Annotated in this window: 58 protein-coding genes and 2 riboswitches (2 of these 60 cut by a window edge); of the genes, 26 read left to right on the forward strand and 32 right to left on the reverse strand. The window is 72.8% G+C overall.

Annotated features, from left to right (window positions below; translation table 11 throughout):
* Nucleotides 1-251, forward strand: the end of a protein-coding gene (locus tag ABD831_RS02485; protein WP_344941033.1) for a 2-phosphosulfolactate phosphatase. Its footprint begins 580 nt before the window's first position; only the last 251 of its 831 coding nucleotides appear in the window; its start codon lies beyond the left edge, outside the window; the stop codon is at nucleotides 249-251.
* Nucleotides 252-436: 185 nt separating this feature from the next.
* Here the strand turns inward: ABD831_RS02485 and ABD831_RS02490 are convergent, their stop codons facing one another.
* Nucleotides 437-1141, reverse strand: coding sequence for a Type 1 glutamine amidotransferase-like domain-containing protein (locus tag ABD831_RS02490; RefSeq protein ID WP_344941035.1), 705 nt, complete (start codon nucleotides 1139-1141; stop codon nucleotides 437-439).
* A 179-nt stretch (nucleotides 1142-1320) separates the two neighbouring features.
* Nucleotides 1321-2703 carry an NAD(P)/FAD-dependent oxidoreductase gene (locus ABD831_RS02495; RefSeq protein ID WP_344941038.1) on the reverse strand — a complete coding sequence of 461 codons (1383 nt, stop codon included), beginning with the start codon at nucleotides 2701-2703 and terminating at the stop codon, nucleotides 1321-1323.
* Nucleotides 2704-2855: 152 nt separating this feature from the next.
* Here ABD831_RS02495 and ABD831_RS02500 point away from each other — a divergent pair, with 152 nt between their 5' ends.
* Nucleotides 2856-4211: an aspartate aminotransferase family protein gene (locus ABD831_RS02500; protein ID WP_344941040.1), complete on the forward strand. Its 1356-nt coding sequence runs from the start codon at nucleotides 2856-2858 to the stop codon at nucleotides 4209-4211.
* Nucleotides 4212-4226: 15 nt separating this feature from the next.
* On the opposite strand, the gene ABD831_RS02505 is transcribed toward ABD831_RS02500, so the two are convergent.
* A complete protein-coding gene (locus ABD831_RS02505) occupies nucleotides 4227-4985 on the reverse strand; it encodes a YqjF family protein (RefSeq protein ID WP_344941043.1) in 759 nt (252 codons plus the stop codon).
* 70 nt (nucleotides 4986-5055) lie between these two features.
* Between ABD831_RS02505 and ABD831_RS02510 the strand changes: the two genes are divergently transcribed.
* From ABD831_RS02510 to ABD831_RS02525, 4 genes are all read left to right on the forward strand, one after another.
* Nucleotides 5056-5511, forward strand: coding sequence for an SRPBCC family protein (locus ABD831_RS02510; protein ID WP_344941045.1), 456 nt, complete (start codon nucleotides 5056-5058; stop codon nucleotides 5509-5511).
* A complete protein-coding gene (locus ABD831_RS02515) occupies nucleotides 5508-6047 on the forward strand; it encodes a MarR family winged helix-turn-helix transcriptional regulator (protein ID WP_344941048.1) in 540 nt (179 codons plus the stop codon). The genes ABD831_RS02510 and ABD831_RS02515 overlap by 4 nt, the downstream gene beginning before the upstream one ends.
* Complete coding sequence (locus ABD831_RS02520; RefSeq protein ID WP_344941050.1) at nucleotides 6044-7027, forward strand: L-lactate dehydrogenase; 984 nt, start codon at nucleotides 6044-6046, stop codon at nucleotides 7025-7027. The genes ABD831_RS02515 and ABD831_RS02520 overlap by 4 nt, the downstream gene beginning before the upstream one ends.
* A 69-nt stretch (nucleotides 7028-7096) precedes the next feature.
* Nucleotides 7097-7855, forward strand: coding sequence for a TetR/AcrR family transcriptional regulator (locus tag ABD831_RS02525; protein WP_344941053.1), 759 nt, complete (start codon nucleotides 7097-7099; stop codon nucleotides 7853-7855).
* 36 nt (nucleotides 7856-7891) lie between these two features.
* On the opposite strand, the gene ABD831_RS02530 is transcribed toward ABD831_RS02525, so the two are convergent.
* Complete coding sequence (locus ABD831_RS02530; RefSeq protein WP_344941055.1) at nucleotides 7892-8275, reverse strand: VOC family protein; 384 nt, start codon at nucleotides 8273-8275, stop codon at nucleotides 7892-7894.
* 88 nt (nucleotides 8276-8363) lie between these two features.
* Here ABD831_RS02530 and ABD831_RS02535 point away from each other — a divergent pair, with 88 nt between their 5' ends.
* The 3 genes from ABD831_RS02535 (at nucleotide 8364) to ABD831_RS02545 (ending at nucleotide 11535) form a co-directional block, all read left to right on the forward strand.
* Complete coding sequence (locus ABD831_RS02535) at nucleotides 8364-9089, forward strand: TetR/AcrR family transcriptional regulator (RefSeq protein ID WP_344941058.1); 726 nt, start codon at nucleotides 8364-8366, stop codon at nucleotides 9087-9089.
* A gap of 42 nt (nucleotides 9090-9131) precedes the next feature.
* Nucleotides 9132-9962: a thioesterase family protein gene (locus ABD831_RS02540; protein ID WP_344941060.1), complete on the forward strand. Its 831-nt coding sequence runs from the start codon at nucleotides 9132-9134 to the stop codon at nucleotides 9960-9962.
* 172 nt (nucleotides 9963-10134) lie between these two features.
* Complete coding sequence (locus ABD831_RS02545) at nucleotides 10135-11535, forward strand: L,D-transpeptidase family protein (protein WP_344941063.1); 1401 nt, start codon at nucleotides 10135-10137, stop codon at nucleotides 11533-11535.
* Nucleotides 11536-11637: 102 nt separating this feature from the next.
* Here ABD831_RS02545 and ABD831_RS02550 read toward each other — a convergent pair whose 3' ends face one another.
* The 6 genes from ABD831_RS02550 to ABD831_RS02575 all read right to left on the reverse strand — a co-directional run bounded on the left by ABD831_RS02550 (nucleotide 11638) and on the right by ABD831_RS02575 (nucleotide 15198).
* Nucleotides 11638-12063, reverse strand: coding sequence for an OsmC family protein (locus ABD831_RS02550; RefSeq protein ID WP_142176403.1), 426 nt, complete (start codon nucleotides 12061-12063; stop codon nucleotides 11638-11640).
* 49 nt (nucleotides 12064-12112) lie between these two features.
* A complete protein-coding gene (locus ABD831_RS02555; protein WP_344941066.1) occupies nucleotides 12113-13126 on the reverse strand; it encodes an LLM class flavin-dependent oxidoreductase in 1014 nt (337 codons plus the stop codon).
* 76 nt (nucleotides 13127-13202) lie between these two features.
* Nucleotides 13203-13568 carry a fluoride efflux transporter FluC gene (locus ABD831_RS02560; protein ID WP_344941069.1) on the reverse strand — a complete coding sequence of 122 codons (366 nt, stop codon included), beginning with the start codon at nucleotides 13566-13568 and terminating at the stop codon, nucleotides 13203-13205.
* Between the two features lie 11 nt (nucleotides 13569-13579).
* A complete protein-coding gene (locus ABD831_RS02565; RefSeq protein WP_344941072.1) occupies nucleotides 13580-14062 on the reverse strand; it encodes a CrcB family protein in 483 nt (160 codons plus the stop codon).
* Nucleotides 14053-14595 carry a universal stress protein gene (locus tag ABD831_RS02570; protein WP_344941075.1) on the reverse strand — a complete coding sequence of 181 codons (543 nt, stop codon included), beginning with the start codon at nucleotides 14593-14595 and terminating at the stop codon, nucleotides 14053-14055. Before ABD831_RS02570 ends, ABD831_RS02565 begins: the two co-directional genes overlap by 10 nt.
* Before the next feature lie 64 nt (nucleotides 14596-14659).
* Nucleotides 14660-14736, reverse strand: a riboswitch (Fluoride riboswitch).
* Between the two features lie 24 nt (nucleotides 14737-14760).
* Nucleotides 14761-15198, reverse strand: a complete 438-nt coding sequence (locus tag ABD831_RS02575; protein ID WP_344941078.1) for a hypothetical protein — start codon at nucleotides 15196-15198, stop codon at nucleotides 14761-14763.
* A 15-nt stretch (nucleotides 15199-15213) separates the two neighbouring features.
* On the opposite strand from ABD831_RS02575, the gene ABD831_RS02580 reads away from it, so the two are divergent.
* Nucleotides 15214-15498, forward strand: a complete 285-nt coding sequence (locus ABD831_RS02580; protein ID WP_142176397.1) for a hypothetical protein — start codon at nucleotides 15214-15216, stop codon at nucleotides 15496-15498.
* A gap of 12 nt (nucleotides 15499-15510) precedes the next feature.
* On the opposite strand, the gene ABD831_RS02585 is transcribed toward ABD831_RS02580, so the two are convergent.
* The 7 genes from ABD831_RS02585 to ABD831_RS02615 form a co-directional block, all read right to left on the reverse strand.
* Complete coding sequence (locus ABD831_RS02585; RefSeq protein WP_344943002.1) at nucleotides 15511-16725, reverse strand: pyridoxal phosphate-dependent aminotransferase; 1215 nt, start codon at nucleotides 16723-16725, stop codon at nucleotides 15511-15513.
* A gap of 160 nt (nucleotides 16726-16885) precedes the next feature.
* Entirely contained in the window at nucleotides 16886-17407 is a 522-nt protein-coding gene (locus ABD831_RS02590; RefSeq protein ID WP_344941082.1) for a hypothetical protein, read from the reverse strand.
* 45 nt (nucleotides 17408-17452) lie between these two features.
* Nucleotides 17453-19102 carry a polyprenol phosphomannose-dependent alpha 1,6 mannosyltransferase MptB gene (gene mptB / locus ABD831_RS02595; protein ID WP_344941085.1) on the reverse strand — a complete coding sequence of 550 codons (1650 nt, stop codon included), beginning with the start codon at nucleotides 19100-19102 and terminating at the stop codon, nucleotides 17453-17455.
* Nucleotides 19095-19691 carry a histidine phosphatase family protein gene (locus ABD831_RS02600; RefSeq protein ID WP_344941087.1) on the reverse strand — a complete coding sequence of 199 codons (597 nt, stop codon included), beginning with the start codon at nucleotides 19689-19691 and terminating at the stop codon, nucleotides 19095-19097. Before ABD831_RS02600 ends, mptB begins: the two co-directional genes overlap by 8 nt.
* 2 nt (nucleotides 19692-19693) lie before the next feature.
* Nucleotides 19694-20221, reverse strand: a complete 528-nt coding sequence (locus ABD831_RS02605; RefSeq protein ID WP_344941089.1) for a hypothetical protein — start codon at nucleotides 20219-20221, stop codon at nucleotides 19694-19696.
* Between the two features lie 55 nt (nucleotides 20222-20276).
* Nucleotides 20277-22649 (reverse strand): ATP-binding cassette domain-containing protein, encoded by a 2373-nt coding sequence (locus tag ABD831_RS02610; protein ID WP_344941091.1) that lies wholly within the window; start codon nucleotides 22647-22649, stop codon nucleotides 20277-20279.
* Nucleotides 22630-23244 (reverse strand): ECF transporter S component, encoded by a 615-nt coding sequence (locus ABD831_RS02615; protein ID WP_142176385.1) that lies wholly within the window; start codon nucleotides 23242-23244, stop codon nucleotides 22630-22632. The genes ABD831_RS02610 and ABD831_RS02615 overlap by 20 nt, the downstream gene beginning before the upstream one ends.
* Before the next feature lie 89 nt (nucleotides 23245-23333).
* A riboswitch (TPP riboswitch) is annotated at nucleotides 23334-23450 on the reverse strand.
* A gap of 62 nt (nucleotides 23451-23512) precedes the next feature.
* On the opposite strand from ABD831_RS02615, the gene ABD831_RS02620 reads away from it, so the two are divergent.
* Both ABD831_RS02620 and ppdK read left to right on the forward strand, forming a co-directional pair.
* Complete coding sequence (locus tag ABD831_RS02620; protein WP_344941094.1) at nucleotides 23513-23974, forward strand: DUF4235 domain-containing protein; 462 nt, start codon at nucleotides 23513-23515, stop codon at nucleotides 23972-23974.
* Between the two features lie 248 nt (nucleotides 23975-24222).
* The gene (ppdK, locus tag ABD831_RS02625; protein ID WP_344941096.1) at nucleotides 24223-26946 is read left to right on the forward strand and encodes a pyruvate, phosphate dikinase; all 2724 of its coding nucleotides are present in this window, start codon (nucleotides 24223-24225) and stop codon (nucleotides 26944-26946) included.
* Nucleotides 26947-27046: 100 nt separating this feature from the next.
* Here the strand turns inward: ppdK and ABD831_RS02630 are convergent, their stop codons facing one another.
* On the reverse strand, nucleotides 27047-28075 hold the full coding sequence (locus ABD831_RS02630) for a zinc-dependent alcohol dehydrogenase family protein (protein ID WP_425582772.1): 1029 nt from the start codon (nucleotides 28073-28075) through the stop codon (nucleotides 27047-27049).
* Between the two features lie 170 nt (nucleotides 28076-28245).
* On the opposite strand from ABD831_RS02630, the gene ABD831_RS02635 reads away from it, so the two are divergent.
* Complete coding sequence (locus tag ABD831_RS02635; RefSeq protein WP_344941098.1) at nucleotides 28246-28761, forward strand: DUF1918 domain-containing protein; 516 nt, start codon at nucleotides 28246-28248, stop codon at nucleotides 28759-28761.
* Between the two features lie 21 nt (nucleotides 28762-28782).
* Here the strand turns inward: ABD831_RS02635 and ABD831_RS02640 are convergent, their stop codons facing one another.
* Nucleotides 28783-29436, reverse strand: a complete 654-nt coding sequence (locus ABD831_RS02640; protein WP_344943008.1) for a response regulator transcription factor — start codon at nucleotides 29434-29436, stop codon at nucleotides 28783-28785.
* A 44-nt stretch (nucleotides 29437-29480) separates the two neighbouring features.
* The gene (locus tag ABD831_RS02645) at nucleotides 29481-30665 is read right to left on the reverse strand and encodes a sensor histidine kinase (RefSeq protein WP_344941100.1); all 1185 of its coding nucleotides are present in this window, start codon (nucleotides 30663-30665) and stop codon (nucleotides 29481-29483) included.
* Nucleotides 30666-30851: 186 nt separating this feature from the next.
* On the opposite strand from ABD831_RS02645, the gene ABD831_RS02650 reads away from it, so the two are divergent.
* Both ABD831_RS02650 and ABD831_RS02655 read left to right on the forward strand, forming a co-directional pair.
* Nucleotides 30852-32282, forward strand: coding sequence for an MBL fold metallo-hydrolase RNA specificity domain-containing protein (locus tag ABD831_RS02650; RefSeq protein ID WP_344941102.1), 1431 nt, complete (start codon nucleotides 30852-30854; stop codon nucleotides 32280-32282).
* A 91-nt stretch (nucleotides 32283-32373) separates the two neighbouring features.
* Nucleotides 32374-32583 (forward strand): DUF1918 domain-containing protein, encoded by a 210-nt coding sequence (locus ABD831_RS02655; RefSeq protein ID WP_142176371.1) that lies wholly within the window; start codon nucleotides 32374-32376, stop codon nucleotides 32581-32583.
* Here ABD831_RS02655 and hutI read toward each other — a convergent pair.
* From hutI to ABD831_RS02670, 3 genes are read right to left on the reverse strand one after another with little or no spacing between them, the layout of a single operon-like run.
* Nucleotides 32580-33785, reverse strand: coding sequence for an imidazolonepropionase (gene hutI, locus ABD831_RS02660; RefSeq protein WP_344941106.1), 1206 nt, complete (start codon nucleotides 33783-33785; stop codon nucleotides 32580-32582). The genes ABD831_RS02655 and hutI overlap by 4 nt on opposite strands.
* Nucleotides 33782-35116 (reverse strand): formimidoylglutamate deiminase, encoded by a 1335-nt coding sequence (locus tag ABD831_RS02665; RefSeq protein WP_344941109.1) that lies wholly within the window; start codon nucleotides 35114-35116, stop codon nucleotides 33782-33784. The genes hutI and ABD831_RS02665 overlap by 4 nt, the downstream gene beginning before the upstream one ends.
* Complete coding sequence (locus tag ABD831_RS02670; RefSeq protein ID WP_344941112.1) at nucleotides 35113-36375, reverse strand: allantoate amidohydrolase; 1263 nt, start codon at nucleotides 36373-36375, stop codon at nucleotides 35113-35115. Before ABD831_RS02670 ends, ABD831_RS02665 begins: the two co-directional genes overlap by 4 nt.
* A gap of 53 nt (nucleotides 36376-36428) precedes the next feature.
* Here ABD831_RS02670 and ABD831_RS02675 point away from each other — a divergent pair, with 53 nt between their 5' ends.
* Nucleotides 36429-36962 carry an aminoacyl-tRNA deacylase gene (locus ABD831_RS02675; protein WP_344941115.1) on the forward strand — a complete coding sequence of 178 codons (534 nt, stop codon included), beginning with the start codon at nucleotides 36429-36431 and terminating at the stop codon, nucleotides 36960-36962.
* Nucleotides 36963-37137: 175 nt separating this feature from the next.
* Nucleotides 37138-37515 (forward strand): DUF3253 domain-containing protein, encoded by a 378-nt coding sequence (locus ABD831_RS02680; protein ID WP_142176363.1) that lies wholly within the window; start codon nucleotides 37138-37140, stop codon nucleotides 37513-37515.
* A gap of 37 nt (nucleotides 37516-37552) precedes the next feature.
* On the opposite strand, the gene hutU is transcribed toward ABD831_RS02680, so the two are convergent.
* On the reverse strand, nucleotides 37553-39208 hold the full coding sequence (gene hutU, locus ABD831_RS02685) for a urocanate hydratase (RefSeq protein WP_344941119.1): 1656 nt from the start codon (nucleotides 39206-39208) through the stop codon (nucleotides 37553-37555).
* A gap of 44 nt (nucleotides 39209-39252) precedes the next feature.
* On the reverse strand, nucleotides 39253-40845 hold the full coding sequence (gene hutH, locus ABD831_RS02690; RefSeq protein WP_344941122.1) for a histidine ammonia-lyase: 1593 nt from the start codon (nucleotides 40843-40845) through the stop codon (nucleotides 39253-39255).
* A gap of 101 nt (nucleotides 40846-40946) precedes the next feature.
* Between hutH and ABD831_RS02695 the strand changes: the two genes are divergently transcribed.
* The 5 genes from ABD831_RS02695 (at nucleotide 40947) to ABD831_RS02715 (ending at nucleotide 45068) form a co-directional block, all read left to right on the forward strand.
* Nucleotides 40947-41723, forward strand: coding sequence for an IclR family transcriptional regulator (locus tag ABD831_RS02695; protein WP_344941125.1), 777 nt, complete (start codon nucleotides 40947-40949; stop codon nucleotides 41721-41723).
* Nucleotides 41724-41772: 49 nt separating this feature from the next.
* Nucleotides 41773-42489 carry a Type 1 glutamine amidotransferase-like domain-containing protein gene (locus ABD831_RS02700; protein WP_344941128.1) on the forward strand — a complete coding sequence of 239 codons (717 nt, stop codon included), beginning with the start codon at nucleotides 41773-41775 and terminating at the stop codon, nucleotides 42487-42489.
* Nucleotides 42490-42498: 9 nt separating this feature from the next.
* Nucleotides 42499-43476 carry an NAD(P)H-quinone oxidoreductase gene (locus ABD831_RS02705; protein ID WP_344941131.1) on the forward strand — a complete coding sequence of 326 codons (978 nt, stop codon included), beginning with the start codon at nucleotides 42499-42501 and terminating at the stop codon, nucleotides 43474-43476.
* Between the two features lie 147 nt (nucleotides 43477-43623).
* On the forward strand, nucleotides 43624-44235 hold the full coding sequence (locus tag ABD831_RS02710) for a hypothetical protein (protein ID WP_344941134.1): 612 nt from the start codon (nucleotides 43624-43626) through the stop codon (nucleotides 44233-44235).
* Nucleotides 44236-44447: 212 nt separating this feature from the next.
* Nucleotides 44448-45068, forward strand: coding sequence for a bacterial proteasome activator family protein (locus ABD831_RS02715; RefSeq protein WP_344941137.1), 621 nt, complete (start codon nucleotides 44448-44450; stop codon nucleotides 45066-45068).
* A 52-nt stretch (nucleotides 45069-45120) separates the two neighbouring features.
* Here ABD831_RS02715 and ABD831_RS02720 read toward each other — a convergent pair whose 3' ends face one another.
* The gene (locus tag ABD831_RS02720) at nucleotides 45121-45804 is read right to left on the reverse strand and encodes a histidine phosphatase family protein (protein ID WP_344941140.1); all 684 of its coding nucleotides are present in this window, start codon (nucleotides 45802-45804) and stop codon (nucleotides 45121-45123) included.
* Nucleotides 45801-46001 carry a hypothetical protein gene (locus ABD831_RS02725; protein ID WP_344941143.1) on the reverse strand — a complete coding sequence of 67 codons (201 nt, stop codon included), beginning with the start codon at nucleotides 45999-46001 and terminating at the stop codon, nucleotides 45801-45803. The genes ABD831_RS02720 and ABD831_RS02725 overlap by 4 nt, the downstream gene beginning before the upstream one ends.
* Nucleotides 46002-46104: 103 nt before the next feature.
* On the opposite strand from ABD831_RS02725, the gene ABD831_RS02730 reads away from it, so the two are divergent.
* The gene (locus tag ABD831_RS02730; protein ID WP_344941146.1) at nucleotides 46105-47778 is read left to right on the forward strand and encodes a metallophosphoesterase family protein; all 1674 of its coding nucleotides are present in this window, start codon (nucleotides 46105-46107) and stop codon (nucleotides 47776-47778) included.
* Here ABD831_RS02730 and ABD831_RS02735 read toward each other — a convergent pair.
* The 4 genes from ABD831_RS02735 to ABD831_RS02750 form a co-directional block, all read right to left on the reverse strand.
* Nucleotides 47768-49567 carry an AMP-binding protein gene (locus ABD831_RS02735; protein WP_344941149.1) on the reverse strand — a complete coding sequence of 600 codons (1800 nt, stop codon included), beginning with the start codon at nucleotides 49565-49567 and terminating at the stop codon, nucleotides 47768-47770. The two genes, ABD831_RS02730 and ABD831_RS02735, sit on opposite strands and share 11 nt — an antisense overlap.
* A 48-nt stretch (nucleotides 49568-49615) precedes the next feature.
* Entirely contained in the window at nucleotides 49616-50287 is a 672-nt protein-coding gene (locus ABD831_RS02740; RefSeq protein ID WP_344941151.1) for a PH domain-containing protein, read from the reverse strand.
* 101 nt (nucleotides 50288-50388) lie between these two features.
* Complete coding sequence (locus ABD831_RS02745) at nucleotides 50389-50769, reverse strand: SHOCT domain-containing protein (RefSeq protein WP_344941154.1); 381 nt, start codon at nucleotides 50767-50769, stop codon at nucleotides 50389-50391.
* Nucleotides 50766-51215: a DUF6325 family protein gene (locus tag ABD831_RS02750; RefSeq protein WP_344941157.1), complete on the reverse strand. Its 450-nt coding sequence runs from the start codon at nucleotides 51213-51215 to the stop codon at nucleotides 50766-50768. Before ABD831_RS02750 ends, ABD831_RS02745 begins: the two co-directional genes overlap by 4 nt.
* 291 nt (nucleotides 51216-51506) lie before the next feature.
* Here ABD831_RS02750 and ABD831_RS02755 point away from each other — a divergent pair, with 291 nt between their 5' ends.
* Together ABD831_RS02755 and ABD831_RS02760 are read left to right on the forward strand one after the other, a co-directional pair.
* Nucleotides 51507-52580 carry an SGNH/GDSL hydrolase family protein gene (locus ABD831_RS02755; protein WP_344941159.1) on the forward strand — a complete coding sequence of 358 codons (1074 nt, stop codon included), beginning with the start codon at nucleotides 51507-51509 and terminating at the stop codon, nucleotides 52578-52580.
* Nucleotides 52581-52659: 79 nt separating this feature from the next.
* Nucleotides 52660-54216, forward strand: coding sequence for a phytoene desaturase family protein (locus ABD831_RS02760; protein ID WP_344941162.1), 1557 nt, complete (start codon nucleotides 52660-52662; stop codon nucleotides 54214-54216).
* 6 nt (nucleotides 54217-54222) lie between these two features.
* On the opposite strand, the gene ABD831_RS02765 is transcribed toward ABD831_RS02760, so the two are convergent.
* Nucleotides 54223-54810, reverse strand: a complete 588-nt coding sequence (locus tag ABD831_RS02765) for a DNA-3-methyladenine glycosylase I (protein ID WP_344941164.1) — start codon at nucleotides 54808-54810, stop codon at nucleotides 54223-54225.
* Nucleotides 54811-54860: 50 nt separating this feature from the next.
* On the opposite strand from ABD831_RS02765, the gene ABD831_RS02770 reads away from it, so the two are divergent.
* Nucleotides 54861-54886, forward strand: the 5' end (the start) of a protein-coding gene (locus ABD831_RS02770) for a DUF4385 domain-containing protein (protein ID WP_344941167.1). 469 nt of this gene lie beyond the right edge of the window; 26 of the gene's 495 nt are visible here — the first part of the coding sequence; it begins with the start codon at nucleotides 54861-54863; its stop codon lies off the right edge, out of view.

Genomic DNA, 54886 nt, shown 5'->3' on the forward strand with positions numbered 1-54886 from the left:
CGCTCGCGGCGCGGCTCGAGCACCGCGGCGGCCCGCTGCTGCTGAGCCCGGAGGCGGAGGCGGCCGGCGCAGCCTGGCTGGCGGTTCAGGACCGGGTCGGCGAGGAGCTGCACGCCTGCGCGAGCGGGCGCGAGCTCGTGGAGCTGGGATGGCCGGATGACGTGGCGATCGCGGCAGAGCTCGACGCGTCGGACGCGGTGCCGGTGCTCACGGACGGCGTCTACACACGGCATACGGCCGAACGCCCTTGACGCCCGAGGCGTCGGCGACGAAGCCGCCGGCGGCCCTCGGTCCGCCATCCCGCACGCCGGGTGCGCGGGACTGACCCGTGGAGAAGGTCGAGGTCGTCGTGGCTCATCACGAGCGCGCCGCCGTGCGTGTCGGCGGGGTGTTCCTGAAGATCGACGCCGACCAGGCGCGCCTCGACCTCGAGGGCTCAGATGTGAGCCTTTCCGGCTCGAGCGGGCCCATCTCCTGCGAACAGCCGCCACGTTCCTTCGGAGACCACGTCGACGACGCCGTCGACGACCGCGATGGCCGTCTGCCCGTCGGTCACGTACGCGGGTCCGGTGATGCCGGCGAGCCAGCTCTCGGCCTCGGCCATCGAGTTGCCCGGCATGCCGTCGGGAGCAAGGTGCGGAAAGATCGAGAAGTCGACCAGGCCCAGGGTGCTGACGTCACCGGTCGGTGGCCTCCACTGGATGAAGTCCTCGCCCACCTCGGGTGTCATCACCATGCTCCCGGCACTCAGTCCCACCCACACCGTCTCGTCCAGCGACGGGAGGAGGTCCGTCAGCCCGGACTGCCGCATCCAGTAGGCCAGGTACAGGACGTCGCCGCCGGCCACGAGCAGGACGTCCGCGTCCTTCACGAGGGGAACCCAGCGCTCCGCGTCGATGCTGGGCAGGGCGGTGAGCTCCAGCACGCCGACGGACTTCCAGCCCAGCCCGACCATGGGGTTCTCGGAGGTTCCGCTGATGAACTGCCAGGCCTTGGCGCCGGGTCCCCCCATGGGATGCCCGTACATCGCGGTGGGGATGCACAGGGCGCGCGAGTCGGCGATCGGCTTGCCCAGCAGCCTGACCAGCGCTGCGTGGATGCTCGGGTTCGTGACGCCACTGTCTGTCAGCAAGAACTTCACGTGTCTGGTCCTCCGGGTCTCGGTGTCCGTGTCGGCGCCCCTGTGGCGCTCACTGGGACCACGAACGGCCACCGGCGGATCCGACAGATACGGCTCAGCAAGAAGGATGGGACACCGGACGGCGCCAGGGGGGCGGGAACGGCCGAGACGGCATACGCCATCGGTGGTCGGACGGTCCCCTACTGGCCGAGGGCCGTCCAGAAGGCCGACGCGGCTCGCGAGGGCCGCCCCGTGCGGCGCTCTGACCAGTCGGCCGAGGTCATGAGAGCGGTGACCGCGTTGACGCCGAGCCAACGCAGCGGCTCGGGCTCCCAGTCGCGAGAGGTGCGCCCGGCCCACGGGAGGGAGGCGAGGTCCTCGGGGTCGTCGCCGCGGATCATCGCCGCGAGCGTGCGTCCTGCGAGCGCCGACGTCGCGACACCGTCACCGACGTAACCACCGGCGAACGCCAGACCGGTGTGCCGGTCGTGGCGCACCGAGGGGAACCAGTCCCGCGGGACACCGAGGTTGCCACCCCAGGCGTGCGTGAACGTGACGCCGTCGAGGACCGGGAAGAGCTCGAGGAGGATGCGCCGCAGGGCCGCGTGGACGCGCTCGTCGCGGTCGTAGAGCGGGGACACCTTGGACGCGTAGTGATACGGAGCACCCCTGCCACCGAAGGCGATCCGTCCGTCGCGGGTGCGCTGGCCGTAGATCGTCAGGTGACGGTTGTCGGCGAACGTCGTGCGCTTCTCGAGCCCGATCTGGGCCCACAGGTGCTCGGGCAGCGGCTCGGTCGCCGTCATGAGCGAGTAGATGGGCGCGATGGCCCGACGTCGCCCGGCGACGGTGGGCGTGTAGCCCTCGGTGGCCAGCACGACGTGGTCGGCGCGCACGGTGCCGTGCGCCGTGACGACGCGGTGGCTGCGCACGTCGACCGCGGCGGTCCGCTCGTGGATGACGACCCCGCGCCGCTCGACGGCGTCGGCGAGACCACGGACGAGACGGGCCGGGTGGATGGCCGCGCAGTGGGGGGTGAACGAGCCGCCGAGCGCCTCGCTGACGCCGGCGACCTCCGTGACCTCGTGGGCGTCGAGCAGCCGATGGTCCTCCTCGCCGAAACCCCACTCGCGATGCTCGGAGACCTCGTCGCGGACCCGCTCGAGCTGCGCGGGGTTGCGCGCGACGGAGAGGTAGCCGCCCTGGTCGAAGTGGCAGTCGATGCCCTCGGCGTCAGCGATCCGGCCGACGTCGGCGACCGTCGAGTGCAGCAGGTGCTGCATCCGCACCGCCGCGTCCCGGCCGCGCTCGGCGGCCATCCGCCGGAGTGAGGCGGGGAAGAGCGCGGAGCACCAGCCGCCGTTGCGACCCGAGGCGCCGAACCCGGCCACCTCCTTCTCGATGACGGCCACCCGGATCGACGGGTCGGCCGTCACGAGGTGGTAGGCCGTCCACAGTCCCGTGTAGCCGGCCCCCACGACGGCGACGTCGACCTCGAGGTCACTGGTCAGGGATGGGCGCGGCTCGATGTCGCCGATCGTGTCGTGCCAGAGGCTGAGGCCGCGGTAACCGCTCAAGGGCATGGGCGGGATCATGCCATCTCCAGAGGCCCTGAAACGGACTCGGAACCTGTGCCTTTTCGCTTGAATCGCCTTCCAACACCTACGGAATCCGTGGTGCAGCGGGGTTTGGGGCATGACTTCCACCGCGCCGCACCTCACGGCATGATGCGACCATGAGCACCGTCGACCGCGCCCGCCTGGCCGCGCTGCACGCCCGCGAGCGGGCCGCCTTCTCCGAGGCCCGGCCGAGGTCCCGCGCCCTCGCCGAGCAGGCCGCCGCCCACATGCCCGGCGGCGTCCCCATGAGCTGGATGGTCAAGTGGCCCGGCGACTTCCCCGTCTTCGTCGAGCACGCCGAGGGCGCGCACTTCACGTGCGTCGACGGCATCGACCACGTCGACCTCTGCCTCGGCGACACCGGCGCCATGATGGGCCACTCCCCCGCACCGACCGTCGAGGCCGTGACCCGGCAGCTGTCCCGCGGGATCACGACGATGCTGCCCACCGAGGACGCGATCGCCGTGTCGACCGGTCTCGCCGAGCGCTTCGGGCTGCCCTACTGGCAGTTCACGCTGACGGCCACGGACGCCAACCGGCACGCGATCCGCTACGCGCGCCACCTCACCGGTCGGACCAAGGTCGTCGTGCACAACTGGTGCTACCACGGCTCCGTCGACGAGGCCTTCGCGACGCTGGGCCCCGACGGTGCGACGGTCGACCGGCGCAGCAACATCGGCGCCCCCGTCGACACCTCGGAGACGACCCGCGTCGTCGAGTTCAACGACCTCGAGGCGCTCGAGCGAGCCCTGGCCCACGGCGACGTCGCCGCGATTCTCGTCGAGCCGGCCCTGACGAACATCGGCATCGTGCTGCCCGACGCCGGCTACAACGAGGGGGTGCGCGAGCTGGCGACTCGCTACGGCGCCCTGCTCATCAACGACGAGACCCACACGATCTGCGCCGGCCCCGGTGGCTACACCGCTGCCCACGGACTCGCACCGGACATGCTCGTCATCGGCAAGTCCATCGGTGGCGGGATCCCCTGCGGCACCTTCGGCTTCAGCCAGGACATCGCCGACCGGATCGCGCGGTGCATCGAGCTGGAGGACATCGACGTGGGTGGCATCGGCGGCACCCTCGCCGGCAACGGCCTGTCGATGGCGGCGATGAAGGCGACGCTCGAGCACGTGATGACGGCCGAGGCGTTCGAGCACATGGTGCCGCTCGCCGACGCGTGGGCCGACGGCGTGCAGGCCGGCATCGACGCGGTGGGCGCCGACTGGCACGTGACGCGGCTCGGCGCCCGGGCGGAGTACAACTTCTCGGCAAGGCCTTCGCACGACGGCCAGGAGGCGCACGACGCCGACGACTTCGAGCTGCAGCAGTACCTCCACCTCCATGCGCTCAACCGCGGGATCCTGCTCACGCCGTTCCACAACATGGCGCTGATGAGCCCGGCCACGACGTCTGCTGACGTCGAGGCGCACACGACGATGTTCGCGGAGTGCCTGCGCGAGCTGTTCGGGTAGGCGGGGTCCGACCGGTCAGTCCACGCGTGACGGGCGACCGAAGCGGGTGGCCACGCCGGGTGACCACAGCGCCCGGAGCCGAGGGCCCGCCGGCGTGACACCGCTCGCGCCCAGCAGGTCGTCGGAGAGCTCGACGACGTCAGCGGCATGCAACGGCCAGGGCTCGTGCTCGTTCGGGACCCAGAGCGTGCGCCCGCGGACGCGGGTATGGGCGCCCCAGCGTGCCGTGAGCCACGTCTCCCGCGGCGTGGGGTCGACCGCCTCGCCGACCCGGACGGTGAGCAGGCTGCGCAGACCGCGTCGCGGCGCCCGGCGTCGGCTCGCATAGGTGAGGAGCCCATCCTCGCGTCGCAGCCGCATGTGAGCCCACGTGTAGGGGATCCCGAGGCCGATCCGAGCACCGGCCACGACGAGGGCGCGCTCGGTCTCGAGCGAGCGGAAGAGCACGCCATGCCGCCCCGCGTCGTCGACCGAGTAGAGGCGGATGTTCGTCTCGAGGAAGCTGCCGAGCCACGGCAGGCGGGGCGACGGGGCCTGTCCGAGGCGAAGGCCGTCCATGACGAAGGGCACGAGGGCGACATAGGTGAAGCCGTCGGAGAAGACGTCCGGCCGGGTGCCGCGCGGGAAGAGATGTCGTACGGAGTCGGGCTCCACCGGCCAGTGGACGAAGGTCAGGTCGCGCCACGCCTGGTCGAAGACGACGGGTGGTCGCAGTGGCGGGGGCTGCACCGGAAAGCCGTCGAGCGACAGGGAGACGTCCGCGGGCAGGTCCACGACCCCATCGTCACACGGCTCGGGCGGCCAACCCTTGACAGATATAGTAAGCACACTTAGTTTAGGCATCATGGCGACACTGGCCCAGCTCAGCACCCACGTCCCTGCCTCACCCGAGGCCCTCTGGGCCCGGTGGGCCGATCCGGACACCCACCCCGAGTGGAGCCACGACCTCGCGTGGGTGCGACTGGAGGAGCCGCTCGCCGTCGGCGCCCGCGGACACCTCAAGCCCAAGGGCGGCCCCCGCTCGCCCTTCACCGTCACCGAACTCGTCGGTGACCGCACCTTCGCCGACACGACGCACCTGCCCGGGGCACGACTGACCTTCCGCCACCACGCCGAGCCGGCCCCGGGCGGGGCGCTGGTGACAGTCACGGTCACGGTCGAGGGCCTCCTGTCGCGGGTCTGGGCGCGAATCCTCGGCGCCGCCGCCACCCGCGACGGAGTCGCCGCCGACCTCTCCCGGCTCGTCGAGCTGGTCGCACTGACGACGCCCGAGACGACGACCCCCGGGCTGCCCGGGTGAGCCACCCTCGCCGCGTTACGCCCGACCTGCACACGCGTTTCGCCGAGGCGGACGACAGCCCGGGGCTGCTGCTCTGGCGGGTGGGCAACCGCTGGCAGGCGGCCGTGCGCGAGACCCTCGCGCCGCACGGCCTGACCCACACCCAGTTCGTCCTGCTCGCCTCATTGACCTGGCTCAGACAGGGCCGCGACGACCCGGTGACCCAGCGCGACCTCGCCGCCCACGCCCAGACCGACGTCATGATGACCTCGCAGGTGCTGCGGGCCCTCGAGGCCAAGGGCCTGCTCGAGCGGCGCCCGCACCCGTCCGACGCGCGCGCCCGCGACCTCGTCGTCACCCCCGCCGGCCTGCGGACGGTCAACGCTGCGATCGTGGACGTCGAGGACTGCGACACGGCCTTCTTCGCGTCGACCGGAGCAGACCTGCCGGGGTTCGTCGCGGGACTGCGGCGACTCGCCACTACCGTGGGCGACACCAGCCCGTCGCCCGAGCCGACAGCCGACGCGGGCGACGAACCACGAAGGACCGGACCATGACCGCACAGGCACTGGGCGACCTCACACGCCGTCGCCGCACCACCAAGCTGGGCATCGTCGGGGCGGGCGCCGTCGGCGCCACGATGGCGTATGCCGCGTTGATGCGTGGCGTCGCCCAGAACGTCGCGCTCTTCGACGTCAACGCCGCCAAGGTGCGTGCCGAGGCGCTCGACCTCAGCCACGGCATCCAGTTCGTCCCCATGGCGCACGTCGAGGGCTCGGACGACATCGAGGTCCTGGCCGACTCCGACGTCGTCGTCTTCACGGCAGGGGCCAAGCAGAAGCCGGGCCAGTCCCGGCTCGACCTCGCCGAGTCGACCATCGGCATCATGCGTGCGATCCTGCCGCGCCTCGTCGAGGTCGCGCCGGACGCGGTGCACGTCATGGTCACCAACCCGGTCGACGTCGTGACGTATGCCGCGTTGCAGGTCTCCGGGCTGCCACCGGCGCGGCTGTTCGGGTCGGGCACCGTGCTCGACTCGTCGCGGCTGCGCTTCCTGCTCGCCGAGCACACCGGCGTCGCGGCCCAGAGCGTGCACGCCTACGTCATCGGCGAGCACGGCGACTCGGAGCTCCCGCTGTGGTCGTCGGCGTCCATCGGCTCGGTCCCGCTGCTCCGGTGGCGCACCTCGGACGGGCGCATCGCGCTCGACGAGGAGGCGCGCAGTCGCATCGCGACCGACGTCGTGCAGTCCGCCTACCGCGTCATCGAGGGCAAGGGCGCGACGAACTACGCCATCGGTCTCGCGGCCACCCGCATCATCGAGGCGGTGCTCTACGACGAGCGCCGGATCCTGCCGATCTCCTCGCTCCTCGACGACTACTACGGCATCAGCGACGTCTGCCTGTCCGTGCCGGCGATCATCCACGCCGGCGGTGTGGGCGACCGGGTCGAGGTACCCATGACCGATGCCGAGCTGTCGGGGCTGCGGGCGTCCGCCGACGCCGTCCGCAGCACCGCCCGGCGTTTCGGGTTCTGACCCTGGCGGGCGACGTCCATTCCCGCGTCGCATGACCCCGGCCGGGACGCACCGGAGCATGATGGGGCCGTGAGCCCGTCCGCCGCCTTCGACGCCGACCCGCTGGAGAGCCCGGTGACCACCACCGCGTCCGGCGCGTCCAGCGAGTCCGGAGAGCCCAGCGACTCCGGCGCCTCCGGCGTGCCGACTGCGCGGGCGACCTACCACCACGGCGACCTGCGGCGGGCCCTCCTCGAGGCCGGCACCGACCTCGCCCGCGAGGGCGGCCCCGACAAGGTCGTCCTGCGGGAGGCGACCCGTCGCGTCGGGGTCTCGGCCAACGCGGCATACCGCCACTTCGCGGACCGGGACGCGCTGCTCGGCGAGGTCGTCTCACGGGCGCAGGCCCGTGCCGCCGACGTCATCAGCGCCACGATGGACGCCGTCCCCGACACCCTCGACGCGGGGTCTCGGGCCCGGGCACGGTTCCGGGCCGTCGGCGTCGGCTACCTGCGCTTCGCCATGGACGAGCCGGGCCTCTTCCGCACCGCGTTCGCCGTGCCGGTCGACCTCAGCCGGGCCGCGTCGACCGACGCGGCCGGCGCCGCGGGGCGCACGCCCTTCCAGCTGCTCTCCGACTCCCTCGACGCGATGGTCGCCGCCGGCGTCATGTCGCAGGACGAGCGACCCGGAGCCGAGCTGCTCGCCTGGTCGGCCGTGCACGGCATGGCGATGCTCGCGCTCGAGGGACCGTTGCGCGACCTCCCTCCCGGCGCCGTCGACGAGCTCGCGCCCCGGCTGGTCCGCATGGTCGACCTCGGCCTCCGCCTCTCCGACGGCGCGGGCTGAGGCGCCGGGCACCACGCCCTCGGGCACCGGCTCGGATCAGACCCACTGGACGAGCTGCACGATGATCCCGTTGGGATCGCGGTACTGGACGAAGCGCTCGCCCCACGGCTCCGTCTCGGGCGCGGTGACGACGTCGACACCCTCGGCCACGAGCCGCTCGTGCCACTCGTCGAGGTCGTCCACGACGAAGGCGAGCAGCAGCCCGTCGCGCGCGGACCCGGCGACCTCCGAGGGCCTGAAGGTCCCCAGGCCGGTGCGCAGGAAGATGACGTTCGAGCCGCCGGCGGCATGGCGGAGCGAGACGAAGCCGTCGTCACGCATCTCGACCTCGTGGCCGAGGTGGGTGACGAGGAAGTCGGCGGAGGCGTCCGGGTCCGGGACGTTGAGCGAGATGGCGAAACCGGTGATGGCGCTCGGCATGGGAACCTCTTTCCGTACGGTGTACGGATAATAACGTACGGCATACCGAATCGTTCCCGACGCCGTTCCGCTCATGAAGGAGGAGCCCGTGGGCACCGTCCAGCTGCTCTGGAGACACGAGCGCCCGCTCCCCCCGCGCCCGGGTCGACGACCCACGATCACCGTCGATGCCGTCGTCGGCGCCGGAGTCGCCGAGGCGGACGCCCGCGGACTGCAGGACCTCTCCCTGCGCCGGGTGGCAGATCGTCTCGGAGTCGGCGTCATGACCCTGTACGGGCACGTCGAGAACAAGGCGCAGCTGCTCGAGCTCATGGTCGACCAGTGCCGCCTGGACATGGAGTTCTCGGCCCTGACCGGCTCGTGGCGCGAGATGCTCGAGCAGGTCGCGCGCGAGAACCTGGCACTGCTCGAGCACCACCCCTGGCTCGCCCACGTCGAGACCGAGCGCGCCGTGCTCGGTCCGGGGACGCTCGGCAAGTACGAACGCGAGCTGGCAGCCGTCGAGCCGCTACCGCTCGACGATGCGGCCAAGGACCAGGCCCTCGCCCTCGTGCTGTCGTTCGTCCGGTCGTCGGCGCGCGCGCTCGCGTCGGCTCGCACCGAGCGTCTCGACGAGACGCCTGAGCAGTGGTGGGCGCGAGAGGGCGCCGAGCTGGCGACGCTCGGCCTGGAGACACGCTTCCCTCTCGCCAGTCGCGTCGGACAGGCCGCGGGCGAGGCCCTGAACGCTGCAGCGGATGCGCGCGCCGCCCACGCCTTCGGCCTCGCCGTCCTTCTCGACGGCCTTGCAGCGCGAGGCCCCGGATCGACCTGAGCCGGCTGCGCACCGGTCCGGGCCGGCTTCTAGGGTGGGCCGGTGACGAGCGAGACCCAGCAGAGCCACGGCAGCACCTTCGAGCTCGACCGCGAGACGCCTGCCTTCTACCGCCGGCTCGGTCCCGGGCTCTACGCCCCGACCGTCCACGTGCAGGGCGCGTGGCGGGACGACGAGCAGCACATGGCGCCGGTCAGCGGCATCCTCGCCCACGAGATCGACCTCCACGAGCCGCGCGAGGGGATGCAGCTCGCCCGCATCTCCTTCGACATCCTGGGCATGATCCCGGCGCGCCCGAGCCGGGTCGAGGTCCGCACGACGCGCCCCGGTCGGACCATCGAGCTCGTCGAGGCGACGATGCTCGTCGACGGCCTCGCCGTCGTCCGCGCGCACGCGTGGCGCCTCGCGGCGCACGACTCCGAGCCGGTGGCCGGCGTCGAGCTCGAGCCCATCCCCGCACCCGAGGCCATGCAGCCCTGGGACGGTGCCGACACGTGGGAGGGCGGCTACATCGAGGGCCTCGAGTTCCGCGTGGACGCGGAGCGCCGGCCCGGACGCACGCGCGCGTGGATCCGGGCTGAGCACCCTCTGGTCGACGGCGAGTCCTGCTCTCCCACAGCCGATCTCGTGCGCCTGGCGGATACCGCGAACGGCATCGCGGTCCGAGTCTCCCCTCGTGAGTGGATGTTCCCCAACGTCGACCTGAGCGTCCACCTCTTCCGCGAGCCGGTCCGGGGCTGGGTCGGTTTCGACACCCGCGTGACGATGGGACCGACCGGCCTGGGGCTCACCTCGACCACGCTGCACGACGAGCGCGGACCCGTCGGGCGCGCCGAGCAGATCCTCACGGTCCGCCGGCTGCCGGGCACCTGACGCGACTCCCTGAGCCTCCCGACAACCTTTCCGGCCGACGGCGCGTCGAGAGGGTGTCGGTACGCCGCGCCAAAGCGGCGAGCGCCTGCCACAATGAGGCGCGCGACCGCGCCGACTCACACCCGCCGCACCGCGGTCCGGACACAGGGGAAACACCATGAGGACCATCCGCATGGACAGGCATCGCACCGTCGGCTCCGTCGCCACGGGTCTCGTCATCGCGGCGCTCGTCGCCACCGCTCCGGCCGCTGGCGCCGACACGCTCACGGGCACTCCCACACCTCCGGGCACCTCGACCACGAGCAGCCCTGCGGCCGTGGGCGATCCGACGGACACGACGACCACGACGACGACCACGGGCTCGACCGAGACGACGACGTCCACCGCCTCCGAGACCACCAGCACGACCACCAGCACGACCACGACTCCCACCACGACCGCCGCGACGACGACGCCGAGCCCCACCACGTCCACGATCCCCCCGAGCCCGGTCGTCATCGCGGCCGGCACGATCTCGGACCGGGTCAAGGACGTCCAGGTCCGACTCCGGCTCGTCAAGCCCGCCTACTGGACCTACGCGATCAACGGTCGCTACGGCATCCTGCTCGGGCAGAGCGTCTCGGCCTTCCAGCGTGACCAGAAGCTGCCGCTGTCGGGTGTGCTCGACCAGCGCACGTGGAGCCGGCTCGTCTCGCTCACCGCGACCCGCACACTGCTGAAGCGCGACAACACCGGCTACGCGGTCAAGGACCTCCAGGTCCGTCTCCGCGCCGCCAAGGCCACCTACTGGCCGTATGCCGTCAACGGCTACTTCGGGTGGACCGTGGGTCAGCGGGTCCTGGCCTTCCAGCGCGACCAGAACCTGCCGCAGTCCGGCGTGCTGGACCAGCGCACCTGGAGCCGGCTGCTCGCCCTCACCGCCTCACCGGTGGTCCTGAACGCCTCGTCGCCGAAGGCGAACATCCAGGAGCTCCAGCGCCGGCTCCGGGCCAAGGGCCTCTGGCCCTACGCATTCTCCGGCACCTGGGGCGTGACCCTGGGCCAGAAGGTCCTGGCGTTCCAGCGCGCCTACGACGTCCCCCAGTCCGGCACTGTCGACCGGCGCACGTGGAGCCGCCTCGTCGCCCTGACCTACACGCCGGGGACGTTCGACAAGCACCGCTTCTACTCCGGCCTGCGACCGCTGATGCCCACGGTCTCCTCGCTCGACAGGCGCTGCCGCACCGGCCGGGTCATGTGCGTCGACAAGAGCACCCGCACCCTGACGTGGGTCGTCGACGGCAAGCCGCTGATGGTGATGTGGGCCAGGTTCGGCGGCCCCGGCCGCGAGACGCGCGAGGGGACCTTCCGGGTCTCACGGAAGTACGAGTACGTCATCTCCAACCTGTACTTCACGCCGATGCCGTACTCGATGTTCTTCTCCGGCGGACAGGCCGTGCACTACTCGTCGAACTTCGCGCGGCTCGGCTACGCGAGCTCGAGCCACGGCTGCGTCAACATCGCCGACCACGCCCAGGTGAAGTCGCTCTTCTTCAAGGTGCGCGTCGGTGACAAGGTCGTCGTCCACCCCTGACCCGGCTCACGCGCAGCGTTCTGGGTTCGGTCGGGCGAGGGGTCGCCCGACCGAACGCAGAACGGCGGACCGACGCAGCCTCACCGCCGGTCGGCGGCAGGGTCACTCGACCTTCGTCGTGACCTTCGTCCCGAGCTCGACGGTGCGGCTCACGGTGCACCACTCGTCGTGCGAGCGCTGGACCATCTTGGGCAGCATCTCGCGTGCCGCGTCGCCGCCCTCCCCCTCGGGGAAGCGCACCCGGAAGGTCACCGTGATGTCCTGCAGGTGGTTGCCGTGCTCGTCCTTCACCTTGTCTGCGCTGACCTCGACCTCGAAGTCGTCGGGCTCGGCGCGCCGGCTCGTCACGGTGTCGACGTCGACGGCCGTGCACGCCGCGATGCCGGCGAGGAGCAGCTCGACCGGGGAGAGCTCGTCGGTGCCCGAGCTGACGGTGATCGAGCCGCCGCGACGGTTGCGGGCGGTGTAGCGGCCCAGGCTGTCGCGGGTCAGCGTGACGGAACGGAGGTCGGGGGCGTCGGTGCTCATGGCTCAAGCCTTCCAGAGGGCGGGCAGGGGTGGCTGGGCGGTCCGGCGCTCAGCTCCAGGCGTCGGCGAGCAGCTCGTAGGAGCGCAGGCGGTCCTCGTGGTCGTGCGCACCGCACGTGACGATGACCTCGTCGACGCCCGTCGCCTCGACGAAGCCGGCGAGACCGTCGCGCACCTCGTCGGGGGTGCCGACGAGCGAGACGCGGGTCATCTCGCTCACGGCCTGGCGCTCGGCCGGGGACCACTTCGCCATGAGGCTCGCGATGTCCCCCTCGGGCTCGGGCAGTCCGGCGCGGCGACCGGTCACGATGCCGTGGAAGCGCTGGAGCACGCTGGTGAAGAGGCGCTCCGCCTCGGCGGTCGTGTCGGCCACCATGACGTTGACACCGGCCATCGTCCGAGGTGCGTCGAGCCCGCCGGGCTCGGTGGACGGGGTGAAGCGCGAGCGGTAGACCTCGAGCGCGCTCATCAGCGCAGCGGGCGCGAAGTGCGACGCGAAGGAGTAGGGCAGGCCGAGCGAGGCCGCGACCTGGGCGCCGCCGTCGCTCGAGCCTAGGATCCAGATCGGCACGCGCGTGCCCTCACCCGGGATGGCGCGCACCTTGGCGTCGGGGTCGGGGTCACCGAGGTAGCCGATGAGCTCCTCGACCTCGCCGGCGAAGTTCATCGCGGCGGCCTCGTTGCGACGCAGGGCGCGGGTCGTGAACGGGTCGGTGCCGGGAGCGCGTCCGAGGCCGAGGTCGATGCGGCCGGGGTGGATCGTGGCGAGGGTGCCGAACTGCTCGGCCACCACGTAGGGGGCGTGGTTGGGCAGCATGATGCCGCCGGCCCCGACCCGGATCGACTCGGTCTGGTCGGCGACGTGCCCGATGAGGACCGCCGTCGAGCTCGACGCGACGCCGACCATGTTGTGGTGCTCGGCCATCCAGTAGCGCTGGTAGCCCCACTTCTCCGCGTGGCGGGCGATGTCGACCGTCGAGGCGATCGCCTCACCGGCCGTGCCCCCGTCGAGGACGGGCACGAGGTCGAGGATGTTCAGCTGGGCTCTGGCGGAAGGACTCACCTGTGGGCCAACGGGCCGCACCGGTCGTCGTATTCCGAGGACGTATGCCGTGTGGTGCGTGCGGGCGTCCGTGCCGTCACCCGAGGAGCTGGCCCACGCCGATGCCGGTTGCTGCCGCGACGACGCCCAGGACGAGGGTGGTCGCTGCGTACCCGAAGCCGGTGGCTCGGCCCTCGGCGAGCCAGAGCCGCACGGACTCGACGGAGGCGGTGCTGAAGGTCGTGAAGCCGCCGCAGAAGCCCGTGCCGATCACCGCCTTGAGAGTGGCACCGCTCGAGTCGGCCGAGGACAGGGCGAAGAGGCCGGTCAGCAGGCCGAGCAGGAAGGACCCCGTGACGTTGATGACGAGCGTCCCGAGCGGGACCCGGAAGCGGCTGCGGCGCGCGACGGCGGCGTCGGTGACGAAGCGCGTGGCGGCGCCGACGCCACCTGCGAGGGCCATGAGCAGCATCGTCATCGGCGCGCGCCCGGCTCGGGGGTGGACCGGCGGAGGCCGTGGGCCAGGCGATAGCCGACGGCCGCAGCGGCCACGCCCGACACGACGCTGCCGACGGCATACGCGATGCCCACGAGCAGGGTCTGCGGGGCGAGGCGGCCCACGGTCTCGACGGCGAACGTGCTGTAGGTCGTGAAGCCGCCCAGCACGCCGGTGCCGAGCCCGAGGCGGGCCGTGCGCCGCCACCCCTCGTCGGGACCGGTGCGGGCCAGGGTCTCGAGCAGCAGGCCGAGCAGGAGGGACCCGACGACGTTGATGGCCAGGGTCGTCCACGGCACGGCACCGGGTCGGGCCGGGGCCGCGTCCTCGAGGACCGCGCGAGCGAAGGTGCCCAGCGCGCCGCCGACGAAGATGACAGCGACGAGCCGCGGAGAGCCACCGAGCCCTCCACGGCCCCTGCGGCGGGACGCTGCGGCCGCGGGACCGTCGGTCACTGCCACGGGGCGCGGCCTTCCCAGTCGACGACCTCGACCGGCACGACGAGCACTGGCCGGTGCTGGTGGTGCGAGAGCTGCAGGGCCGTCGAGCCGTTGACGAAGTCCTTGAGACGGCGGTGCCGTCCCTCGTGGGCGCCGACGACGAACCCTGCCGCGTCGACGGCCCGCGCCAGGTGCGTCAGGGCCCGGTCGACCCGGCCGGCGAGGTAGCGGAAGTGCCACGGGACGTCCTCCCCCTCCATCCACCCGGCCACGAGACGGGTCAGCTCCTCCTCCCGCCGCGGCCACGTCTCGTCATCGATGTCCGGGTCGATGGACAGGTGGCGCACGGTGCCGTCCGCGTGCTCCTCGTCCGCGTAGCGCGACTCGTCGACGTAGGCGAAGTAGAGCGCCGAGGCGCCCGTGGCCCGAGCCAGGTTCGCCGCGGTCAGGGCGACGACGGCAGGCTGTCCTGGCAGGACGGCGACCACCAGCGGATGGCCGGCGAAGTCGGTGATGCGGGAGGGGTGCGGCTGTGGCGGGGCGCTCTCGCCCATCGGGACTCTCCAGACACTCGACGACGGGACACCTGCCCATCGATGGCGGCCCGGTAGGGGCCGCCGATGAACAGGAACCATCAGCCGGCCGGCGGTTCGGACGTCCGTGACGCCCAGGCGGGATCCATCGCCGGGCCCACCCTACCGACTACGGCGTCGCCACGGTCAGGGCAGCTTGAGCTGGGACACCTGGTCGTCGTAGTCGGGGCAGAACGTCTGCACGCCTGCGGCCATGAGCTGCTTCGTGCGCAGGGCCTCACCGGTGTCGGGCAGCGGCTTGCCACTGTCGTCCACGGCGATCTGGGCGAGGTCGACACCGCCGTTCTTCAGCGCCCAGCACGTCGTGGTGCCCGTCTCGATGTCGTCGTTGACGCTGTCGCCGGTGACGTCGGCACCCAGCTTCTCGGCGGCGAGGACGAAGTCCGCCTCCTCGGCCGAGATGCTCGGGCGCGCGCTGGCCACGCCGGCGGGGAGGTCGGACATCGTGGGCTCGGACCCGCTGCACGCCCCCAGCGACAGCAGGCCGGCGAGGCCCACCAGCCCCGCGCAGACGGCGCGCGGACGCAAGGGAGCGCGGCGGACGGCATACGTGCTCTCGTTCATCGTTACCCTGAACGCGTGAGCGAGCCCGATCGTCCCCGCGACGCCGCCTCGGCCCGGCTGGCTGCGGAGGCACCGCTCGCCCGCGGCGCCGTCGTCGCGTCGCTGTCGGCGGTGGTCTTCGGGTTCGTCCTCTTCCTGCCGCAGCTGCTCGGCCTCGCCCTGGCCGGGCTCAGCCTCGCGCGGCGCGAGCCCGGCGGCCGCCGGCCGGCACTGCTCGCCGTCGGCATCAGCCTGCTGCTCACCGTCGTCTGGGGCATCGTGCTCGGCCTGCTCCTCAAGTGGTGGGCCACCTCCCGCTGAACGGCCTGACGCCTACTGCGAGTACGTCGAGAGGAACTTCTCGAGCCGGCCGACGGCGTCCTCGAGGTCCTCGACCCGTGGCAGGAAGACGAGCCGGAAGTGGTCGGGGCTCGCCCAGTTGAAGCCGGTCCCGTGCACGATGAGCATCTTCTGGTCGCGCAGCAGGTCGAGGGCGAAGCGCTCGTCGTCGCGGATGTCGTGGACCTTGGGGTCGAGCCGGGGGAAGAGGTAGAGCGCACCCTCGGGCTTGGTGACCGAGACCCCGGGGATCTGGTTGAGCATCTCCCAGGCCACGTTGCGCTGCTCGAGCAGCCGCCCGCCGGGCAGGATCAGCTCGTTGATCGACTGGTAGCCGCCCAGCGCGACCTGGATCGCGTGCTGCGCCGGAACGTTGGCGCACAGGCGCATGTTGGCGAGGATGTCGAGACCCTCGAGGTAGTTGCGCGCGTGCTCCTTGGGCCCGGTGATCGCGAGCCATCCCGAGCGGAAGCCGGCCACGCGGTAGGCCTTGGACAGGCCGTTGAAGGTGAGGCACAGCAGGTCGGGGGCGAGCGACGCGATCGAGGTGTGCGTGGCGCCGTCGTAGAGGATCTTGTCGTAGATCTCGTCGGCCATGACGATCAGCTCGTGCTCGCGCGCCACCTGGGCGATGGCCGCGAGCACCTCACGCGGGTAGACGGCGCCGGTCGGGTTGTTGGGGTTGATGACGACGATGGCGCGCGTGCGGTCGGTGACCTTGCTGCGGATGTCGTCGAGGTCTGGCGCCCACCCGGCCTGCTCATCGCAGACGTAGTGCACGGCGGTGCCACCGGCCAGGCTCGCGGCCGCGGTCCAGAGGGGGTAGTCCGGCGCCGGCACGAGCACCTCGTCACCGTTGTCGAGCAGCCCCTGCATCGCCATCACGATGAGCTCGCTCACGCCGTTGCCGAGGTAGATGTCCTCGACGCCCACCGGCGGGAAGTCGCGCACCTCGTAGTGCTGCTTGACGGCACGCCGGGCAGACAGGATGCCCTTGCTGTCGCTGTAGCCCTGCGCGGTCGGCAGCTCCTGGATGACGTCGACGAGGATGTCCTCGGGCGCCTCGAAGCCGAACGGCGCCGGGTTGCCGATGTTGAGCTTGAGGATGCGGTGCCCCTCGTCCTCGAGCCGCTTGGCCTCGGCCAGCACGGGACCACGGATCTCGTAACAGACGTTCTGCAGCTTCTTGCTCTGGGTCACCGCGCGCATGCCGTACAGCGTCCCACCGGCGTATGCCGTGGGCTGCGTCATTCCCACCATGTGGCCCATGTCGTGGGTCACCCGGGCGCCGGACCGCCCCGTGACGGGTGGGGTGGGGCACTCACTCGACTGGGGCGGGGCGCTCACTCGACTGGGGGCCGGGGAGTGTTCAGCGCAGGAGGCAGCCGAGGCTGCTGGCCGGGCTGCGGGCCGACAGCGACCCCACGAGCGAGGTGTCGCTCGGAGCCAGCACGTCGATCGTGAGCAGGTGGCCCTCGGCGGGGCGCGTCAGGTGCGCGAAGACCGGGAGGTTCGAGCGCTGCCGCACCCACCCGTTCTGCTCGAGGTAGCCGACGAGCTCTGCCGCCTGGGGCCCCGTCGACGCCGGGTAGCTCCGGGTCACCGTGCCCTCGGGGGCATCACGGCAGGGCGGGATCTCGCTGTGCCCCAGTGGCGTCATCGAGTGGTCCAGCTCGTCGATCTCGTGCGCCAGCGACTCGAAGGCCGCCACGTCGTCGGCGTGCATGCGTCCCGACCAGGCCCAGGCGCCGAAGGCGAGCATCGCGAGGACGATCACCGCGAAGCCCGCGCCCACGGGTCCGGGGCGGCGGCGCCGAGCGGGGCGGGGCGCCCTTCCCTGCGGGCGCTGGTGCCCGGTGTGGGCTTCGTCGACGAAGCCGGAGTCACTCACCGGGACAGTGTGGGACACCGGACGGCGACCGGCCGGGCGGCTCGGTCAACTGTCGCCGATCCGTGACCGGGCGCGATCGCCGGGGTGCTGCACGAGGGGACGGTCGAGGTCGAGAAGGTGGCGCCAGTCGGTCCGGCGGGCGGTGCGCAGCCCGCGGCGCAGCAGCAGGACGAGGACCACGAGGGCGAGCGGCACCCCGACGGCGGTCGTCGTCAGGCCGAGGCTGTAGCCCTCGGGCAGGGTGGCGAAGCAGACGACGGTGGCGACGACGGCGAGGGGCCTCTCGAGCCGCGCCTGCCAGAGCACCCCGAGCGACACCGCGAAGAACGGCAGCACCCAGAGGTAGTACCAGCCGAGGAACACCGGGGAGAGCACGACGACGGCGAGCATCGCCCAGGCGATACCGCGCACCGGCCGTAGCCGTGCTTCGGCCATCGTGCCCTGGTCGCCGTCCTCGTCGCCGTCCTCGGCGCCGTCCTCGTCCCGCAGGCCCCGCGGATCGGCGGGCTTGAGCGCCGCCAGCCAGACGAGCACGAGCAGCAGGGCGAGGACGACGAGCGCGATGACCCGTGCGGCCGCGATCGCTGGCTCGCGCCAGTCGTCGTGGCCGAGGACGTGCCCCACCGCACCGACGGCGATCCCGATCGAGGTGGGCAGGGACGTCCACTGCTCGTTCTTGCCCGGGGTCCCGGTCGGGTTGAGCCACGAGAAGCCGAGCCCGGTCAGCAGGCCGCCGAGCACCATCGGGACGCCTGCAGAGAGGGCCGTGAGGGCGCCGGCCCGCACCACCTCGGACCATCGGGCGTATGCCGTCGCCTCCCTGCCCGACGTCCGCACCGACGCGAGGTGGCGGGCCCAGAGGATCACGACGAAGGGCAGGGCGATGACGGCGGGGACCTTGACCATGGCGCCGAGCGCGATGACGACGCAGGCCACGGCGAACCGGCCGCGCAGCGCCAGGGCGAGCCCGCCGAGGACTGCGCCGACCATGAGCGCGTCGTTGTGGGCTCCCCCGACGAAGTGGGCCCCCACGAGGGGGACCGCCACTCCCAGCCACAGGGCCCGCACGGGCGACCACCCGAGCCGGCGGGCGACGTCGGGCACGGCCCAGGCCATGAGGACGACTCCGGCGACGGCGAGCAGCCGGAGGAGCAGCAGGGCCACCCACAGCTCTCCGGAGACCGCCGCGACGGCGCGCGCGAGCAGCAGCCACACGGGGCCGTAGGGCGTCGTGCTGTCGAGCCAGGTCGGCGCCGTCGACCCCCTCCACGGCGAGTCCAGCTCGCGCACCGCGTGCTCGTAGGGACTGAGGCCCTGGTCCCAGAGCAGGCCCTGCGCGGCATACGAGTAGAGGTCACGGCTGTAGAGCGGCATGGCCGCGACGAGCGGTGCGAACCACAGCGCGATCGTCACCCACCACCACCGGACGGTGACATCCGCGTCGCGCAGGCGCCACCAGGCGATGACGAGCACCGCCATCGCGAGCACCGACACCGTGGCGAGCAGGGGTGAGCCACCCTTGGCCGACCACGTGGCGACACCGGGCCACAGCACCCCGACGTTCAGCCGCGGCAGCGCTCCCGATCCCCACGAGGCCGCGGCGAGGAGCACGCCGCCGAGGCACCCCGCCCAGCGCGCCCGCGAAGCCCTCGACGAACCGGGGGACCCGGACGCACGGGCCCGGCGCTCAACCATGCGTGACCGGCTCGTCACCCCAGGCGAGCAGGCGCCACCCGGTCTCGGGGTCACCCTCCATCGTGACGACGTGGGCGTTGTCCAGGCGGCGCCCGTCGAAGAACTCTGCGTCCAGCCCCAGGGAGGCGGAGCACCAGACCCGCATCGCGGCACCGTGGCTCACCGCGACCGCGGACTCGTGCCCGTCGGAGGCGATGCGCGCGATCGCCTCGTCGTAGCGCTCCATGAAGGCGGCGCCGCTGTCGCCGCCGGGGATCGTGTGCTCCGGGTCGTCGCGCCAGCGGATGACGGCGTCGATGTAGGGCTGCCAGTCGGTGGACATCTCGTAGTCGCCGGCCTGGATCTCGCGCAGTCCCGGCAGCACGACCATCTCGAGGCCCAGCAGCTCGGCGAGCGGCGCCGCCGTCTGCTGGGTGCGCACGAGGTCGGAGGTGTAGATCGCGCCGAGGTCCTCCGCGCCGAGCCGGTCGGCGAGCGCCCGGGCCTGGGCCCGGCCCTCGTCGGTGAGGTCGACACCGGGCACGGCCGTGTCGAGCTGGCGGGCGACGTTGGCATGGGTCTGGCCGTGCCGCACGAGGAAGAGCCGCACCCTCAGAGGCCCTTCACCGTGACGCCGCTCAGGCACTCGACGCCCGTGCTGGAGCCGGTGTGGAAGTTCTTGATGGACACCGGTGTCGCCGCTCCGGCCGCGAGCTTGACGTCGATCTCCTTGCCGGCCACGTCCGAGCCGTCCGACGTCTTGACGAGGAAGACGGCCACGGTGAACGTGTGCTCCTCGGAGTCGGAGTTGGTCAGGGTCCCGGAGAAGCTCCACGACTCGCCGTTGGCAGCGCAGTTCGTGCTCGTGAGGCTCGAGGCCGCGTCGAAGAGGCCGCCGTCGCTCGGCGCGGTCGTGTCGGCCGGGTCCGGCACGTCGTCGCTCGGGGTGTCGGCCGTGATCGTCGGCTGCACCGGCACGCTGACCGTCGGCGCCACGGAGTCGCCCGAGGGCGTGGGCTGGCCGCACCCGGCGACGGTCAGCACGAGCGAGGCCGAGAGGGCCAGCGCGGCGGTCGTCACGGCATACGCCCGTGGTGCGCCGCGGTGTCCACGGACGGCTGGACGGCCTGGCATGGGCACGTGCGGCCCCTTCCTGTCGGGAGGTGTGCGCCGCCCATTGTGCCCCGCACAGCGGTCAGGGCAGCAGCAGCCGGGCCGTGACCGCTGAAGCGATGACGAGAAGGCCGGCCCCCAGCGCGAGGGTGTCCGGCAGGCGCCACGGCGCGTCGCCCGCCCACGTGCGCCGCCGCGCCTCGGCGAAGCCGCGCGCGTCCATGGCCAGGGCCAGCGCCGACGCCTGGCCGAGGGCTCCGATGAGCAGGCCGCCGGTGACGACGACCGCCTCCCGTCCGCGGGCGAGCGGCCCCCGGTCCGAACGGATGCCGCGCACCCGGCGCGTCGTCATGAGCTCGCCCCAGAGGGTGTCGAACGACTGGAGCCGCTGGAGCGCGGCGGTCGCCGCGACGACGGGTCGTGCCGGGAGCCGGAGCCGCTGGGCGAGGTGGTCACCGAGTGCCTCGGGGTCGAGGAAGCCGACGACGACGGCGGACGGCACGAGCAGGCAGAGCACCCGCAGCGCCGCGCCCGACGCGACCTCGAGGTCGCGTCCGCCGAGGAGCCACGCGGACCACGCGACGCCGAGGACGGCGAGGCTCGCCGGGGCCAGCCGGACGAGGACGTCACGCAGGCGTCCGGCGGGAGCGCGGCCGGGACCCGGTGCGAGAAGGCCCACGAGTCCGAGCACGACCTCGACGGCGAGCACGGCGAGGCCCTGGCGCCACGTGTCGAGCAGTGCGGGCAGCGGGAGGACGCAGAGGGCGGCCGCGAGCAGCGCGAGCGGGCCGGCCCGGGCGAGCAGCGGGCGACGCTCGGGCTCCGGGTCGGCGGGCGGCTGGGGCGGGGCGGAGAGCCGGACGACGTGGTCGGCGTCGTCGACGACGCCGGGGTCATGGGTGGTGACGACGACGGCGGCACCCTCGTCGCGCGCTGCTGCCAGCACACCGGAGACGGCCGCCCACGTGAGCCGGTCCTGCCCGACGGTCGGCTCGTCGGCGAGGACGAGCGCCGGCCCGTGCGCGACGGCCGAGGCCATCGCCAGGCGTCGCTGCTCGCCGCCGGAGAGCTGGCGCGGGTCGGCGTCGGCGAGGTGGGCGAGCCCGAGCGAGGCGAGGAGGGCGTCGACCCGTCGCCCGGCGACGTCGGGGTCGTGCCCGAGGGCGAGGGGGGTCGTCAGCACGTCGTCGCGCACAGTCCGGCCCACGAGCGAGGTCGCCGCGCGCTGCGGCACCCAGGACACGACTCGGGCGAGGTCGGTCGAGGACCACTCGTCGGGTGGCGCGAGCCGGTCGCGGGCGGCGGCGCGGTCGCCGGACTCGGCCGGCGTGAGCGGCAGCGCCATGTCGACGGCGCCCGCGGCCGGCTCGACGAGCCCACCGAGTGCCGCCATGAGCGAGGACTTGCCCGCACCGCTCGGGCCGACGAGCGCGACCGAGCGGCCGGCCCGGGCCTCGAGGTCGGTGCCGTCGACGGCGAGCGTCGTGCGCGACGGGCCGCCGAGCCGCCGGCTGCGGTGCTCGACCCGCACGGCCGATGCTGCCGCGACGACCCGCCCCGGGTGGACCCGACCCGCTGCCGCGTCGGGTGCGGGGTCCAGGGCCAGCACCAGAGGTTCCGGGTCGGCGACGCCTGGGACCCAGATGCCCTGGGCTGCAAGGGATTCCCCGTGCTCGGCAAGGACCGACCTCGGTTCGCCGTCGGCGACGACCGCGCCCGACGCGTCGAGCACGACGAGACGGTCGACGTGGTCGAGCCAGCCGTCGAGGCGGTGCTCGACGACGACGAGAGTCAGGCGGCGCCGCGTCACGACGTCGGCGACGACGGCCCGCACGTCGCTCGCGGTGGCTGCGTCGAGCATCGCCGTCGGCTCGTCGAGCAGCAGCACCGAGGGCTCCATGACGAGGGCCCCGGCCAGCGCCAGGCGTTGGGACTCACCGCCGCTCAGGGTCGCCGGCGAGCTGTCGGGCGACATCGTCAGTCCCACCTCGCGCAGCGCGGCCGCGACGCGTGAGGGCATGTCACGGCGCGACAGTGAGACGTTCTCGAGGCCGAAGGCCACGTCCCGACCGATGCTCGAGGCCACGACTCCGGCGCCGGGATCCTGCAGGACGAGGCCCACCGAGCCCGGAACGTCCTGCGGCGCACGGCCGCCCACGGTCACGGTGCCGGACAGGTCGCCGGCGTCGGCCGTCAGCAGCAGGCCTGCGACGGCGCGCAACAGGGTCGACTTGCCCGACCCGCTCGGCCCGGCGAGCAGCACGCGCTCGCCGGGCTCGAGGGTCAGGTGGATGCCGTCGAGGACCGGACGCGAGCGACCGAAGGGTCGCCACGTCAGGTCCTGCACGCGCACGCCGAGGCCCGAGGACACCGACGGCGACCGTGCGTCGAGGTATTCGGCTTCTCGTGCCATCGGCGCGTCTGCCTCGAACCGGTCAGACGGCTCGCTGCTCACGGACCTCCTGGCCCGGCGGGAACGGGTTCAGCGCACCGGCGGCGGCGAGCAACCGCGTCAGGCCGACGGCGAGGAGCGAGCCGAAGACGGCCACCGACGCTCCGAGCAGGACGAGGTAGGCGATCTTGTAGTCCCAGCCCCAGTCCGTCCAGTAGGAGTACCACTCGTAGACGGCCTCGAAGGCGCCCCCGAGGAAGCCGCCGAGCAGCAGCGGCGCCCAGCTGTACACGGCATACGCGAACACGGCGAAGCCGAGCTCGACACCGAGGCCCTGGACGAAGCCGGACACGAGCGTCGCCAGGCCCCACTGGGTGCCGATGAGGGCCGACACGATGGCGGCGAGCAGCTCGGTGAAGACGGCCGCGCCGGGACGGCGGATGATGAGCATCCCGACGATGCCGGCCACGAGCCAGGGCCAGTTGAAGAGGGCGCCGAGGGGCGGGAAGGCCGCCGAGACGGCGTTGGACGGGACGGCGTAGACGAGCCCCCACGCCCAGTAGGCGACGCCGAAGGCGACGCCGAGGAAGGCGCAGGTGAGCAGGTCGATGGTGCGCCAGCGGGTCAGCGGCCCGCTCGCGGTGATGGTGGTGGACATGGTGTGTCTCCCGGGTTCCAGTGATGGCAGATGGATACCTGGGGGAAGCCAGCCGGACGGGACACGTCGCTGACGTGTGCCGTGCGGTGGCCTGAGAAATACCGACTTCCTTCGCCGGTGCTAACCGGAGCAGGTTCGAGGGTCTGCGGCTCGGCCCTTCGGGCTGCCGCACTCTCAGCGCGTTTCGCGCTCCCCTGTCGTGATGGGTGGTGGTGCTGTTCAGTTGTGGGGGTGACTCTACTCCGGCCGGCGTGGGTACAGTCTCGGCATGGGCTCCAAGGACTCGAAGAAGGCCGCCAAGCAGCTGGGTAGGGCGAAGGCCAAGGCCGCCGCCGCGCCGCGCACCCCGGCGGGCGGGCCCGTCTGGAAGCTGCTCAGCGTCGGCTCGACCATCATCGCCACGAAGGTCGCGACGGACGCGGCGCAGAAGGGCTGGAAGCTGGCGACCGGCCGCAACGTGCCGGTCAAGGGCGACTTCGAGCGCGAGCGCACCCGCGACGTCATCCTCTTCACGGCCCTGTCCTCGATGGCCGTCGCCGCGGCCCGCGTCGCCGCGGAGCGCGGCGCGGCCTCCTACTACCGTCGCTCGACGGGCCACCTGCCGAGCGCGCTCGAGGACGAGAAGGTCTCCCCCACCGACAAGAAGGCCTCACGCAAGCTCGCGAAGGGCAAGGCCAAGGCGGAGAAGGCGACCCAGAAGGCCATCGACAAGGCCACCGGCCGCAGCTAGGGCGTCTCCCTCAGCCCGTCGCCAGCCTTCGGCGGCGGGCGGTGCCGTGCACCCGGGCGACGATGACGAGCACCCCGACCAAGGCCGCCTCCTCCACGCTGCGCGTTGGGTGCCGGCAGCGGATGGGACCAAAGCCCCTGTCGAGGCTCGCAGACACCGACGGACGATGCACGGGAGGGGCGTGTGCCGCGCACTCGGGTTGCCGCGGCGGCGCCGGCCACCCGAGCAAAGCGAGCACTGGAGGAGTCATGACGACGACACAGGAGCGCACCGCACGACCGTTCGTGCTGGAGCTCCACGAGGGCGACCGCACGATGGCGGCCCTGTTGGGTGGCAAGGGCGCCGGGCTCGCTGAGATGTCACGGCTCGGTCTGCCGGTGCCGCCGGGCTTCATCGTCACGACGGAGGCCTGCCGGGCCTGGCTGGCGGGGGCCCGCGAGCCCGACGGCCTGTGGGACCAGATCGAGGCGGCGATGGTCGACCTCGAGCGCCGCTCCGGGCTGCGTTTCGGCGACCCGTCCGCGCCGCTGCTCGTGTCGGTGCGATCGGGCGCCCGCTTCTCGATGCCGGGGATGATGGAGACGGTTCTCGACGTCGGGATGAACGACGCTGTGGCGGCGGCGCTCGTCGCCCGCGGCGAGGGCCGGTTCGCGTGGGACAGCTACCGCCGGCTGGTCCAGATGTACGGCCGCACCGTGCTCGGCGTCGACGGGGCTCTCTTCGACGAGCAGCTGACGCGGCTGCGCCAGCAGACCGGAGCGGCCACCGACGCCGAGCTGGACGCCGCGGACCTCGAACGGCTGACGGCAGGGTTCCGGTGGCTCGTGCACGAGCGCACCGGCGAGGACCTGCCGCAGGACCCGCGCGAGCAGCTGCACCGCGCCGTCGTCGCGGTCTTCGCCTCGTGGAACGGCGAACGGGCCCGTCTCTACCGGGCCCTCGAGGGCATCCCGGACGACCTCGGGACCGCCGTCAACGTCGTGCAGATGGTGTTCGGCAACCGTGGCGAGCGCTCGGGCAGCGGCGTCTGCTTCACCCGAGACCCCGTCAGCGGAGCACCCGGAGTCTTCGGGGACTACCTGCCCGACGCCCAGGGCGAGGACGTCGTCAGCGGCAGCCGCAGCCCGATGGACCTGTCCGAGCTCGGGCGTCGCGAGCCGGCTCTGCACCAGGAGCTGAGCACGCACCTGCGCACGCTCGAGGAGCACTACCGCGACCTCTGCGACGTCGAGTTCACCGTCGAGCAGGGCCGTCTGTGGATCCTGCAGACCCGGCTCGGCAAGCGCAGCCCCGCCGCCGCGTTCCGGATCGCCGTCGAGCTCGTCGACGAGGGTCTGATCGACCTCGACGAGGCCCTGACGCGTGTCGACGGGACGCAGCTGCAGACGCTGCTGCACCCGACCTTCGCGAGCCAGGAGGGACTGACGCCGCTCGCCCACGGCCTCGCGGCGAGCCCGGGTGCCGCCTACGGGCAGCTCGTCTTCGACTCCGCCACCGCGATGGAGTGGACCGCGATCGGGCGCGCCGTCGTGCTGGCCCGGCCCGAGACGAGTCCCGACGACTTCGGCGGCCTGCTCGCCGCACGGGCCGTCATCACCTCGCGCGGTGGCCTCACCTCGCACGCGGCCGTCGTGGCCCGTGGACTCGGGCGCACCTGCGTCACCGGGGTCGAGGGACTCGTCGTCGACCCCGTCGCCCGGGTGGCCACCCTCCCCGGCGGGGTGAGCCTGCCGGAGGGCACCGTCGTCTCGGTCGACGGCACCGCGGGTGAGGTGTATGCCGGCCAGCGCGACGTCGAGCCCAGCGCCGTGTCGACGGCGATCAGCCAAGGCGTCCCGCACACCGCCGAGATCTCGGACAGCACCGTTCGGGCCGTGCTGACGCTCCTCGCGCACGCGGACCTGCGGCGTCGCCTCGGGGTCATGGCCAACGCCGAGACCCCCGACGAGGCCCGGGCGGCACGGCGTTTCGGCGCCGAGGGGATCGGGCTGTGCCGCACCGAACACATGCTCCTCGGCGAGCGCCGCGTGCTCGTCGAGCGGCTCGTCACCGACGACGACCGGGCCGGCGCCCTCGCCGAGATCGAGGCGCTCGCGCTGGAGGAGTTCACGAGCCTGCTCGTGGCGATGGAGGGCCTGCCGGTCGTCGTGCGGCTGCTCGACCCGCCCATGCACGAGTTCCTCCCGGACCTCGTCGACCTGTCGGTCGAAGCCGCCGTCGCGGCGGAGCGTGGAACGCTCGACGCGGCGCTCGAGCGTCGGCTCTCGACGACCCGGCGGTGGCACGAGTCGAACCCGATGCTCGGGCTGCGCGGCGTGCGTCTGCTCACCGTGCTGCCGCAGATCATCGACGCGCAGGTGCGCGCCCTGGCCGAGGCCACCATCGCGCTCCGTGCCGCTGGTCACGACGTGCGTCCCGAGCTCATGGTCCCGCTCGTCGCCGACGTGGCCGAGCTGACGGCGGCCCGGGAGCGGATGGAGGGCATCGTCGCGGACGTCGCCCGTGCCCATGACGCGTCCCTGCACCTCCCCATCGGTGTGATGGTCGAGCTGCCCCGCGCCGCCCTGACCGCGGCTGCACTCGCCGACCACGCCGACTTCTTCTCCTTCGGCACGAACGACCTGACCCAGACGAGCTGGGGCATGTCCCGCGACGACGCCGAGGCCAACTTCCTCGCGGCCTACCGCGAGGCCGGGATCCTCGCCACCGACCCGTTCAAGACGCTGGACGAGGCGGGGGTCGGGGCCCTGGTGGCGATGGCGGCGCGGGACGGGCGGCGTGCGCGCCCCGGGCTGGGGCTCGGGGCCTGCGGGGAGCACGCCGGCGACCCGGCCTCGATCGGGTTCTTCGCCCGCACCGGCATCGACTACCTGTCCTGCTCGCCACCGCGGATCCCCGTCGTGCGCCTCGAGGCGGGCCGCCAGGCCGTCCTGCTCTCCGGGGCGCCGCGGCCGACCTCCGACACGCGCTGACCCGCCGCCACTCGCTGGACGCGGCGCCATCCGGGCGTGCTCCCCCCGGATGGCGCCCCCGAAACCGTCGACGGGGCGGGTCAGCCGGGGTCAGCCGGAGTCAGCCGGACTCAGCCGGGTGGTCCGGCACGAGGACGGCTGCCCCGTGCACGCGCCCGGCCTCGAGGTCGTCGAGTGCTCGGTCCGCCTCGCCCAGCGGCACCGGAGTCGTGGCCACGCGCAGCCGCAGCCGCTCGGCCAGCAGGAGGAACTCCTCGCCGTCCTGCCTCGTGTTGCTCGTGACGCTGCGCACCGAGCGCTCCCGGAAGAGGTGGCGCTGGTAGTCGAGCACGGGGATGTCGCTGAGGTGGATGCCGGCCAGCGCGAGGGTGCCGCCGGGCGCCAGCGCCTCGAGGGCGACCGGGACGAGCTCGCCGACCGGTGCGAAGAGGATCGCGGCGTCGAGGGGCACCGGGGGCGCGTCGTAGGGTCCGCCGACCGAGGCCGCACCGAGCTCCGTGGCGAGCGAACGGGCCCCGGCGCCCCGGGTCAGCACGTGCACCTCGGCGCCCTGGGCGACGGCGACCTGCGCCGTCAGGTGCGCACTCGCGCCGAAGCCGTAGATCCCCAGCCGTCCCCCCGGCGGCAGCTCCGCCCGTCGCAGCGACCGGTAGCCGATGATGCCGGCGCACAGCAGCGGTGCCGCCTCGACGTCCGAGAAGGACGCGGGGACCCGGTAGGCGAAGGCCTCCGGGACGACGGTCCACCCGGCATACCCGCCGTCAGCGTCCCATCCGGTGTATCGCGATGCAGCGCAGAGGTTCTCGCGCCCCGACCGGCACCACCGGCACGCGCCGCACGTGCTCCGCAGCCACGCGACCCCGACCCGGTCCCCCGGCGCGAAGCGGTGGGCGCCGTCGCCGAGCAGCGCGACGTCGCCCACCACCTCGTGGCCGGGCACGACTCGATGCCGGTGCCGCGGCAGGTCCCCCGATACGACGTGCAGGTCGGTGCGGCACACCCCACAGGCACGCACCCGGACCAGCACCTCACCGGGGCCGGGCTGCGGGAGCGGCAGCTCGGCCCTGACGAGCGGGTGCCGCCGCAGCGGCCCCGGCTCGTCGACGACCCACGCCTGCATGGTGCCCATGGCGCCTCCCTCGGGTCGTCGGTCGTGCGACCGCACGACGTGTCCCCATCCCACGCCCGGGCCCCGCGACCGGGCTAGGGTCCAAGGTCCCGCGGCCCGGAGCCCTTCGCCCCTGAGCACGGCCACCCGCCAGGTGCTGTCCTGATCTGAGACCGATCGAGGAGGCCATCGTGAGAGCACACGTCGGAGACCGCATCGTGCTGGCGGCAGAGCACGTCGACGAGCCCACCCGTGACGGGGAGGTGCTCGAGGTCCGCGGGGCCGACGGCGGCCCGCCCTTCGTCGTGCGGTGGGCCGACGGCCACACCGGCCTGATCTATCCCGGCCCCGGGGCGGTGCTGCACCTCGGCGTGCCCGACGAGGAGAAGGCTGCGACGGCGGCACCGTCGACGCACCCGGCGGAGCACGCACCGACGCAGCACGTCCGCGAGTGGCAGGTCCGGGTCTCGCTGCTCGAGTCCGGCGACGACACGAAGGCGACCGTGGTGCTCGTGGCCGACCCGCCGGACCGCCTGAGCGCCAAGGGCGCGAGCCACCGCTCGAGCGACGACCAGGCCTCCCGGCACATCGGCGACGAGATCGCCGTCGCCCGAGCCCTGCGGCACCTGGCCGACCAGCTGATCGTCGAGGCGGAGCACGACATCGAGCAGCGCACCGGCGAGGAGGCGCACGTCAGGACGACGTGACCCCGAACGGGTCGGCGTGCGTCAGCCGTCACCGATGCGGACGAGTCCCGTCTCGTAGGCCAGCACGACCATCTGCACCCGGTCGCGCAGCCCCAGCTTGGCGAGGACGCGGCCGATGTGGGTCTTGACCGTGGCCTCGGCGACGAAGAGCGCCGCCGCGATCTCGGTGTTGTTCAGCCCCCGCCCAACCGCCTCGAGCACCTCCCGCTCGCGTTCGGTGAGCACGTCGAGACGGCCCAGCGCCGTCGGGCCGGCCGTGCTCGGGAGCAGCGGCAGGAAGCGGTCGAGCAGCCGCCGCGTCGGCCCGGGGGCGACGACGGCGTCCCCGGTGTGGACGGCCCTGATCGCCGCGAGCAGCTCCGACGGCCCGGCGTCCTTGAGCAGGAAGCCTGCCGCTCCCGCGCGCAGCGCCGCGTAGACGTACTCGTCGAGGTCGAAGGTCGTCAGGACGAGCACCTTGGGCGGCTCCGCCCGCGCGACGACCCGGCGGGTCGCCTCGATGCCGTCGAGCCGGGGCATCCGGATGTCCATGAGCACGACGTCGACCTCGCGCCCGGGCAGCGCGTCGAGGGCGGCCTGCCCGTCGGCGCACTCGGCGACGACCTCGATGTCAGGCTCGGCGTCGAGGACCATCCGGAAGCCGGCCCGCACGAGCGCCTGGTCGTCGACGATCATGACGCGGGTCGGCCGGCCGGCCACCCCGCCGGTCGTCGGCTCGGTCACCGCCTGCCCTCCGTCGGCAGCGTCGCGAGCACCTCGAAGCCGCCGCCCGCCCGCGGCCCGGCCGTCAGGGTGCCGCCGTGCACCACGACGCGCTCGCGCATGCCCGGCAGCCCGTGGCCGCGGCCATCGTCCGCACCTGTCGGCCCGACTCCGTTGTCGCACACGGAGATCCGCAGCAGCGAATCAGTCTGGTCGACGTCCACGGCCGCGCTCGCGCCGGGGCCGGCGTGCTTGATGACGTTGGTGAGCGACTCCTGCACGACACGGTATGCCGCGAGGTCGAGTCCCACGGGTCGCTGCCGCTCGGCGCCCCGGACCGTCAAGGTCACCGGCACCCCGGCTGCGCGCACGCCTGCGACGAGGTCGTCGAGCTGGGCGACGCCGCCGGTCGGTGCGAGCTCGGCACCGGACTGCGGGTCGCGCAGCACCCCGACGAGTCGCCGGGTCTCGCCCAGGGCGTCCCGCGCCGTCGCGCCGATGGTCTCGAGCGCACCCACCGACCGGGCGAGCGCGCCGTCGGGACTGCGCTCGGCGGCATACGCGGCGCCGTCCGCCTGCACGACGATGACGGACAGGGCGTGCGCGACGACGTCGTGCATCTCCCGGGCGACGGCCGCGCGCTCGTTCTGGGCGGCCAGGCGCAGCTCCTGGTCACGCTCCCGCTCGACCCGCTCGGCGCGGTCCTGCAGGTCGGCGAGGCGCTGGAGGCGGGCGCGCTTGAGGTCTCCGAGCGCCCAGGCCGCGACCGACCCGGCGGCGCAGGCCAGGTAGGTGAAGACGAACTCGCCCGGTCCGGGCACGCGGCCGCTCGTGGCCGAGAAGCGCAGGCCCGCGATGGCCGAGCCCAGCGCCGCCACGGCGAGGCCCGCGAGGCGCACGCCGCGTCGCCGGTCGTAGGCAGCGAGGGAGTAGAGCGCCACGAGGAAGGCGATGTCACCGGGCAGCAGGCTGCTCGTCGGCACGACCCGCAGCGCGAGGGCGACGCTGACGACGGCGAACGCCAGCGCCGGTCGGGTGCGACGCCAGACGAGCGCGAGGTTGGCGAGCCCGACGACAGCCCAGCCGATCCCGTGTCCCTCGCCGAGCACGACGAGCCCGAGCAGCGCCAGGACGACCGCGAGCGGCACGTCGAGGAGCAGGGGTCGGCGCTGCAGCCAGTCGTAGACGTTCCCCTCGCTCACGCCCCGAGCCTACGAGGCGCCTCGTCCCCGTTCGTCAGACCGTGGTCGTAGATGGGCCGTAGCTGGGTCGTGGGTGGGCGGTAGATGCTGGGCACTCCCCGCCGGGGTGTCTCGATCATCACGCCGGCATGCGCCCACCCCCGACCCGCCCCGGGAGGACGATGGAGGAGGACCCGAGGAGGGGCCATGGACGCACACCAGAGACCACGGCGGCACGGGCGGGCGCCGGCCCTGACGTTTCTCGGCGCCGCCGGGACCGTCACCGGCAGCAAGTTCCTGCTCGACGGCGAGGGGAGTCGGCTCATGGTCGACTGCGGCCTCTACCAGGGGGAGCGCCGCTGGCGGGCGCTGAACTGGGAGGCCCCGCCCGTGGACCCGGCATCGATCGACGCGATGGCCCTGACCCACGCCCACCTGGACCACTGCGGCTACCTGCCCGCACTCGTGCGGGCCGGTTTCGCCGGCCCGGTCCACGCGACGGCCGGGACCGCGGCCCTGGCGGCCGTCATCCTCCGCGACAGCGCACACCTGCAGGAGGAGGAGGCCGAGGGTGCCCGGCGCGGTGGCTGGTCCAAGCACGACCCGCCGCTCCCCCTCTACACCGTGGCCGACGCGGACGTGGCCGTCGCCTCGATCCACCCCGTGGGCCGGGACCCGGTCGTCCGGCTGGCCGCCCCGGGAGGCGGGGCGGCCACTGCGGACGTGTCGGTGACCTTCGTGCCGGCCGGCCACATCCTCGGCTCCTCGAGCGTGCTCGTCGGGATGGGCGACGCGAGCGTGCTCTTCTCCGGTGACCTGGGCCGGCCCGACCACCCGGTCCTGCTCCCGCGGGCCCGCCCGCCCGCGGCCCGCACCGTCGTCGTCGAGTCGACGTACGGCGACCGGGCACACCCCGAGGTCGACCCCGAGCACCGCGTCATGGCGGAGGCGATCCGGCGCACGATCCGCCGTGGCGGCAGCGTCGTCGTGCCGGCCTTCGCCGTCGACCGCACCGAGATCGTCCTGCTCGCCATCGCCGACCTCGCGGAGTCCGGCGCGATCCCCGACGTCCCGGTCTGGGTGGACAGCCCGATGGCGCTCGCCGCACTCGAGATCTACCGCGACCCGGCGCACGCCGCTGAGGTCCGGCCCGAGGCGCTGGCCCGGATGCAGCGGCTGTCGGGCCTGCGGACCGCGCACAGCGCCGAGGAGTCGATGCGGCTCAACACGCCGGGCACCCCGTGCATCATCGTGTCGGCCTCCGGCATGGCGACCGGCGGCCGGGTCGTGCACCACCTGCGCCACCTGCTCCCCCAGGCCCGCAACACCGTGCTGCTCACCGGCTACCAGGCGATCGGCACGCGGGGCCGGGACCTGCAGGAGGGCGTCCGGGAGCTGAAGATGGCCGGGCGCTACGTCCCGGTGCGCGCCGAGGTCGTGACGCTCGACGACTTCTCGGTCCACGCCGACGCCGACGAGCTGCTGGCCTGGATCGGCGAGATGCCGCGGCCTCCGGAGAGCGTCCACGTCGTCCACGGGGAGCCCGCGGCGGCGCGGGCGCTGGCGGACGGCATACGCGATCGGTTCGACTGTGCCGTCTCGGTGCCGCGGTACGGCGAGCGGGTGCTGCTGGACTGAGGCCGCCGGCCACTCTCACCGGCGAAGACCTACCGGCGCGGGTCCGGAGGTGGTCTCCTAGGAGGGGATCTTCAGCGCGAGGAGGTGTGCCATGGAGGCACGGGTCGGTGACCGCATCACGATGGCCGCGGAGCACGTGGGTCAGAGCACGCGCGAGGGCGTCATCCGGGAGGTGAAGGGCGAGGGCGGCGCTCCCCCCTACGTCGTGGAGTGGTCCGACGGCCACACCGGCCTGATCCACCCAGGTCCCGGGTCGGTGCTGCGCTGCCAGCACCCCGACGACGAGCCGGCGAGCAGCTAGAGCTCGAGCGCGCGCACGATCGGCACCCCGGCGCGGTAGGCGAGGTGCAGGTGGCTCGGTGCGTCGAGGACGGCCAGCTCGGCCGGCTGCCCCGGTGCGATGCGCCGGTCGAGGCCGAGCGACCGGGCGGAGACCGCGGTCGCGGCGTGCAGCGCCTCGGCCGGCGTCATCCCCATCTCGCGCACGGCGAGCGCGATCGCGAAAGGGATCGACGACGAGTAGCACGTGCCGGGGTTGCAGTCGCTCGCGAGCGCCACGTCGACGCCCGCGTCGATGAGCGCCCGCGCGTCGGGGTAGGGCGAGCGCGTCGAGAACTCGACCCCGGGCAGCAGCGTCGCGACCGTGGTCCCGCGGGCGGCGGCGAGCGCCTCGACGTCGGCGCCGTCGAGGAAGGTGCAGTGGTCGACGCTGCGCGCACCGAGCTCGCAGGCGAGGCGGACGCCCGGCCCGTGGCCGAGCTGGTTGCCGTGGACGCGGAGCGACAGGCCCGCGGCGCGGCCGGCCTCGAGGATCGTGCGGGCCTCGTCGCCGTCGAACGCGTGCGCCGAGTGCGGCTCGCAGAAGACGTCGATGCTCTCGGCCAGTGCGGTCGGCCCGTCGGCGACGACCGCGTCGAGCATCGGACCGGTCACGAGGTCGACGTAGGCCGCACGATCCGTCGCGAACTCGCGTGGCACGACGTGCGCGCCGAGGAACGTCGTGTGCGGGGTGAACTCCCGCGCGATGCGGAGGCTGCGCAGCTCGTCCTCGAGGGTCAGGCCGTAGCCGCTCTTGATCTCGACCGTCGTCGTGCCCTGGGCCCGCATCTCGGCGACCCGGGCGGCCACGAGCGCGCGCAGCTCGTCGTCGCTCGCTGCACGGGTCGCTGCGACCGAGACGGCGATGCCGCCGCCGTCGTAGGGCGTGCCGGTCATCCGCGCGGCGAACTCCGCGGAGCGGTCGCCCGCGAAGACGAGGTGGGTGTGCGAGTCGACGAAGCCGGGGATGACCGCACGGCCGCCGAGGTCGCGGCGCTCGTCGGCGGCAGGCGCCTCGGAGGCGGGTCCGACCCACTCGACCTCGGCTCCGGGACCGGGTCCGGACACGACGAGCGCGGCGTCGCGCACGATGCCGAGGAGGGCGTCGCCGGGGGCGGCGTGGCCGTCGCCGCGGGCCGGGTCGTTCGTCGTCAGCTCGGCGATGCCGGTGAGGAGCAGGCTCACACCGGGACGCCCCCGGCCACCCGGTCGATGGCGCCGACGAGCATCCGCCCGACGTCGCCCATCCGGTGGTGGCCGTCGCTGACGACCACGTCACCACCGACGACGACGGTGGAGACGTCTGACGCGACGCAGGCATAGATGATCTGGTCGTGCGCGGCGCCCGCCGTGTTGACCGTGTCGGTGCGCACCGTGACGAAGTCGGCGAGCGCGCCCTTGCTCAGGTGGCCGCCGTCGGACCAGCCGAGGGACCGGTAGCCGTTGAAGGAGGCCGCGAGGAGCAGGTCGTTGGCCGAGAAGCGGTCGCGCTCGTTGGTGATGAGCCGCTCGTGCATCTCGAGGCCGCGCAGCTCCTCGAACGGGTCGATGATGACGTGCTGGTCCGACCCCAGCGACAGCGGGCTGCCGGCGTCGTGCAGGGCCCGGGCCGGGCCGATGCCGTCGGCGAGGTCACGCTCGGTCGTCGGGCAGAAGCACGCTCCGGTGCCGGTGCCGCCGATGAGCTCGATGTCGCGGTCCTCGAGGTGCGTGGCGTGGACGGCCGTCGAGTGGGCGCCGAGCGCACCGGCCTCGTCGAGCAGCTGGGTCGGGCTCGCGCCGTAGAACATCTGGCACGCGAGGTTCTCGCCGTGCTGCTCGGAGAGGTGGACGTGCAGCGGCAGGTTGCCCGCCGCCTCGACGACCCGGGGCAGGTCCTGACGCCTGACCGCGCGCACCGAGTGGATCGCGGCCCCGAGGCGCACGCGGTCGGTCTCGGGACGGCGCGACGACATGCGCTCGGCCCACGCGTCGACGGTGCCGTCGCTGAAGCGCAGCTGCCCGGGGTGCAGCTCGACGTGGCCGCCGCCGTTGAGGCCGCCCTCGAGGTAGCACGTGTCGAGCAGCGTGAGCCGGATGCCGGCCTCGTCGGCCGCCTGGCGCACCGCGAGACCCATCGCGTTGGGGTCGCGGTAGGGCTGCCCACCGGGACGGTGGTGGACGTAGTGGAACTCGCCCACCACCGTGATGCCCGCCTGCACCATCTCGGCGAAGACGGCCCGCGCGAGCGCGAAGTACGTGTCGGGGTTGAGCTGCTCCGCCGCTGCGTACATCTGCTCGCGCCAGCTCCAGAAGTTGCCGCCGCCGCCGTTGACGCGGCCGCGCAGGGCACGGTGGAAGGCGTGGCTGTGGGCGTTGGCCATGCCGGGCAGCGTCACCCCCGCGAGGCGGATGTCGTCGGGCAGCGGGTCGGCGTCGACGAGGACGTCCTTGAGCAGGCCGTCCTGGGTCACGAGGCGCACGCGGTGCGCCAGTCCCCCTGTCAGCCAAGCACTCTCGCACCAGAAAGCAGTCATCGGGCCACGCTCATAGACTCGGGGTCCTTCCCTGTGCACAGCTCGGTCACGACGGCGGTGAGGGCCGTGACCCCATGGTGACAGTCCTCGAGGCTCGCGGACTCGCTGGGTGAGTGTGAAACACCTGTGGGGTTGCGCACGAAGAGCATCGCGCTCGGCACCCCGTGCGTCGCGAGGATGCCCGCGTCGTGGCCGGCGCCCGTACCGAGCATCGGCGCGTCGGGGAGTATGCCGTGCAGCCGCTCCACGAGTCGCGGGTCGAAGGTCGTCGTCGGGGTCCACGACTCCTGGGTCGTCGTGGCCCCGAGCCGGGCGGCCTCCGACGACACGGCGTCGACCGCCGCGTGCACGACGTGCTCGCTCTGACCGCGCGCGTCGAGCCAGGCCGTGACACGGCTCGCGATCGCGTTGACGCCGCCCGGGACGACGGCCACCTTGCCGACGGTGGCCACGCAGCCGAGCCCCACGGCATACGACCGCGCCGCCTGGATGACGTCGGCGAGGCCGACCATGGCGTCGCGGCGGTCCTCGATGCGGGTGGTGCCGGCGTGGTTGGCCTCGCCGGGGATGTCGATGCGCCAGCGTCCGTGCGGCCAGATGTCGGTGCCGATGGCGACGGCACGGGACGGGTCGGCGAGGTCGTCGCCGCCGTCGGGGGCGAGCGCGAGGGACTTGCCCTGCTCGACGTGCAGCTCGACGAAGCGGCCGACGCGCCGCACGGCCTCGTCGTCACGCCCCAGGGTCTCGGGGTCGCGCCCCGCCCTGCGCCAGGCCTCGGCCATCGAGACGCCGTCGGCGTCGGTCAGCGACCGGGCGCGGTCGGCGTCGAGGGCGCCGGTGATGATGCGGGATCCCGCGCAGGCGATGCCGAAGCGGGCGCCCTCCTCGTCGACGAAGTTGACGACACCGAGCGGGACGTCGGGCGCGACTCCCGCGTCGCGCAGCGCGTCGACGGTGGCGAGGGCGCTGACGACCCCCAGGGGGCCGTCGAAGGCGCCACCGTCGGGGACCGAGTCGAGGTGCGAGCCGATGACGACGCCCGGCGTGCTGTCGGGGTCGCCCCACCAGCCCCACTGGTTACCGGCACGGTCCTCGACGAGGTCGAGCCCGCGCGCCGCGCACTCGCCGGCGAACCACTCGCGCAGGTCGTGGTCGGTCCCGGTCCACGCGAAGCGGCGGTAGCCGCCCGTGGCACCGTCCCGCCCGACGGGCTCGAGGTCGGCCCACATCCGGTCGAAGCTCGTCGTCACGTCGATCACCACTCCTCGTCGGGCCGGCGCCTGCGCGCGGCCCGGTAACTAGGCTCTGTCCCATGGACCCTGACCGTGATGGCCGTGATGGCACCGCCGAGCGTAGTGAGTCCGGCGAGATCCGCACGCCGGCGGTCGACGCCGTCGTCGCAGCCGGCATCGAGCACACGGTGACCCGGCACGGCCGCGTCTCGAGCCTCGAGGAGGCGGCTGCGGCGCGGGGCATCGAACCGCGCGACCTCATCAAGACCCTCGTGGTGCGCCGCGCCGAGGACGACCACGTCTTCGTCCTCGTCCCCGGTGACCGCACCTTCTCGTGGGCCAAGGTGCGCGGCCTGCTCGGCACGAACCGCATCTCGATGCCGGACGCCGCGGCCGCCAGGGCCGTGACGGGGTACGAGCGCGGCACCATCACGCCGTTCGGGTCGGCCACCCGGCTGCCGGTCATCGCCGACAGCCACCTCGTCGGGCGTCGCATCTCGATCGGCGGCGGCGCTCACGGCGTCGGGCTCACGGTGCAGGGCGACGACGTGATCCGCCTCTTCGACGCCACCGTCGCGGACATCTCCGACGAAGAGGTCCGCAAGGCCCCCTGACCTCCCAAGCCCGCCAAACCTGCCAAACCTGCCAAACCTGCCAACCGTCGAAAGGCCACGTTCCGCCCTCTCGTCACCGTCGAGAGGCCGGACTTCGCCGCCTGCGCAACGTCGAGTGGCCACGTCCGGCCGCCTGTCGACCGTCGAGAGGCCACGATGGCCCAGACTGGGTGCCATGTCCCGAGCCCCGCTGCCCACCAAACCCTGCGCCCGCTGCGGCCGCACCATCACCTGGCGCAAGGCGTGGGCCCGCGACTGGGACTCGGTGCGCTGGTGTTCCGACAACTGCCGCAAGCACGGCCTGACCCCCGTCGACATCGAGCTCGAGGACACCGTCCAGGCGCTCGTCGAGGCCCACGCCGACTCGGCCTCCGTCGACCCGTCAGAGGCGGCGAAGGCGGTCGGTGGTGCGGGCTGGGAGGAGCTCGTCGAGCCGGCCCGCAACGCCGCCCGGCGGCTCGTCGCGGCCGGTCGAGCCGAGATCACGCAGGGAGGGCAGGTCATCGACCCCGACCACGCGAAGGGCCCGATCAAGGTCCGCCGCCCCCGCTGAGCGTTCCGCTCGACGCCACCACCCGGCATACGCCCTCTCAGCCCTCCTGCATGGGGACGCGGACGCCACGCTCGTGCGCGACCCGGTCGGCGATGTCGTAGCCGGCGTCGACGTGCCGGATGACGCCCATGCCGGGGTCGTTCGTCAGGACGCGCGCCAGCTTCTGCGCCGCGAGGTCGGTGCCGTCGGCGAGGCTCACCTGGCCGGCGTGGAGGCTTCGGCCGATGCCGACACCGCCGCCGTGGTGGATCGAGACCCAGCTCGCGCCCGAGCTCGTGTTGACGAGCGCGTTGAGCAGCGGCCAGTCGGCGATCGCGTCGGAGCCGTCGGCCATGGACTCGGTCTCGCGGTAGGGGGACGCGACCGAGCCCGAGTCGAGGTGGTCGCGACCGATGACGATCGGGGCACTGACCTCGCCGGTGCGGACGAGCTCGTTGAAGGCCAGGCCGGCCTTGTCGCGCTCGCCGTAGCCCAGCCAGCAGATGCGGGCGGGCAGGCCCTGGAAGGCGATTCGGTCCTGCGCCCCTCGGATCCACTTGTGCAGGCGGTCGTTGTCGGGGAAGAGGTCGAGCACCGCCTTGTCCGTCGCCGCGATGTCACGCGGGTCGCCCGAGAGCGCCGCCCAGCGGAACGGGCCCTTGCCCTCGCAGAACAGCGGGCGGATGTAGGCGGGCACGAAGCCGGGGAACTCGAAGGCGCGGTCGTAGCCGCCCTGCCGGGCCTCGTCACGGATCGAGTTGCCGTAGTCGAAGACCTCGGCGCCGGCGTCCTGGAACTCGACCATCGCCTTGACGTGCTTGGCCATCGAGGCGCGAGCGCGGTCGGTGAAGTCCTCGGGCTTCTTCTCGGCGTAGTCGGCCCAGTCCTCGAGCGCGACGCCCTCGGGCAGGTAGCTCAGCGGGTCGTGCGCCGACGTCTGGTCGGTGACGATGTCGATCTCGACGCCGCGGCGGAGCAGCTCGGGGAAGATCTCGGCCGCGTTGCCGACGACCCCGACGGACCAGCCGCGACGCTCACGCTTGGCGGCCAGCGCCTTGTCGATCGCGTCGTCGAGGTCCTTGGCGACCTCGTCGAGGTAGCGGTGCTCGACGCGACGGTGCAGGCGCGCCGGGTCGACGTCGACGATGAGGCAGGCGCCGTCGTTCATCGTGACGGCGAGCGGCTGGGCGCCGCCCATGCCGCCGCAGCCACCGGTGAGGGTGAGCGTGCCGGCGAGGGTGCCGCCGAAGCGCTTCTCGGCGACGGCGGCGAACGTCTCGTAGGTGCCCTGGACGATGCCCTGGGTGCCGATGTAGATCCACGAGCCGGCCGTCATCTGGCCGTACATCGTCAGGCCGAGGTGCTCGAGGCGGCGGAACTCCGGCCAGGTCGCCCAGTCGCCGACGAGGTTGGAGTTGGCGATGAGCACGCGAGGAGCCCACTCGTGGGTCTGCATGACGCCGACGGGGCGGCCGCTCTGGACGAGCATCGTCTCGTCCTGCTTGAGCGTGGTCAGGGTCCGGACCATCGCGTCGAACGACTTCCAGTCGCGGGCCGCACGGCCGGTGCCGCCGTAGACGACGAGGTCGTCGGGGCGCTCGGCGACCTCGGGGTCGAGGTTGTTCATGAGCATGCGGAGCGGGGCCTCGGTGGCCCAGGACTGCGCCGTCAGGGTCGTCCCACGCGCTGCGCGGACGGGTCGTGCACCTTCCATGTCACTCTCCTTCGAGTGCGAAAAACGTTGGTATGCCGTGTGGTTCAGCGGAGCGGGCCGGTGACGGACTCGACGGCGGCGAGGACGTCGCCGTCGGTCACGGCGGCGTAGGCGCCCTCGATGTCGGGGGCGAGGAAGCGGTCCGGACCCGGGGCGGCGTTCGTGCGCTCCCCCAGGGCCGCGATGACGGCGCCGGTGGCGGGGGCCGGCTCGAGCGGGGCTCGCAGCTGGATGCCGCGAGCCGCGGTCAGCACCTCGATGGCGAGGACCCTGCCGAGGGCGTCGACCGACCGACGCAGCTTGCGGGCACCGGACCAGCCCATCGACACGTGGTCCTCCTGCATGGCCGAGCTCGGGATCGAGTCGACCGACGCAGGGACGGCGAGGCGCTTCATCTCCGAGACCATCGCGGCCTGGGTGTACTGGGCGATCATCAGGCCCGAGTCGACGCCCGGGTCGTCGGCGAGGAAGGGCGGCAGGCCGTGGTTCCTGGCCTGGTCGAGGAAGCGGTCGCTGCGGCGCTCGGACATCGAGGCGACGTCGGCCGCGATGATCGCGAGGAAGTCGAGGACATAGGCGACCGGGGCGCCGTGGAAGTTGCCGTTGGACTCGACCCGTCCGTCGGGGGTGACGACGGGGTTGTCGACGGCAGAGGCCAGCTCGGCGGCGGCCACGCGGGCGGCGTGCTCGACGGTGTCCCGGGCGCCGCCGTGCACCTGCGGCGCGCACCGGAGGGAGTAGGCGTCCTGCACTCTCGTGCACTCCTCGGTGCGGTGCGACTCCCGGATGGGCGAGCCGGCCATGACCGCAAGGATGTTCGCGGCCGAGGCGCCCTGCCCCACCTGGGGGCGCAGCGCGTGCAGGTCGGCGGCGAAGACGTCGTCGGTGCCGAGCAGGCCCTCGACGCTCATCGCGGCCGAGACGTCGGCGACCTTGAGCAGCTGGCGCAGGTCGTGGATGGCGAGGACGAGCATGCCGAGCATGCCGTCGGTGCCGTTGATGAGGGCGAGGCCCTCCTTCTCGGCGAGGACGACGGGCTCGATCCCGTTGTCGCGCAGGGCGGTTGCTGCATCGGTGAGTGAGCCGTCGGCGAGGCGCACCGGACCCTCCCCCATGGCGGCCAGCGCGCAGTGCGACAGCGGGGCGAGGTCGCCCGAGCAGCCGAGCGAGCCGTACTCGTGCACGACGGGGGTGATCCCGGCGCTCAGCAGGGCCGCATACGTCCTCGCGGTCTGCAGGCGCACGCCGGTGCGACCGGTGGCAAGGGTCGACAGGCGCAGCAGCATCAGGGCGCGCACGACCTCACGCTCGACCTCCGGACCGGCGCCGGCCGCGTGGGAGCGCACGAGCGAGCGCTGCAGCTGGGCACGCAGGGCCGTCGGGATGTGCCGGGTCGCGAGGGCGCCGAAGCCGGTGGAGACGCCGTAGTGCGGCACGGTGTCGTTGGCCAGGGCCTCGATGACGTCGCGGCTGCGCGAGATCTCGGCCTCGGCCTCGGCGGAGAGCTCGACCCGTGCGCCGTGCCGCGCCACCGCCACGACGTCGTCGAGCGAGAGCGGGCCGGTGCCGACCGTGACGGTGCGGAGGGGGCCGAGGGGGGCGACTGTTCCGGCGACGGAGGTGGGTGCTGCGTTCATGAAGCCATCGAACCGCGCCTGCACTGGCGCGAGAGGCCGCCGAGGTGGACAATTGTCTCGGATGCGAGACGTCGTCGATCGCGGACAGGAGGTGGGCGCACGTGTCCAACGCCCCGGCCGCCGCCAACGCGCTCGACGTCCTGGAGCACCTCTCGCGCCACGCCGAGCCGCTGCCCGCGGCCTCGATCGCGCGTGACCTCGGCCTCCCCCGCAGCTCGGTCTACCACCTGCTCAAGGTGCTGCACGGGCGCGGCTACGTCACCCACTACGTCGAGGAGCGGCGCTTCGGACTGGGCCAGGCGGCCTACGAGCTCGGGTCGGCCTACCAGCGCCAGGCCCCCCTCGCCCGCGTGGCGCGGGCGGCGATGCGCCGGCTCGTCGACCAGTGCGGCCTCAACGCCCACTTCGCGACGCTCGACGGGCGCGACGTCATCTACCTCCTCGAGGAGCGCGCGCCGGGACAGCCGATGCTCGTCACGGACGTGGGCGTGCGCCTGCCCGCCCACCTCACGGCCAGCGGGCTCGCCATGCTGTCGGCGCTGCCCGCGACGCAGGTGCGCGCCCTCTACCCCGACCGCGCGTCGTTCGTGGAGCGCAGCGGCGGTGGTCCGCGGTCACTGGCCGACCTGCGTGGCGTCCTCGCGCGGACGCGCAGCGACGGCTACGCCCGCGAGGAGGGCACCGTCACGGCCGACCTGTCCTCGGTGGCCGTGCCCGTCCTCGACCGCGCGGGGCGGCCGCTCGCGGCCATCGCGCTGACGATGCGCACGGCCGACGCCACCCCGGAGCACGTGACCGAGCTCGTGGCGCGAGCGCGCCTCGCCGCCGACGACATCGCACGCCGCCTGAGCCCCAACGCGGCCGCCCTCCGTCGCTGATCCGCCTGACCCAAACCCGCTGGGAGTCGCCGTCTCCTAGGGTGCCGACATGGACGTCCACCTCATCGGCGGCGGCTGGGACGACTCCCTCGCCCCCACGCTCTACGGCGAGTTCGTCGAGGCCGCAGCGCGCTGTGCCGGCACCGCTCCACGCATCCTGCTCGTCGTGATGGGCACCGACGCGGAGTCCCTCGAGTACCACGAGAGGTACGTCCACACCCTCGGACTCGTCGGCGGGCACGAGCTCGTCGTCGAGCGGGTGCCCGAGGGCTCGCCGTTCGACGAGGCTGCGCTCGACGGGGTCGACGGGCTCTTCGTCGGCGGCGGCCCGACGCCGCAGTACCACGCGTCGCTCGCGGGCGCCTACGCCCGGATCCGCTCGCTGGTCGGCGGGGGTATGCCGTATGCCGGGTTCTCGGCGGGCGCGGCCATCGCGGGCTCCCATGCGGTCATCGGCGGCTGGCGCATCGACGGGGTCCCCGTCTGCCCGGAGGACAGCAACGAGGACCTCGACGCCGTGGCCGTGGTCGAGGGGATCGGCCTCGTGACCGGGGCTGTCGACGTGCACGCCGCCCAATGGGGCAACGTGTCGCGGGCCGTCGCGGTCGTCGCGGCACGTCTGGCGCCGAACGCCGTCGCCGTCGACGAGGGCACGAGACTCGGGCCCGCCGGGCGGGTCGCCGGCACCGGACGCGTGTGGCACGTCACCCCGGACACGTCGTCGGCGAGCGGGGTGCTCGTGCGCGCACAGGCGGCCGGTCAATAGGCTCGGCCCATGCGCGCCATCACCATCCCGGAGCCCGGAGACGCCGACAGCCTCGTCCTCGACGAGGTGCCCGACCCCGAGGCAGGGCCCGGGCAGGTGCTCATCGACGTCGTCGCCGCAGGGGTCAACCGCGCCGACGTCATGCAGCGGCTCGGGCACTACCCGCCACCTCCCGGCGCGTCGGACTACCCCGGCCTCGAGGTGAGTGGGCGCATCGCAGCGCTCGGCGACGGAGTCGAGGGCTGGCAGGTCGGCGACGAGGTGTGCGCCCTCATCGACGGTGGCGGCTACGCCGAGCGCGTCGTGGCGCCCGCCGACCAGCTGCTCCCCGTGCCGCAGGGCGTCTCGCTCGTCGACGCCGCGGGGCTGCCCGAGGTGACGTGCACGGTCTGGTCCAACGTCTTCCTCGTGGCCAACATCCAGCCCGGCCAGGTGCTCCTCGTCCACGGTGGCAGCTCGGGCATCGGGACCATGGCCATCCAGCTCGCCAAGGCGGTCGGCGCCCATGTCGCGGTCACCGCGGGCAGCCAGGCCAAGCTCGACGTGTGCCGCGAGCTGGGCGCCGAGTTCCTCGTCAACTACCGCGAGGAGGACTTCGTCGAGCGGGTGCGCGAGCTCACGAAGGGCCACGGCGCCGACGTCATCCTCGACAACATGGGCGCCAAGTACCTCGCCCGCAACGTCGAGGCCCTGGCCGTCAACGGGCGGCTCGTGACGATCGGGCTCATGGGCGGTCGCAAGGGAGAGCTCGACATGGGCATGCTGCTCGCCAAGCGCGCCGCCGTCATCGCGACGTCGCTGCGGGCTCGGCCCGCGACGGAGAAGGCGGCCATCGTCGCGGCCGTCCGCGAGCACGTGTGGCCGCTCATCGAGTCCGGCGCCGTGCGGCCCGTCATCCACTCGCGCCACCCGCTCGGGCACGCCGCCCAGGCGCACCGCGAGATGGAGGCCTCGGGCCACATCGGCAAGATCCTGCTCACCACCTGACCTCCCCATCGCACCGGGCAGCCTTGTCGCACGGGACGATCCGGCCGTGTCGGAATCGTCCGGTGACGTCGTGGGTACGACCGGCGTACCGTCGACCGATGGACCACTTCGGCGGGAAGCGGCCCCCGATCGCACGGGAGGTTCACGGTGTTCATCCAGGTCATCCAGGGTCGGTGCACTGACGCCGACGCGCTCCACCGGCAGATGGACCGGTGGCGCGAGGAGCTCGAGCCCGGAGCCAAGGGCTGGCTCGGCGGCACGTACGGCATCACCGACGACGGCGAGTTCGTCGGTGTCGTCCGCTTCGACTCGCGCGCCTCGGCCGAGGCCAACTCGGCGCGACCCGAGCAGGGCGCGTGGTGGGCGGAGGCGTCGCGCCTGTTCGACGGCGACGCGAGCTTCCACGACTGCGACGACGTGACGATGATGCTCGACGGCGGCAGCGACGAGGCCGGCTTCGTCCAGGTCATCCAGGGCCGGCTCAGCGACCCGGAGCGCTTCCGCCACATGATGGAGGGCCCGATGGACATGCTCCACGAGGCGCGCCCGGACATCATCGGCGGCACGATCGCGGTCGACGCCGACGGCTTCTTCACCCAGACCATGGCGTTCCGGACCGAAGCGGAGGCCCGCGAGGGCGAGCACAAGAGTCCACCGCCGGAGGCCCAGCAGGAGATGGACGAGATGATGGCGCTGATGAGCGACGTCAGCTACCACGACCTGCACCACCCGTGGTTCGCCACGGCCGGCGCGCACTGACCGCGCGTCCCTGCTGCCAGCCCCACGCACACTCGGTACAGATGTCCTCACCTGAGGAGATACCGGGTGTGCAGGGGTTGGCACGTGTCCGAGACGCGGTCCCACCTGACGCCGCGCGGAGCCAGTCACCCGGCATACGCCGTGATCCATGGGCTTCTGGCGCCCACCGGGGGGACGCACGGGCCCCGACCACGTGCGGCAGGATGGAACGCATGAGTGACGACGCGAGCCGACAGCAGCAGGCCACCGACAGCGACGAGCAGCGCATCGTCGTCGTGACGCCCGACGGCATGGGCGTCGCCGACCCGGCAGGCGACGACCAGCGCCCCGGGCACGAGGACGGCCAGGCCGAGCGGCGCCACGACGAGCCGCGGGAGCGCACCAACCCCGCCGACCTCGTCGAGGAGCCGGCCAAGGTCATGCGCATCGGGTCGATGATCAAGCAGCTGCTCGAGGAGGTGCGCAACGCCCCCCTCGACGAGGCCGGTCGCCGCCGTCTGGCCGACGTGCACCACCGCTCCATCGAGGAGCTCAAGGACGGCCTCGCGCCCGAGCTCGTCGCCGAGCTCGACCGGATCGCGCTCCCGTTCCGCGACGACTCCCCGAGCGACGCCGAGCTGCGCATCGCGCAGGCCCAGCTCGTCGGCTGGCTCGAGGGGCTCTTCCACGGCATCCAGACCGCGCTCGTCGCGCAGCAGATGGCGGCGCAGCAGCAGCTCCAGCAGATGCGCGCCCTGCCGCCCGGTCCCGGCGCGTCCTACGGCACGCCTCCCGGCATGCAGCCCGGCGAGCACCACCCGGGCGAGCCCGGTCCCACGGGCCAGTACCTCTAGGGCGGCGCGTCCCGTCCCGCCAGGCGGGTCGTATGCCGTGTGGTCGCGTCGGTCAGAGCCAGCTGGAGCGCTCGCGCTCGGTCGGCACCACACCGGGGTCCCACTGCGTGAACGGCTGCTCGAGCCTGTAGCGGAAGTCGGCCTGCCGCAGCAGGACCACGGGCTGGCCGTTCTCCGGGTTGTCGAGCGACTCGAAGTAGTCGACGCTCCAGTGGAACCACCGCATGCAGAAGAGGCGCATCGTCAGGCCGTGCGTCACGATGACGACGTTCCGGGGCGCCAACGGCGTCTCGAAGTTGCGGTGCATCGACTCGAGGAACGTCGAGACCCGGTCGTAGACGTCGGATCCCGACTCGCCCTGGGTGAAGCGGTAGAAGAAGTGGCCGTAGCGGTCGCGCAGCTCCTTCTGCTCGGCGATGTCGGCGGGGTCCTGGAAGTTGGCCCAGTCCTGCTCGCGCAGGCGTGGTTCGACCCGCACGTCGCGCTCCGCGACCGGCAGCCCGAGGGTCTCCAGCGTCTGCCGGGTGCGCACGTACGGCGACACGTAGACCTCGACCGACTCGCCGTCGAGCACCTCACGGATCGCGGCGCCCGTCTGCCTCGCCTGCTCGAATCCCTTGGGCGTCAAGCCGATCCGATGGTCCGGGACCCGTTCGTAGATCGTGTCATCGACGTTGCCCTCGGACTCGCCGTGCCGCACGAGGATGATCCGGTTCGGTCGGTGCTCGAGGCTCACCGCCCCAGACTACGGTTGCGACCTCGCGCCGCCCACGGCGCGACGAGCAGCACGAGCCACGCGAAGCCGACCGCGAAGCTCGCCACGAGGATGACCCCGCCGGCCCACGCACCGAGGAGGCGAGGGCCGAGGGCGAGCAGGACGGCATACCCCATCAGTGCCGTGACGACGATGGTCCTGCGACGAGCCGACCCCATGACTCCTCCTCGCTCCGGCGCGCTGGTGCGTCCATCGCAGCACGCTCACGTGAACGTGCGGTGCCGTCCCGGTGACACGTCCCGGTCCGGTTAGGGTGAGGCGATGCGACAGGTGGGGACCCTGCTGGCCCGCGACAGCCCCTGGCTGCGCCGTGGCTCGCACGTCCTCAAGTGGCTCGCCGTGCTCGCCGCCTGCTACCTCGGCGGAGTCGCCGCGACCAACCTCGCACCCACCGTCGCCGAGACGTCGCAGTACCGCGCCGTCCTGCGCCTCGACCCGGTGCCGCGTCACTCCCCGGTGCTGCACGCGCCGACCATCGTCGGCGACGTCGACGTCCAGTTCGCCTCTCCTCTGGTTGCACCCGGGCTCGACGTGCAGGTCGCGGTGCGCGAGGAGATCACCAACCTGTTCACCCGGCCCAACGTCGACATCAAGGCCCTGCAACCCTCACCCGACGAGATCTCCTCGGCCATCGCGCAGGCCGCGACGGGCGTCGGCGTCCGTTTCGTCCTCGGGGCGACGGCGATCGCCGTCCTGCTCGCCCTCGCCTCGCACTACATCCGGCAGCGCACCACGCGACGCCAGCACGTGCTCTTCGTCGCGTCGGCGATGGTCGTCGCCACGGCCGTCACCTTCGGCGGGATCGCCCTGACCTACCAGCCGAGCCGGTTCGCGGAGTACCGCACGAGCGGCGTGCTGGGCGTCGTCCAGCGCAACGCCGGGCTGCTCGCCGACGTCGAGGCGCGCGCGACGCAGGTCACCCCCTACTTCCGCAACCTGCTCGCCGTGACGCAGGCGCTCCAGCAGAAGTACGTCGCCGGCAACCTCAACGAGCCGGTGTCCGCGCGCTTCCTGCTCGTCTCCGACATCCACGGCGCCAACCAGTACGCCCTGATGCGCACGATCATCGCGGAGGAGGACATCGACGCCGTCATCGACAGCGGTGACCTCCTCAACTTCGGCCGGGTGCAGGAGGGCGACGCCGCCGGCCTCTACCGCTCGATCCAGTCCCTGGGCGTGCCCTACATCTTCACGAGCGGCAACCACGACCAGTCGTCCGCGACCGACCGGGCGGTCGTCGCCCGCCTCGGCCGCATCCCGAACGTCGTGCTCCTCGAGGACGCTGCAGGGTCACTGCGCGAGCTGACCTTCCACGGCCTGCGGATCACCGGCTTCAACGACCCGCGCTGGTTCGGCGACGACAACGCCGACCCGACCGCCAAGGCCAAGCCTGCGGCCGACCGCTACAACGCGGCCACCGCCGACCAGCCGGAGCCCGACCTCGTCGTGACCCACGAGCCGTATGCCGCCGAGCAGGTCGACCGGGCACGTCTGCTCGTCAACGGGCACATGCACACTCCGGCGATCGAGGGCAACCGGATCCAGGTCGGCACCTTCACCGGTGGTGGCGTCGTGTCGCACTACGCCGAGGGGACTGGCCAGGAGCTCGACGGGCAGCCGTACGCCTTCGACGTCGCCCAGTTCGGCACGTCGTGCGAGCTGACCTCGCTGACCCGCTACTCGTTCCGCAACCTGCTCGAGGGACGCCCGGCCTACGACAGCGTCCAGGTCATCAGCGGCGCCCGCATCGACCCCTACCGACCGTCGGCGACGCCCGCGCAGCAGCCGGGTCAGGCCCAGCCCGACCCTTCCAAGCGCATCTGCAGCCGCATCGACGAGACGACGGTGCGGACGCTGCCGCTGCCGCCAGACGACGCGGCCTCGCCCGGCACCACGACCCCGACGACACCGACGACCCCGGCCGTCACCCCTTGAGGTCGGGGAACTGGTCGTCGCGCCACTCGTTCTCCGGCTGGCCCGCGCCGGCCGCGTCGAGCTCGTTCTCGCGGCCCCGCAGCTCGACCCGGCGGATCTTGCCCGAGATGGTCTTGGGCAGCTCGTAGAACTCGATGCGCCGGACCCGCTGCCACGGCGCGAGCTTCTCGCGGGCGTGGGCGAGGATCGAGCGGGCTACGTCCTCGCCCGGCTTGTGGCCCGGGGCGAGCGCGATGTAGGCCTTGGGGACTGCCAGGCGCACCGGGTCGGGCGCCGGCACGACGGCGGCCTCGGCGACGGCCGGGTGCTCGATGAGGACGGACTCGACCTCGAACGGGCTGATCTTGTAGTCGCTCGCCTTGAAGACGTCATCGGTGCGACCGACGAAGGAGATGTAGCCGTCGGCGTCGACGGAGGCCACGTCACCCGTGTGGTAGAAACCGCCGGCCATCGCGTCGGCATTGCGCTGCTCGTCGCCCTGGTAGCCGGTCATGAGCGGCACCGGATGCTGTGAGAGGTCGAGGCAGATCTCGCCCTCGCGGCTGCCCTCCGAGTCCGCTTGCGTGACCAGGGCGTTCGTGACCGGGTCGACGACGACGACCGGGCAGCCCGGGAGCGGGCGCCCCATCGAACCGGGCTTGACGGTGGAGCCCGGAGTGTTGCCGACGGCCGCCGTCATCTCGGTCTGGCCGTAGCCGTCGCGGATCGTCAGGCCCCAGGCCCTCTCGACCTGCGCGATCACCTCGGGGTTGAGCGGCTCGCCCGCGCCGATGACCTCGCGCAGCGACCCGGGGCCGGCCGACAGGTCGCTGTTGATGAGCATGCGCCACACGGTCGGAGGGGCGCAGATCGAGGTGACCTCGTGGGTGTGCAGCACCCGCAGCAGCGCTGCCGGGTCGAAGCGGCTGTAGTTGTAGACGAACGCGGTCGCCTCGGCCGCCCACGGCGCGAAGAACGACGACCACGCGTGCTTGGCCCAGCCGGGGCTGCTGATGTTGAGGTGGACGTCTCCGGGCTGCAGGCCGATCCAGTACATCGTCGACAGGTGCCCGACGGGGTAGGAGCGCTGGGTGTGCTCGACCAGCTTGGGCCGGCTCGTCGTGCCCGACGTGAAGTAGAGGAGCATCCGGTCGTCCGGTCCCGTGCCCGGGTGCTCGGTCGGGGGGACGTCGAGGTCGTAGGCCGCCTCGTGGCGCTCCCAGCCGTCGGTGGCGGTTCCGGCAGGGTCGGTGCCACCGACGTTGCCACCGACGTTGCCACCGACGTTGCCACCGACGGCGACGCGGACGTAGTCACCCGGGACGTCGTCGAACTTGTGCACCTCTGAGGCGTTGGTGATGACGGCGCGGGCCACGCCGCGCTCCATGCGGTCGACGAGGTCGCCGGGGCCGACGGCCGTCGTCGTCGGCATGACGACGGCGCCCATCTTGATGACGGCGAGCATCGACTCCCAGAGCTCGACCTGGTTGCCGAGCATGAGGACGACGGAGTCGCCGCGCCGCACTCCCATGGCGGTCAGGCGTGCCGCCACCTGGTCGGAGCGCCGGGCCATCTCGTCGTAGGACCAGGAGTGCGACGACTCGTCCTGCTCGACGATCGTCAGGCAGGACCGGTCGTTGCCGCGGGCCACGGCATCGAACCAGTCGACACCCCAGTTCCAGCGGTCCCCGACGTCCGGGAAGGTGAACTCCCGGACCGCGCGGGCGTGGTCACCACGCAGGGCGAGGAGCTGGTCACGGGCGGCTCGGTAGGTCGCGGTCACCCCGGCTTCGTCGACAGGTGAGGTCATGCTCCGACGATGCCACACCGGGCTGCGGCCGGACGGAGGACTGCGAGGTCAGAGCGGCTGGTCGCTCCCGTCGCCGAGGTCACGCGGGCGCCGCCGCTCCTCGGCGAGCTCGGGTAGCTGACGCGGGACCGGCCGCGTGTGGTCGGAGTGGCCCTCCTCGCCCGCCGCGAAGGCTGGGTCGGAGCCGGGCTCGTCGGGGATGCCGCGGCCATGCGTCCGGCGGCGGAGGTCGTCCTCGTCGATGAGGCGGTTGATCAGCTGCTGCACCTCGTTGCTGCGCGGGATGTTCGAGAGGTTCTCGTCGGGGCTGTCGCCCGCCGACTCGATGTGCAGCGAGCCGGAGCGGATGATCCGGTCGAGGACCGTCTGCTGGAAGCTCACGTCGGTGATCTTCGAGAGGGTGATGTCCTTGCCGTTCTTCGTCAGGATCCCGCGGCGCACCATGACGCGGTGCGAGGTGATGACGTAGTGGGTCGTGCGCCAGCGCAGGTAGGGCACGACGACCGCCGGGATCGCGAAGACGACGAGGACCGCGACGGCGATCCACTGGATCCGGTTGCCGGTCTCGTCGTCCGGGGTGACGACGGCGACGGCGATGCAGGCAGCGGCCAGCAGCAGGCCGAAGATCGTCGGGACCACGACGGTGAGCCAGTGCGGGTGCAGGTCGCGTTCGACCTTCTCACCCTTGGCCAGCACGTTCTCCGGGAAGCCCACGGTCATCCTCCTGTCGTCACGGCCCGGGTGGACCACGAGTACCCGTTCAGCCTAGGCGCTCGGATGGCCTTCATCACCGCGCGACGGGCCGCGGGACCGCGGGCGGGTCACGCACCCAGGACGCGGGCCTTCTGCTGCGCCAGCTCCTCGTCGGTGAGGATGCCCTGCCCGTGCAGTGCAGCCAGGCGCTCGAGAGCCGACAGCACGTCGTCGGTCCCGGAGGCAGCGGCGGCGGGCGTCGCGGGCGCCCCAGCCGGGGGTGTCGGCGGCGCCTGCGCGGCCATGGCGTCGGCGACGGCTGCCTGGGTGGCCGCGGCCTGGGCCTCGGCCTGCTGTTGCTGGCGGTAGGCCTCCGCGTCCGCAGCCTGCTGCGCCTTGGCCTGCTGACCCTGGTGCGCCCTGTTGCTGACGGCGCTGGCGGTTCCAGCGACGACCGCGGTGCGGGCAGCCAGACCCATGAGACCGGGCCGACCCCGACGTCCCCTCATGACGTCTCCTCCTTCGACTCGATCGCGGCGAGCGCCAGCTCGATGTCCTCACGGGGCAGTCGCTCCATGACGAGCAGCTGGCCGTCGAGCGCGCGCACCTCGGCAGCGATGTCGGCAGCCCACACGTTCTCCCAGGCGATGACGATGACCGACGTGCCGGGGTCCATCTCGGCCGCGATGGTGAGCGCATCCTCCTCCCCGACGAGGTCGGGCATGACCGTCGGGAAGCCGAGCAGCTCCTCGGCACCCTCCGGCGACTCGGCGTCGAACATCCGCACGCTGCCGTCGTCCTCCTTGCGGACGAGCAGCACGTCCAGCACCCGCACGGCTCCTCGGTCCACGGCCCGCGCGACCGCGTCGCGGATGCCCTCCTGCCGCAGCTCTCCGCGGAAGCCGATGACCGCCAGGTCCACTGGTCCGATCGGCCCTGTCGTCGCAGTCGACATGGAGCTCCCTCCCGGGATCGTGGCGGCCCCGTGACCGGTGCCGCTCGCCCTATGCTCCGGCGATCGACGGGCCCGGACATCACCCCGGTGGGGTGACGGACGAGGACGGGGTGGCGAGACGACGGGACGCGCGGTCCTGACCCTCGCGGCTTCGGCGCGCGGGGTCGGCTGCCCGCCCCTAATGTCCGACATGGGACGTGTGACACGGGGCACATCGTGGTCGCCGGGCGACGCCCCGAGCGGTTGCAGTGCTCAGCGTCAGCAAGCCTTCCACCCACAAAGGAGTGTGTCGTGAAGAGCAGGTCCCTCATGCCGTCCACCCGCCGCCGAGCTCTCGGTGCCGGACTGTCCACCCTCATCGGGCTCGGCGCCGCCCTCGCGCTCGGCGCCCCCGCCGTCGCAGCCGGCACCACCTACGTCGCCCTCGGCGACTCCTACTCGTCCGGCACCGGGACCCGGACCTACATCAACGACGGCACCTCGTGCCAGCGCTCGGTCTACGCCTACCCCTCGCTCGACGCCTCGGCGCTCGGCCTGTCCCTGAACTTCCGCGCCTGCTCCGGGGCCACGGTCGCCGACGTCACGAACACCCAGCTCTCGGCACTGTCGAGCACGACGGCATACGCCACGATCTCGGTGGGGGGCAACGACGCCGGTTTCGCCAGTGTGCTGACGACGTGCGCGCAGCCGAGCTGGGCGAGCAACTGCAACGGCGCCATCGACACGGCGCAGAGCACGATCAACAACACCATCCCCGGCCGTCTCGCGACGCTCTTCTCGTCCATCCGCGCCAAGGCGCCCAACGCCCGGGTCATCGTCGTCGGCTACCCGCGCATCTTCAACGGCGAGGACTGCAACGCGTTCACGTGGTTCTCGCCCACCGAGGAGTCGCGCCTCAACGCGACCGCGGACCTGCTCAACACGAGGACCGCGACGGCCGCGTCCAACGCCGGCTTCACGTTCGTCAACCCGACGTCCAAGTTCGTCGGGCACGCCGTCTGCGACAACGTCGAGTGGCTCAACGGCCTGTCCAGCCCGGTCAGCGAGAGCTACCACCCCAACGTCACCGGTCACCGCGACGGCTACGCCGTCCTGACCAAGCCGGCGTTCGGGCTCGCCCTCAAGCTCTCCGCGGCCAGGGCCGAGGCCAAGGCGGTCGCGTCCGCCGACGCGCTGGCCCGCGACGCGAGGCGGTATGCCGCGATCGACCGCACCATCGCACCGGAGCGGTTCGTCGCTCCCGACCTCACGACCCCCGCCGTCCGGGCCGCCGCGGCACGGGCCGGGGTCGACCTGAGCAGCCGGGCGAGCATCGACGCCGCCGACCGGCTCTGGTCGGCCCGTCAGGACGCCGCGCGCCGCTGACACCCGGTGGGAGAGCGTGCCCACCCGACGTCCCACGACGTCGGGTGGGCACGTCCCCACGGTCGCCTAGGGTGACCCCGTGCGCTACGACGACATCATCATCGGGGCCGGTCACAACGGCCTGACAGCCGCCGCCTACCTCGCCAGGGCCGGGCGCCGGGTGCTCGTGCTCGAGCGCGCGGACCACGTGGGTGGGGCCGCCGTCTCGGCCCGCGCGTTCGCGGGTGTGGACGCGCGGCTGTCGCGCTACTCCTACCTCGTGTCGCTGCTGCCGCGACAGGTCCTCACCGACCTCGACCTCGACCTGCGTCTCATCCGCCGGCGGTTCTCCTCCTACACGCCGGTCCCGTCGGACCCTGACCACGGGCTGCTCGTCGACAACGCCGACGTGGCCGCGACCCGGGCGGCGTTCCGCGCGTTGACCGGCGGCGACGAGGCGTATGCCGGGTGGACCGACTTCTACGCCCGCATGGCCGGCGTGGCCGAGCGGGTCTTCCCGACGGTCCTCGAGCCGCTGCGCTCGCGCGACGACGTGCGCTCCCTCTCGGGCGACGCCGCACTCTTCGACGCCCTGACGACGCGTCCTCTCGGCGAGCTCATCGAGTCGGTCACGAGCGATGACACACTGCGCGGCATCATCGCCACCGATGCGCTCATCGGCACCTTCGCGTCCCTCGGCGAGACCGACCTGCGCCAGAACGTCTGCTTCCTCTACCACCTCATCGGTGGTGGCACCGGCGACTGGGACGTGCCCGTCGGCGGCATGGGCGCCCTGACGGACTCCCTTGCGGCAGCAGCGGTCTCGGCTGGGGCGACGATCCTCACGGGTGCCGAGGTCACGTCGGTCGACCCGTCCACGGGCGAGGTCTCCTGGTCCGGCGGGAGCGCGGGCAGCGGCAGCGCCACCGGCGCCACCCTCGTCGCGGGCTGCGCCCCGGCCGTGCTCAACAAGCTGCTCGCGCACGCCGGTGCCGAGCCCGTCGACACCGAGCCCGACGTCGAGGGCGCCCAGCTCAAGGTCAACATGCTGCTGACGCGCCTCCCCCGCCTGCGCGACGCGTCCGTCGACCCGGCGGCCGCCTTCGCCGGCACCTTCCACATCAACGAGGGCTACGCACAGCTCGAGCAGACGTATGCCGCGGCGGCCGACGGGCGCATCCCCGACCTGCCGCCGTGCGAGATCTACTGCCACACCCTCTCGGACCGCTCGATCCTCGGGCCAGACCTGGCGTCGAGCGACGCACAGACGCTGACCCTGTTCGGGCTGCACCTGCCGGCACGCCTCTTCCGTGCGGACAACGAGACGGCGACCCAGGAGGCGCTCGCCGCCACCCTGCGCTCGCTCGACTCGGTGCTCGGCGAGCCGATCGAGTCGGTGCTGGCCCGCGACGCCGACGGCAACCCGTGCGTCGAGGTCAAGAGTCCCGTCGACCTCGAGCAGGCGGTCGGCCTGCCGGGTGGCAACATCTTCCACCGCTCGCTGCAGTGGCCCTGGGCCGAGCGGGACTCCGAGGTGGGCACCTGGGGCGTCGAGACGGCATACGACAACGTGCTGCTCGGCGGTGCCGGGGCGCGACGCGGTGGTGGCGTCAGCGCGATCCCGGGCCACAACGCGGCCCGGGCGATCCTCGGCTGACGCGGCCTACGCGGTCCAGACGCCCGAGCTGCCGCGACGGTGGCTGCCCAGCAGGTGCGTGTCGACGATGCCGACGGCCTCCATCAACGCATACATCGTCGTGGGGCCGACAAAGGCAAAACCTCGTCTGCGCAACGCCTTCGACAACGCCTTGCTCTCGTCGGACACCGTGGGCACGTCCGAGTGGTCGGTCGGGCGCGGCGTGTCGGCAGGCTGGAAGGACCACACGAAGTCGACGAGACCGCCGTCCTCGCGCAGCGCGATCGTGGCCCGGGCGTTGGTGATCGTGGCCTGGATCTTGCCGCGGTGGCGGATGATGCCGGCGTCACCGAGGAGGCGCTCGACGTCGGCATCGGTGAAGGTCGCGACGACGTCGGGGTCGAAGTCGGCGAACGCGGCCCGGAAGTTCGCACGCTTGCGCAGGATCGTCGCCCACGACAGCCCGGCCTGGAAGCCCTCGAGGCAGATCCGCTCGTAGAGTCCCCGCTCGTCGCGGATCGGCATGCCCCACTCGGTGTCGTAGTAGTCCATGAGCAGCGGGTCCACCGAGGCCCAGCTGGGGCGGGCGAGCCCGTCAGCGCCGACGACCGTCATGCGCCGACCCTAGAACACACCGACGACACCCTCCGCGACAGGATGAGGTCGTGACGCCGGACCCGTATGCCGGACT

This window comes from Terrabacter ginsenosidimutans (genome assembly GCF_039539425.1).
Taxonomy (GTDB): Bacteria; Actinomycetota; Actinomycetes; order Actinomycetales; family Dermatophilaceae; genus Terrabacter; species Terrabacter ginsenosidimutans.

Coding starts and splice junctions, on each gene's coding strand:
- ABD831_RS02495 (WP_344941038.1), bottom strand. CDS start 2,703: ATGCCCTTGAGCGGTTACCGCGGCCTCAGCCTCTGGCACGACACGATC.
- ABD831_RS02500 (WP_344941040.1), top strand. CDS start 2,856: ATGAGCACCGTCGACCGCGCCCGCCTGGCCGCGCTGCACGCCCGCGAG.
- ABD831_RS02510 (WP_344941045.1), top strand. CDS start 5,056: ATGGCGACACTGGCCCAGCTCAGCACCCACGTCCCTGCCTCACCCGAG.
- ABD831_RS02520 (WP_344941050.1), top strand. CDS start 6,044: ATGACCGCACAGGCACTGGGCGACCTCACACGCCGTCGCCGCACCACC.
- ABD831_RS02530 (WP_344941055.1), bottom strand. CDS start 8,275: ATGCCGAGCGCCATCACCGGTTTCGCCATCTCGCTCAACGTCCCGGAC.
- ABD831_RS02545 (WP_344941063.1), top strand. CDS start 10,135: ATGGACAGGCATCGCACCGTCGGCTCCGTCGCCACGGGTCTCGTCATC.
- ABD831_RS02550 (WP_142176403.1), bottom strand. CDS start 12,063: ATGAGCACCGACGCCCCCGACCTCCGTTCCGTCACGCTGACCCGCGAC.
- ABD831_RS02560 (WP_344941069.1), bottom strand. CDS start 13,568: ATGGCCCTCGCAGGTGGCGTCGGCGCCGCCACGCGCTTCGTCACCGAC.
- ABD831_RS02570 (WP_344941075.1), bottom strand. CDS start 14,595: ATGGGCGAGAGCGCCCCGCCACAGCCGCACCCCTCCCGCATCACCGAC.
- ABD831_RS02575 (WP_344941078.1), bottom strand. CDS start 15,198: ATGAACGAGAGCACGTATGCCGTCCGCCGCGCTCCCTTGCGTCCGCGC.
- ABD831_RS02585 (WP_344943002.1), bottom strand. CDS start 16,725: ATGCGCGCGGTGACCCAGAGCAAGAAGCTGCAGAACGTCTGTTACGAG.
- mptB (WP_344941085.1), bottom strand. CDS start 19,102: ATGGTTGAGCGCCGGGCCCGTGCGTCCGGGTCCCCCGGTTCGTCGAGG.
- ABD831_RS02615 (WP_142176385.1), bottom strand. CDS start 23,244: ATGTCCACCACCATCACCGCGAGCGGGCCGCTGACCCGCTGGCGCACC.
- ABD831_RS02620 (WP_344941094.1), top strand. CDS start 23,513: ATGGGCTCCAAGGACTCGAAGAAGGCCGCCAAGCAGCTGGGTAGGGCG.
- ppdK (WP_344941096.1), top strand. CDS start 24,223: ATGACGACGACACAGGAGCGCACCGCACGACCGTTCGTGCTGGAGCTC.
- ABD831_RS02630 (WP_425582772.1), bottom strand. CDS start 28,075: ATGGGCACCATGCAGGCGTGGGTCGTCGACGAGCCGGGGCCGCTGCGG.
- ABD831_RS02640 (WP_344943008.1), bottom strand. CDS start 29,436: ATGATCGTCGACGACCAGGCGCTCGTGCGGGCCGGCTTCCGGATGGTC.
- ABD831_RS02650 (WP_344941102.1), top strand. CDS start 30,852: ATGGACGCACACCAGAGACCACGGCGGCACGGGCGGGCGCCGGCCCTG.
- ABD831_RS02655 (WP_142176371.1), top strand. CDS start 32,374: ATGGAGGCACGGGTCGGTGACCGCATCACGATGGCCGCGGAGCACGTG.
- ABD831_RS02665 (WP_344941109.1), bottom strand. CDS start 35,116: ATGACTGCTTTCTGGTGCGAGAGTGCTTGGCTGACAGGGGGACTGGCG.
- ABD831_RS02675 (WP_344941115.1), top strand. CDS start 36,429: ATGGACCCTGACCGTGATGGCCGTGATGGCACCGCCGAGCGTAGTGAG.
- ABD831_RS02680 (WP_142176363.1), top strand. CDS start 37,138: ATGTCCCGAGCCCCGCTGCCCACCAAACCCTGCGCCCGCTGCGGCCGC.
- hutU (WP_344941119.1), bottom strand. CDS start 39,208: ATGGAAGGTGCACGACCCGTCCGCGCAGCGCGTGGGACGACCCTGACG.
- hutH (WP_344941122.1), bottom strand. CDS start 40,845: ATGAACGCAGCACCCACCTCCGTCGCCGGAACAGTCGCCCCCCTCGGC.
- ABD831_RS02700 (WP_344941128.1), top strand. CDS start 41,773: ATGGACGTCCACCTCATCGGCGGCGGCTGGGACGACTCCCTCGCCCCC.
- ABD831_RS02705 (WP_344941131.1), top strand. CDS start 42,499: ATGCGCGCCATCACCATCCCGGAGCCCGGAGACGCCGACAGCCTCGTC.
- ABD831_RS02715 (WP_344941137.1), top strand. CDS start 44,448: ATGAGTGACGACGCGAGCCGACAGCAGCAGGCCACCGACAGCGACGAG.
- ABD831_RS02725 (WP_344941143.1), bottom strand. CDS start 46,001: ATGGGGTCGGCTCGTCGCAGGACCATCGTCGTCACGGCACTGATGGGG.
- ABD831_RS02730 (WP_344941146.1), top strand. CDS start 46,105: ATGCGACAGGTGGGGACCCTGCTGGCCCGCGACAGCCCCTGGCTGCGC.
- ABD831_RS02735 (WP_344941149.1), bottom strand. CDS start 49,567: ATGACCTCACCTGTCGACGAAGCCGGGGTGACCGCGACCTACCGAGCC.
- ABD831_RS02740 (WP_344941151.1), bottom strand. CDS start 50,287: ATGACCGTGGGCTTCCCGGAGAACGTGCTGGCCAAGGGTGAGAAGGTC.
- ABD831_RS02745 (WP_344941154.1), bottom strand. CDS start 50,769: ATGAGGGGACGTCGGGGTCGGCCCGGTCTCATGGGTCTGGCTGCCCGC.
- ABD831_RS02750 (WP_344941157.1), bottom strand. CDS start 51,215: ATGTCGACTGCGACGACAGGGCCGATCGGACCAGTGGACCTGGCGGTC.
- ABD831_RS02765 (WP_344941164.1), bottom strand. CDS start 54,810: ATGACGGTCGTCGGCGCTGACGGGCTCGCCCGCCCCAGCTGGGCCTCG.